At 63.2% G+C, this 56,660-nt stretch carries 53 protein-coding genes, 1 tRNA gene and 1 pseudogene (1 of these 55 running past the window's edge); 23 read left to right on the forward strand and 32 right to left on the reverse strand.

From position 1 onward, the window contains the following. Positions 1-69: 69 nt before the first annotated feature. Positions 70-144: transfer RNA gene (locus E8A46_RS17105), tRNA-Thr, on the forward strand. A 205-nt stretch (positions 145-349) separates the two neighbouring features. Here the strand turns inward: E8A46_RS17105 and E8A46_RS17110 are convergent. Further along, positions 350-715: a hypothetical protein gene (locus E8A46_RS17110; protein WP_291563119.1), complete on the reverse strand. Its 366-nt coding sequence runs from the start codon at positions 713-715 to the stop codon at positions 350-352. Positions 716-911: 196 nt separating this feature from the next. Next, positions 912-2,651 (reverse strand): carbamoyltransferase C-terminal domain-containing protein, encoded by a 1,740-nt coding sequence (locus tag E8A46_RS17115; protein WP_291563121.1) that lies wholly within the window; start codon positions 2,649-2,651, stop codon positions 912-914. A gap of 356 nt (positions 2,652-3,007) precedes the next feature. On the opposite strand from E8A46_RS17115, the gene E8A46_RS17120 reads away from it, so the two are divergent. Both E8A46_RS17120 and E8A46_RS17125 read left to right on the forward strand, forming a co-directional pair. Further along, positions 3,008-3,220: a hypothetical protein gene (locus E8A46_RS17120; RefSeq protein WP_291563124.1), complete on the forward strand. Its 213-nt coding sequence runs from the start codon at positions 3,008-3,010 to the stop codon at positions 3,218-3,220. Between the two features lie 344 nt (positions 3,221-3,564). Next, positions 3,565-3,849 carry a hypothetical protein gene (locus E8A46_RS17125; protein ID WP_291563127.1) on the forward strand — a complete coding sequence of 95 codons (285 nt, stop codon included), beginning with the start codon at positions 3,565-3,567 and terminating at the stop codon, positions 3,847-3,849. A 438-nt stretch (positions 3,850-4,287) separates the two neighbouring features. Here E8A46_RS17125 and E8A46_RS17130 read toward each other — a convergent pair whose 3' ends face one another. From E8A46_RS17130 to E8A46_RS17145, 4 genes are all read right to left on the reverse strand, one after another. Continuing rightward, complete coding sequence (locus E8A46_RS17130; RefSeq protein WP_291563130.1) at positions 4,288-4,545, reverse strand: hypothetical protein; 258 nt, start codon at positions 4,543-4,545, stop codon at positions 4,288-4,290. A gap of 182 nt (positions 4,546-4,727) precedes the next feature. Next, on the reverse strand, positions 4,728-5,195 hold the full coding sequence (locus E8A46_RS17135; protein WP_291563132.1) for a cytochrome c: 468 nt from the start codon (positions 5,193-5,195) through the stop codon (positions 4,728-4,730). Positions 5,196-5,218: 23 nt separating this feature from the next. Then, positions 5,219-6,901, reverse strand: coding sequence for a PQQ-dependent dehydrogenase, methanol/ethanol family (locus tag E8A46_RS17140; protein WP_291563301.1), 1,683 nt, complete (start codon positions 6,899-6,901; stop codon positions 5,219-5,221). Positions 6,902-7,010: 109 nt separating this feature from the next. Further along, positions 7,011-7,919, reverse strand: a complete 909-nt coding sequence (locus tag E8A46_RS17145) for a LysR family transcriptional regulator (RefSeq protein ID WP_291563135.1) — start codon at positions 7,917-7,919, stop codon at positions 7,011-7,013. 171 nt (positions 7,920-8,090) lie between these two features. Between E8A46_RS17145 and E8A46_RS17150 the strand changes: the two genes are divergently transcribed. From E8A46_RS17150 to E8A46_RS17175, 6 genes are all read left to right on the forward strand, one after another. Beyond that, positions 8,091-9,137, forward strand: coding sequence for an ABC transporter substrate-binding protein (locus E8A46_RS17150; RefSeq protein ID WP_291563138.1), 1,047 nt, complete (start codon positions 8,091-8,093; stop codon positions 9,135-9,137). Positions 9,138-9,183: 46 nt separating this feature from the next. Beyond that, positions 9,184-9,978: an SDR family NAD(P)-dependent oxidoreductase gene (locus tag E8A46_RS17155; protein WP_291563141.1), complete on the forward strand. Its 795-nt coding sequence runs from the start codon at positions 9,184-9,186 to the stop codon at positions 9,976-9,978. A 14-nt stretch (positions 9,979-9,992) separates the two neighbouring features. After that, positions 9,993-11,429: an allantoinase AllB gene (allB, locus tag E8A46_RS17160; RefSeq protein ID WP_291563143.1), complete on the forward strand. Its 1,437-nt coding sequence runs from the start codon at positions 9,993-9,995 to the stop codon at positions 11,427-11,429. Further along, positions 11,426-12,262: an ABC transporter ATP-binding protein gene (locus tag E8A46_RS17165; protein WP_291563146.1), complete on the forward strand. Its 837-nt coding sequence runs from the start codon at positions 11,426-11,428 to the stop codon at positions 12,260-12,262. The genes allB and E8A46_RS17165 overlap by 4 nt, the downstream gene beginning before the upstream one ends. Next, positions 12,259-13,035, forward strand: a complete 777-nt coding sequence (locus E8A46_RS17170) for an ABC transporter permease (protein WP_291563149.1) — start codon at positions 12,259-12,261, stop codon at positions 13,033-13,035. Before E8A46_RS17165 ends, E8A46_RS17170 begins: the two co-directional genes overlap by 4 nt. 156 nt (positions 13,036-13,191) lie before the next feature. Next, on the forward strand, positions 13,192-15,135 hold the full coding sequence (locus E8A46_RS17175; RefSeq protein ID WP_291563152.1) for a tetratricopeptide repeat protein: 1,944 nt from the start codon (positions 13,192-13,194) through the stop codon (positions 15,133-15,135). A gap of 24 nt (positions 15,136-15,159) precedes the next feature. Here E8A46_RS17175 and E8A46_RS17180 read toward each other — a convergent pair whose 3' ends face one another. The 3 genes from E8A46_RS17180 to E8A46_RS17190 all read right to left on the reverse strand — a co-directional run bounded on the left by E8A46_RS17180 (position 15,160) and on the right by E8A46_RS17190 (position 16,651). Then, entirely contained in the window at positions 15,160-16,008 is an 849-nt protein-coding gene (locus E8A46_RS17180; protein ID WP_291563155.1) for an alpha/beta hydrolase, read from the reverse strand. Next, the gene (locus tag E8A46_RS17185) at positions 16,005-16,373 is read right to left on the reverse strand and encodes a hypothetical protein (protein ID WP_291563158.1); all 369 of its coding nucleotides are present in this window, start codon (positions 16,371-16,373) and stop codon (positions 16,005-16,007) included. Before E8A46_RS17185 ends, E8A46_RS17180 begins: the two co-directional genes overlap by 4 nt. 155 nt (positions 16,374-16,528) lie before the next feature. Continuing rightward, complete coding sequence (locus E8A46_RS17190; protein ID WP_291563161.1) at positions 16,529-16,651, reverse strand: hypothetical protein; 123 nt, start codon at positions 16,649-16,651, stop codon at positions 16,529-16,531. 176 nt (positions 16,652-16,827) lie between these two features. On the opposite strand from E8A46_RS17190, the gene E8A46_RS17195 reads away from it, so the two are divergent. After that, complete coding sequence (locus E8A46_RS17195) at positions 16,828-17,121, forward strand: hypothetical protein (RefSeq protein WP_291563164.1); 294 nt, start codon at positions 16,828-16,830, stop codon at positions 17,119-17,121. Between the two features lie 46 nt (positions 17,122-17,167). On the opposite strand, the gene E8A46_RS17200 is transcribed toward E8A46_RS17195, so the two are convergent. The 5 genes from E8A46_RS17200 to E8A46_RS17220 form a co-directional block, all read right to left on the reverse strand. Further along, entirely contained in the window at positions 17,168-17,407 is a 240-nt protein-coding gene (locus E8A46_RS17200; protein WP_291563167.1) for a hypothetical protein, read from the reverse strand. A 200-nt stretch (positions 17,408-17,607) separates the two neighbouring features. Next, on the reverse strand, positions 17,608-19,482 hold the full coding sequence (locus tag E8A46_RS17205) for an acyltransferase family protein (RefSeq protein WP_291563170.1): 1,875 nt from the start codon (positions 19,480-19,482) through the stop codon (positions 17,608-17,610). Positions 19,483-19,694: 212 nt separating this feature from the next. Further along, entirely contained in the window at positions 19,695-20,408 is a 714-nt protein-coding gene (locus E8A46_RS17210; protein WP_291563173.1) for an outer membrane protein, read from the reverse strand. 320 nt (positions 20,409-20,728) lie between these two features. After that, positions 20,729-21,151, reverse strand: a complete 423-nt coding sequence (locus E8A46_RS17215) for a hypothetical protein (protein ID WP_291563177.1) — start codon at positions 21,149-21,151, stop codon at positions 20,729-20,731. A 213-nt stretch (positions 21,152-21,364) separates the two neighbouring features. Then, positions 21,365-21,634: a hypothetical protein gene (locus E8A46_RS17220; protein WP_291563180.1), complete on the reverse strand. Its 270-nt coding sequence runs from the start codon at positions 21,632-21,634 to the stop codon at positions 21,365-21,367. Positions 21,635-21,920: 286 nt separating this feature from the next. Here E8A46_RS17220 and E8A46_RS17225 point away from each other — a divergent pair, with 286 nt between their 5' ends. Beyond that, positions 21,921-22,463, forward strand: a complete 543-nt coding sequence (locus E8A46_RS17225; protein WP_291563183.1) for a tetratricopeptide repeat protein — start codon at positions 21,921-21,923, stop codon at positions 22,461-22,463. A gap of 100 nt (positions 22,464-22,563) precedes the next feature. On the opposite strand, the gene E8A46_RS17230 is transcribed toward E8A46_RS17225, so the two are convergent. After that, positions 22,564-24,135: a peptidase S10 gene (locus E8A46_RS17230; RefSeq protein ID WP_291563186.1), complete on the reverse strand. Its 1,572-nt coding sequence runs from the start codon at positions 24,133-24,135 to the stop codon at positions 22,564-22,566. A 203-nt stretch (positions 24,136-24,338) separates the two neighbouring features. Between E8A46_RS17230 and E8A46_RS17235 the strand changes: the two genes are divergently transcribed. The 3 genes from E8A46_RS17235 to E8A46_RS17245 all read left to right on the forward strand — a co-directional run bounded on the left by E8A46_RS17235 (position 24,339) and on the right by E8A46_RS17245 (position 26,440). Further along, entirely contained in the window at positions 24,339-25,118 is a 780-nt protein-coding gene (locus tag E8A46_RS17235; RefSeq protein ID WP_291563188.1) for an NAD kinase, read from the forward strand. A 174-nt stretch (positions 25,119-25,292) separates the two neighbouring features. After that, entirely contained in the window at positions 25,293-25,838 is a 546-nt protein-coding gene (locus E8A46_RS17240; RefSeq protein WP_291563191.1) for a response regulator, read from the forward strand. A gap of 23 nt (positions 25,839-25,861) precedes the next feature. Beyond that, on the forward strand, positions 25,862-26,440 hold the full coding sequence (locus tag E8A46_RS17245) for an Hpt domain-containing protein (RefSeq protein ID WP_291563194.1): 579 nt from the start codon (positions 25,862-25,864) through the stop codon (positions 26,438-26,440). 180 nt (positions 26,441-26,620) lie between these two features. Here E8A46_RS17245 and E8A46_RS17250 read toward each other — a convergent pair whose 3' ends face one another. The 5 genes and pseudogenes from E8A46_RS17250 to folE all read right to left on the reverse strand — a co-directional run bounded on the left by E8A46_RS17250 (position 26,621) and on the right by folE (position 32,742). Then, a complete protein-coding gene (locus E8A46_RS17250; protein WP_291563197.1) occupies positions 26,621-27,796 on the reverse strand; it encodes a DUF2336 domain-containing protein in 1,176 nt (391 codons plus the stop codon). A gap of 231 nt (positions 27,797-28,027) precedes the next feature. Next, positions 28,028-30,025, reverse strand: a complete 1,998-nt coding sequence (locus tag E8A46_RS17255) for a phospholipase D-like domain-containing protein (RefSeq protein WP_291563200.1) — start codon at positions 30,023-30,025, stop codon at positions 28,028-28,030. A gap of 354 nt (positions 30,026-30,379) precedes the next feature. Continuing rightward, a pseudogene (locus E8A46_RS17260) lies at positions 30,380-31,342 on the reverse strand (transglycosylase SLT domain-containing protein); the annotation flags it as partial. Between the two features lie 231 nt (positions 31,343-31,573). Beyond that, positions 31,574-32,002 carry a phosphoribosyl-AMP cyclohydrolase gene (gene hisI, locus E8A46_RS17265; RefSeq protein ID WP_291563202.1) on the reverse strand — a complete coding sequence of 143 codons (429 nt, stop codon included), beginning with the start codon at positions 32,000-32,002 and terminating at the stop codon, positions 31,574-31,576. 29 nt (positions 32,003-32,031) lie between these two features. Beyond that, positions 32,032-32,742: a GTP cyclohydrolase I FolE gene (gene folE / locus E8A46_RS17270; RefSeq protein ID WP_291563205.1), complete on the reverse strand. Its 711-nt coding sequence runs from the start codon at positions 32,740-32,742 to the stop codon at positions 32,032-32,034. Positions 32,743-32,984: 242 nt separating this feature from the next. On the opposite strand from folE, the gene E8A46_RS17275 reads away from it, so the two are divergent. Continuing rightward, the gene (locus E8A46_RS17275) at positions 32,985-33,434 is read left to right on the forward strand and encodes an iron-sulfur cluster assembly scaffold protein (protein ID WP_291563207.1); all 450 of its coding nucleotides are present in this window, start codon (positions 32,985-32,987) and stop codon (positions 33,432-33,434) included. A gap of 75 nt (positions 33,435-33,509) precedes the next feature. On the opposite strand, the gene E8A46_RS17280 is transcribed toward E8A46_RS17275, so the two are convergent. After that, on the reverse strand, positions 33,510-34,421 hold the full coding sequence (locus tag E8A46_RS17280) for a hypothetical protein (protein WP_291563211.1): 912 nt from the start codon (positions 34,419-34,421) through the stop codon (positions 33,510-33,512). Positions 34,422-34,679: 258 nt separating this feature from the next. Here E8A46_RS17280 and yidD point away from each other — a divergent pair, with 258 nt between their 5' ends. Both yidD and E8A46_RS17290 read left to right on the forward strand, forming a co-directional pair. Next, positions 34,680-35,018, forward strand: a complete 339-nt coding sequence (gene yidD / locus E8A46_RS17285) for a membrane protein insertion efficiency factor YidD (protein WP_291563214.1) — start codon at positions 34,680-34,682, stop codon at positions 35,016-35,018. A 105-nt stretch (positions 35,019-35,123) separates the two neighbouring features. Continuing rightward, the gene (locus E8A46_RS17290; RefSeq protein ID WP_291563215.1) at positions 35,124-35,291 is read left to right on the forward strand and encodes a hypothetical protein; all 168 of its coding nucleotides are present in this window, start codon (positions 35,124-35,126) and stop codon (positions 35,289-35,291) included. Positions 35,292-35,316: 25 nt separating this feature from the next. Here E8A46_RS17290 and E8A46_RS17295 read toward each other — a convergent pair whose 3' ends face one another. Together E8A46_RS17295 and E8A46_RS17300 are read right to left on the reverse strand one after the other, a co-directional pair. Continuing rightward, positions 35,317-36,528, reverse strand: a complete 1,212-nt coding sequence (locus E8A46_RS17295; protein ID WP_291563216.1) for a hypothetical protein — start codon at positions 36,526-36,528, stop codon at positions 35,317-35,319. Between the two features lie 14 nt (positions 36,529-36,542). Beyond that, positions 36,543-37,937 carry an amino acid permease gene (locus E8A46_RS17300; RefSeq protein ID WP_291563304.1) on the reverse strand — a complete coding sequence of 465 codons (1,395 nt, stop codon included), beginning with the start codon at positions 37,935-37,937 and terminating at the stop codon, positions 36,543-36,545. 353 nt (positions 37,938-38,290) lie between these two features. On the opposite strand from E8A46_RS17300, the gene E8A46_RS17305 reads away from it, so the two are divergent. Continuing rightward, a complete protein-coding gene (locus E8A46_RS17305; protein ID WP_291563220.1) occupies positions 38,291-39,571 on the forward strand; it encodes an alpha/beta hydrolase in 1,281 nt (426 codons plus the stop codon). Positions 39,572-39,611: 40 nt separating this feature from the next. Here E8A46_RS17305 and E8A46_RS17310 read toward each other — a convergent pair whose 3' ends face one another. Continuing rightward, positions 39,612-40,793 (reverse strand): MFS transporter, encoded by a 1,182-nt coding sequence (locus E8A46_RS17310; protein WP_291563224.1) that lies wholly within the window; start codon positions 40,791-40,793, stop codon positions 39,612-39,614. A 189-nt stretch (positions 40,794-40,982) separates the two neighbouring features. On the opposite strand from E8A46_RS17310, the gene thrS reads away from it, so the two are divergent. The 3 genes from thrS (at position 40,983) to E8A46_RS17325 (ending at position 43,946) form a co-directional block, all read left to right on the forward strand. Continuing rightward, complete coding sequence (gene thrS / locus E8A46_RS17315; protein WP_291563227.1) at positions 40,983-43,031, forward strand: threonine--tRNA ligase; 2,049 nt, start codon at positions 40,983-40,985, stop codon at positions 43,029-43,031. After that, entirely contained in the window at positions 43,031-43,237 is a 207-nt protein-coding gene (locus E8A46_RS17320) for a hypothetical protein (RefSeq protein ID WP_291563229.1), read from the forward strand. Before thrS ends, E8A46_RS17320 begins: the two co-directional genes overlap by 1 nt. 145 nt (positions 43,238-43,382) lie before the next feature. Further along, positions 43,383-43,946: a nitroreductase gene (locus E8A46_RS17325; RefSeq protein WP_291563305.1), complete on the forward strand. Its 564-nt coding sequence runs from the start codon at positions 43,383-43,385 to the stop codon at positions 43,944-43,946. A gap of 137 nt (positions 43,947-44,083) precedes the next feature. Here the strand turns inward: E8A46_RS17325 and E8A46_RS17330 are convergent, their stop codons facing one another. After that, complete coding sequence (locus E8A46_RS17330) at positions 44,084-46,555, reverse strand: EAL domain-containing protein (RefSeq protein WP_291563232.1); 2,472 nt, start codon at positions 46,553-46,555, stop codon at positions 44,084-44,086. A 193-nt stretch (positions 46,556-46,748) separates the two neighbouring features. Continuing rightward, complete coding sequence (locus tag E8A46_RS17335) at positions 46,749-47,813, reverse strand: hypothetical protein (RefSeq protein ID WP_291563234.1); 1,065 nt, start codon at positions 47,811-47,813, stop codon at positions 46,749-46,751. A gap of 211 nt (positions 47,814-48,024) precedes the next feature. Here E8A46_RS17335 and E8A46_RS17340 point away from each other — a divergent pair, with 211 nt between their 5' ends. Beyond that, complete coding sequence (locus E8A46_RS17340; RefSeq protein WP_291563237.1) at positions 48,025-49,026, forward strand: patatin-like phospholipase family protein; 1,002 nt, start codon at positions 48,025-48,027, stop codon at positions 49,024-49,026. A 187-nt stretch (positions 49,027-49,213) separates the two neighbouring features. On the opposite strand, the gene E8A46_RS17345 is transcribed toward E8A46_RS17340, so the two are convergent. Together E8A46_RS17345 and E8A46_RS17350 are read right to left on the reverse strand one after the other, a co-directional pair. Next, complete coding sequence (locus E8A46_RS17345) at positions 49,214-49,642, reverse strand: CBS domain-containing protein (protein ID WP_291563240.1); 429 nt, start codon at positions 49,640-49,642, stop codon at positions 49,214-49,216. 201 nt (positions 49,643-49,843) lie between these two features. Further along, on the reverse strand, positions 49,844-50,641 hold the full coding sequence (locus E8A46_RS17350) for a rhomboid family intramembrane serine protease (protein WP_291563243.1): 798 nt from the start codon (positions 50,639-50,641) through the stop codon (positions 49,844-49,846). A 501-nt stretch (positions 50,642-51,142) separates the two neighbouring features. Here E8A46_RS17350 and E8A46_RS17355 point away from each other — a divergent pair. Continuing rightward, positions 51,143-51,700, forward strand: a complete 558-nt coding sequence (locus tag E8A46_RS17355) for a PAS domain-containing protein (protein WP_291563246.1) — start codon at positions 51,143-51,145, stop codon at positions 51,698-51,700. A 96-nt stretch (positions 51,701-51,796) separates the two neighbouring features. Here the strand turns inward: E8A46_RS17355 and E8A46_RS17360 are convergent, their stop codons facing one another. From E8A46_RS17360 to E8A46_RS17375, 4 genes are all read right to left on the reverse strand, one after another. Next, a complete protein-coding gene (locus E8A46_RS17360; protein ID WP_291563307.1) occupies positions 51,797-52,984 on the reverse strand; it encodes an OpgC domain-containing protein in 1,188 nt (395 codons plus the stop codon). Between the two features lie 305 nt (positions 52,985-53,289). Beyond that, on the reverse strand, positions 53,290-55,296 hold the full coding sequence (locus E8A46_RS17365; RefSeq protein ID WP_291563249.1) for an NAD(P)-binding protein: 2,007 nt from the start codon (positions 55,294-55,296) through the stop codon (positions 53,290-53,292). 63 nt (positions 55,297-55,359) lie between these two features. After that, positions 55,360-56,301 (reverse strand): acetoacetate decarboxylase family protein, encoded by a 942-nt coding sequence (locus E8A46_RS17370; protein ID WP_291563252.1) that lies wholly within the window; start codon positions 56,299-56,301, stop codon positions 55,360-55,362. Then, positions 56,298-56,660: the 3' end of an FAD-dependent oxidoreductase gene (locus E8A46_RS17375; RefSeq protein WP_291563254.1), read on the reverse strand. 1,776 nt of this gene lie beyond the right edge of the window; 363 of the gene's 2,139 nt are visible here — the last part of the coding sequence; its start codon lies off the right edge, out of view; it ends in the stop codon at positions 56,298-56,300. Before E8A46_RS17375 ends, E8A46_RS17370 begins: the two co-directional genes overlap by 4 nt.

Here is a 56,660-nt window from a genome sequence, read left to right on the forward strand (position 1 = left end):
GGCGCCCTGCCCCGTCGGCTCCCGGCGGCAGCCAAATGCGATAATATCAATTCCGGGCGTCGATCAATTGCCGGTTTAGCTCAGCGGTAGAGCAGCGGTTTTGTAAACCGAAGGTCGGGAGTTCAATCCTCTCAACCGGCACCACAAAAACATTTAAGCCGGTATCATCGCAGGATTAAACCGAGCGAGTGAGCGTTGGGACGCCGATTGCTCCCTCGCAAGGCCCCGCCCCCGTTTGACCTGTCGGCCAACGAGGGCGGGCTTTTGCCGGATTGATTCACCGATCGGAGAATGACCGTGACATGCGGAACATGTCTTTGGACATGTCCAACTGTCTCGGTGGCTTGAATTAGGTTCCGGCCGGGTTGAGGTTCGGGGCTTCGCCGCCGACTCGCGAGGGGTCCCTGCCGCTGAATCCGAAATTATCCCGGTTTCTCATCTCTTCCGGCGTCTGCGGGGCGGCATCGAAGGGCGCGCCGTTAAGCTGATTATACGCCCCGCGGTAATTCGACTGATCATAGGCTTGGCCATGATTGCTTCCCCGCCCGAGCTTGCCCGCGTCTTGCGCGAACACCGGCGCGGCAACGGCGGCGGTAAGAATGATCACAGCACCTAGTGTTTTCATTTTGGTCATTGGCTTCGTCCGTTTTGTCGTGTCAGCGCTGATGCGCACGAAGCCGTTTAGGATTCCCGATCCGCCGAAACCATTAAACAAAATGTCATTCGGTTAAATTAAGCGTCAGTCGTTGCAGCGTTTCCATCACGCAATGGTGTGATGTCATCGATACCGATGACGACATTCACGTTTGATTGAAATGGCCGGGACAATTCCTGTTCAGGCCAACAACAACTGCACCTCGAACCAGACCGATGAAAAGCGGGGCCGGGCCTATTGCCGCCAGGGGCGCAAACTAGCGGCAGCAGACCCGGCTCGATGTCCGCCATGACTCCGATAGCGAAAGGATCAGGTCTCTGCTCTCCGCGGTCAGAACGACATCGTCCATAAACAACGCGTCAATGCCGGACTTGCGGAATGTGACGATCGCGTCGGTGGGCGTGCAGACGATTGGCTCGCTGTCATTGAAGGACGTATTGACGACAAGCGGCACGCCGGTTAGCGCAAAGAAACAGGATATCAGCTCGTGAAAGCGCGGATTTGATTCGCGTCGCACGAGCTGCACCCGGGCGCTGCCGTCCTGGTGCAGCACGGCAGGGATGCGATCGCGCCGCTCGGGCTTGACCCCACATGCAAACAGCATGAATTCGTGACTCCTCGTGTGGGCGCCAACCTCGAACCATTCGTCGGCGTGTTCGGCCAGGACGCTCGGTGCAAACGGCCGGAAATCCTCGCGGTGCTTGACCATTTGATTGAGGATGTTGCGCATGTCCGGTCGGCGCGGGTCGGCGAGGAGCGATCGGTTGCCGAGGGCGCGCGGCCCGAACTCCATGCGACCCTGAAACCAGGCGACGATCTTGCCATCAGCCACCATCTCCGCAGCGTCGCGCGCCGGGGATTTACTGCGCCGGGGCGCAAGACCGGCCGACTTCACCGCCGCCAGAATTTCGCGCCGGTTGAACGCGGGACCGAGATACGGCGTGGAGTTGCCGCGCTCGGGAGGAGTTTTCTGCTTGGCGCAGTGCACGACAAAGGCGGCGCCGACCGCGGTGCCGGCATCGTGCGGCGCGGTGGGTATGAACACATCGGAAAATTCGCCCGATTGCCGGACCAGCTCATTGGTCACGCAATTGAGCGCGACGCCGCCGGCAAAGCACAGCTTGTCGAACGGCACTTCGCGTTTGAGGCGCCGGACGAGCGCCATCACTGCCGCATTCGTGGCCTCCTGTAGCGCCGCCGCGATATCGACATGTCGCCGCAGAATCTCCATACCCGGATCGCGCGGCGGACCCAGCAAGCTCTCCAATTGACTCGACTTGGCCGATTGAAAGCCGATCGCCTCCGGGTCTATTGCATAATCCTCCTTGCCGACCTGCATGATCGCCTGGAATTCGCGGCGGAAAACCTCGGGATTGCCGTAGGCGGCCAAGCCCATGAGCTTGGAGGCGTCGTAGGTCGAGAAGCCAAGATGACCGCAGATGATCTCCCATACGAAGCCAAGCGAGTGCGGATAGTCGAATGTTTCGACCGGCTTTATTTTTGTCCCGACGGCCTTCCACAGGGTCGAGCCGGCCGCCTCGCCGATGCCGTCGATGACGAGGATGGCCGCGCGATCGAAGCCTGACGGGAAATAGGCCGAGGCGGCATGCGCCAGATGGTGGGGCACGAAATGAAATCTTTGCCGCAGCGGACGTCCAAGAAGCTCGTCGGCGACACCGCGCACCTGACCGAGCCGCAGCAGGAAGACTTCCTCAAACCGCGGATCCACCCACCACTCGGGGCGAAATCGCGTTCGGCGCAGTTGGGGGTCGAACGAGTATGCCACGTGATCGATATCGCCGGCGGTGAGACCGGCATAATGCAGGCAGAAACGGATCGCACGCTCGGGGAATTGATGCGGGTTGTCGACGTCCGGTAACTTGCCGTATTTGATGCGATTGAACCGCTCCTCCTCGACGGCGACAACGAGCTTGCCGTCGACGAGCAGCGCGGCGGCTGAATCGTGATACACTGAATTGATGCCAAGAATGTTCACTGGCCCCCCTTTGCCCGCATGATTTCTGTCGCGCCGCGATCGTCGCCAGGGCTGGCTCGATTGTGGCTGGCTCGATTGTGGCTGGCTCGATTGGCCATGTCCTGGCTGTTCACCACGACGATAACTCCTGCCGCTGCATGCCCGCCGTCCAACAATCGTAATGTCGCAGTTTAGCTGTCTAAACTCGACATCTGGAAGACGTCGGGAGCCCGCTCGACCGATATAATTTTGGGGGTCGGCGACGTCCGAAATGGGTCAATCGCGACCGGGTCGAGACGACAGGAATTCGAATGGCCCGAAGCCGGAACCCATAGCCTCGCACGACATTGGTGTCTCGTCCTCCAGGGAGACACACCATGACGCAGAAGAATCCCGCTACCGATGGCGCCAAACAGGTGCCGCCACGACCGCACGATTCGGGCAGTCAGGCCAACGAGACCCTTGACGGGCTGGACGCCGCCACAGACGCGCTGCGCCACGCCGCAGAAGACACGCCGATTGCTGCCAGACCCGACGATATCGAGGAGACACTGGTGTTCGATCGCGCTGGCGCAGCGCCGAAAATCTGACGAACCGCCGTTGCGATTTGGCTATGCAGCCCGCAACGACTCCCCACCGGGCAAGCAATCATTCGCATTTTTTGTCACCGATGTGGCGGGCGGTGATGGAACCAGCATGCCGCAATGCAAAGCTTGCTTGCCGCTCAACATGGCTCAATCACGGAAACATCACAACACCGCCGAATTCAATGCAGACACTGACGGTCGAAACGGGCCAGCGCCGCATGCCTTTAAACGGCAGGGAACCTCGACGGAAGCTGCGAAAGATCCTGGTCCAAGTTGCAACGGCGGGTCGGAAGCTCTGAACAAGCAATCGTGCCGGGTTGTTGTCCACCAACAGAAGAGGAGTGATCATGAAACTTAATACAATCGCGTTAGCGGCAGCGTTCGCGCTCACAAGTTCGTTCGCCCTAGCCCAGACTGGTGGCGCTGACTCGGGAACTCAGGTTCCTGAAAAGGGTGCCGGCACGATGGGAACCACTAACAACGGCGCACACAAGAATGGCACAATGACGAAGGGAACCACCGGCATGAGCCGAAGCGGTGCCGGGACGGCCTCCGAAGGAATGACTCCCGGCAGCACGGACGATTCGAAGCCGGGCGGCCGTTCAACCGCACGGAAACCCGCAGGAAACTAGAGCGTTTTCGAGCGGAGGAGTGGATACCGGTTCGCGTGAAGAAAACGCGTCAAAACAAAAGATTGGAGCGTCGGTTCTGATTCAATCGGAACCGGCCTTGCTCGAGTGTCCCATTTCCGACGTCGCGCTGCCCACTGACAAGAACAAGCGCGGCTCACGTTCCAATAGCTTGCGGCCTCAGCCCTTTCCCCTTGGGCTGGGGCCGTTTTTTTGCGCCGACAAATCCGCCAGCGCGGCCGGAATAAAACCTTTTCTGTTTTGGCCTCTGCGATCGCGCCCGCGGTGTCTCGAATACGCAAGCGTTCTGGATTCCGTGCGGACCGAGTTGGTTGCGATGATTTTCGCTGGGAAGACTTCTTGATCCGGCCGAAGGCCGCTTCTCGTGCGGATGCGGCAATGGTGAAGGCGCGGGCTCGCTGATATCAGCGGGCAATCTGTTCAGGCTTGGCCATCCTCGAGGCCGTATTCGAGATAGATCGCCGCTCGATCCATCTCGGGAAACAACCGACACTTGGCCTGGGCCATGTGCAGGTTGACGGTTCCGGACTGGCAGGCGGCCGTCAAAAGCTTTCTGATTTCATCCATGTGGGTGGACGGTTGGTGTTTCGATGGAAGCTGCTCCAGCGCGATCAGCGCCGTTGCCAAGGCTTCCGTGATGACCCATTCGTCGTGGCCCGTGATTCCCTTTCTTGGCATTCAGACCGTCCTCCCACCTGCGATGCGAAGCCTTCCCAATCCTGACCAATCATCCCCGGGATGCAGACATTTGTAAGGTGCGATCGCACCAGACGAAGATATCGAGGGCAATAAGACAGCGTTCAAGGCCCGGGGCGTCCCGAGGCGCGTTGCAGACATGGGCGTTTTCGGGCCGCCTCCAGCTATTTTTGATACGCGTTGGCGCGAATATAATGCCAGACCTGATCGATCTCTTCGTCGGTCAGCTTGCCCTTCCACGGCGGCATCTGGTTCTTGCCATTGCGCACCGAGTTGTCGAAGCGCGCCCGATCGCCGTCCTTCAGCCGGCGCAGGTCGAAGGTCTGGCCCGTGCTGACGAGCTGATCGCCGTGGCAGACCGCGCAATTGGTGTTGAAGACATTCTCCCCTGCCTCGATCTTGGCGCTGTCCTGTGCCGACGCCGTCGTGACCGGCGACAGGGCGGCAGCGAGCGCCACCATGGCGCCGGCATAGGCGCGCACCCGCCAGCTTACATCTTTTGTTTGGCTTGCATTTTTTGCCGGGATTGGCATGTCGATATTGCCCACGCGTTGTCGCCGGTCCGCCTCCCGAGATGCGGCAGGTGGACCGAACAGGCCGATTGAAGAAGATTGGCAAGAAATGGAGGCCACCGCAGGTGACCTCCATCTTCAGATCACTTGTCGAACAGTGCGAAGGTCCACAGCGACACGCCGGTGGGCAGGTTGGCGAGGTTCGGGTCGCCGCCGCGCTGCGCATAGACACCGCCGATGCCGCTCATCACGGTGACGTATTGCTTGCCGTTTCTTTCCCACGTCACCGGCTGGCCGATAATGCCCGACGGCGTCTGGAAGCTCCACAGCAGCTTGCCGGTATCGGCATCGAGCGCCTGGAATTCCCCGGTCATGACGCCGGTGAACACGAGATTGCTCGCCGTCACCATGGTCGACGAATAGTTCGGGCTCTTGTACGGCACCTCCCACTTCGACTTGCCGGTCATGGGATCGACGGCCTTGAGATAGCCGCGAATGTTGGGGTCGTCGGTGACGACCGTCCGCTTGACGGTCGGGGCGCCGGCCGGACGTCCGGGTGCCAGTTTCGGCGGATCGCCCGCCTGATAGGTCATGCCGACATGCAAGGTGTTGATGTAGAGCATGCCGGTGCTCGGACTAAACGACATGTGTTGCCAGTTGGTCACCCCGGAGACCGACGGCCAGACCGTGACGCTCTTGCCCGCGAGGGCGTCGGTAAAGACATCCGTCACCATCGGACGCCCGGTCTTCATGTCGATGCCGCTCGCCCAGTTCACCTTGCCGTAGGGGTTGGCGGCGATCAGCTTGCCGTCCTTGGCATCGAGCACATAAAGGAAGCCGCCGCGGTTGGCCTGAATAACGACCTTGCGCGGCGTGCCGCCGACATTGATGGTGGCAATGACCGGCGTCTGCACGGCGTCATAATCGAACGGATCCTGCGGCGATGTCTGGAAGTACCAGACGCGTTCGCCGGTCTTCGGCCTGACGGCGAACACCGAATTGGTGAAGAGGTTGTCGCCCTTGCGGGCGCGCGGATTCCACGGCGCCGGGTTGCCGGCGCCCCAATAGACCAGGTCGAGCTCGGAATCGTAGGTGCCGGTGAGCCAGGTGCTGCCGCCGCCGGTGAGCTGGGAATCGCCTTCCCAGGTCTCGGACCCCGGTTCACCCTTGGCCGGAACGGTGTAGAGCCGCCACAGGTGCTTGCCGGTCTTGGCATCGTATCCCTCGAGAAAACCACGATGGCTGAACTCGGCCCCGGCCACGCCGGTGATGACGACGCCGTTGACGATCAGCGGCGCGCCCGTCATCGCATAGCCGTTTTCGGCGGTCGCGGGCTCGGGTGAACTCACCGTCCAGATCTCCTTGCCGGTCGCGGCGTCCAGCGCGACCAGCCGGTCGTCCATCAGCGCGCGGATCACCATGCCCTCGTAGATGGCGGCGCCGCGATTGACGATGCCGCAGCAGACGACGCGCAAGGTCTCCGGCGGATAGTCGTGAATGACCCGCCAGATCTGCTTTCCCGTCAGGGCGTCGACGGCCACCGTCGCATTGTGGGTCGTCGCGTAGACGACGCCGTCCTTGATGAGGGGAAAAGCCTCGCCGCCCTGCAGGTCGGCGAGCGAATAGGCCCATATCGGGACCAGCTTGCTCACGTTTTCCTTGTTGATCTGGATGAGCGGGCTGAACCGGTTTGCCGAATACCCCATGCCGTAAACCAGCACGTCCCCGGGTGTTTTCTCGTCGTTCTTCAACTCATCGGCCGTCTGGGCAACCGCCGCAAACGGCACGGCCGCACTTAGCAACAAAGCAAAAAGCATCGATCGCATCACGAAACGTCCTCCCCTGGTTTTATTGCTTGATTGACCATTATTCGATTTTTGCCGCCGGCACCATTGCCGCCTTGGCGTAGCCGCCTGCGCGCAAGGCCGGAGCCTGTTAAACCCCGGGCGTCACGCTCTGCATGTTCTTGAGCAGCAGTTCGGCAAAGGTCGCCGCCGCCACCGGAAGACTGCGGCCGCGCAACTGGCACAGCACGAGGTCGGCCGTGGGCAGATCGCGCACGTCGACCGGACGGCCGGTCAGGCCCATTCCCAGATCGGACGACGGCGCGCCGATCTCGATCTGGAACGAGATCATGTTGCAGCGATAGACCAACCCCCTCAGCATTTCGAACGAGTTCGACTCCGCCAGCATGTTGAAGCGCAGGTCGCGCCGCGTGGTGACCTCGTCGAGCACCTGCCGGCCGCTCAGCGTTCGGTCCGGCAATGCCGCGGGGTAGCCGACGCATTCCGAGAGCCGAACCGTTTTCTTGGCGGCGAGCGGGTGATCGGAGCGAACGATGACGACCAGCCGCTGCGGAATGCTGGCGATGACCCGGAGCGACGGCCACATCGCCGGGCGGTACACCAGCGCCAGATCGACTTCGTAGGCCGCCAGCGACGCCAGCGCCCGCTCATGGTCCATCACCTTCAGATCGAACAGGACCTTGGGATGCCGTGTCTGGAAGTCCGCGATGCGCGAGGGCAGGAAATCGAGCGCCAAAGCCTGGCTGCAGGCGATCTGGATCGGGCCCCGCCGCAAGCCTCGGAGGTCCTCGACCTGCGACAGCATCCGCTCGGCTTCGGCGATCTGGCTGCGCGCATAGCGCACGAACATCTCGCCCGCGGTGGTCAGCCGCACGCCGCGCGGACGGCGCTCGAACAGCGGCGTTCCGACCTCGGCTTCGAGATCCTGAATGCGGCGGTTCATCGCCGACGGCGTCAAATTGAGACGCTCGGCCGCCTTTCGGATCGAGCCCGAGCGCGCCACCTCGACCACATTGGCCAGCAGCTTCAAATGTCGCATGAGGTCTCCAGTGTTGCTTTTTATGCACCGCTCATGACGAAAGTTAGCAGCAGATTAGGTCACTGAAAAGCGCTACGCTGCAAGCAACAACCCGGCGAGCCTGGCCCGAGCCCAACTTAACGGCCAGCGGCGATCCGGAAGACAGATCCCAGACCTGACAGGAAAACCGACATGATCGGACACCACGCATTTCGTGGAATGAAGGCGCTTGCGTTCGCGCTGGTCTTCACCACCGGCATCACGGCCGCGCAGGCCGACACCAAAATCAAGCTGGTCCTGAACTGGAAATACGAGGGGCCGCAGGGCATGTTCTTCCTCGCCCAGGATCGCGGCTACTTCAAGCAGGCCGGCCTCGACGTCACCTTCGACCAGGGCAACGGATCCGGCGCCGCGGTGCCGCAGGTCGCCAATGGCGCCTATGACATGGGCTTCGGCGACATCAATGCGCTGATCGAGCTGGCTGCGAAGAAGCCGGACGAGGCGCCGATCGGCGTGTTCATGCTCTATAACCGCCCGCCCTTCACGGTGGCGGTCAAGGCCGACAGCCCGATCAAGACGCCGGCTGATTTCGTCGGCCGCAAACTTGGAGGCGCGGCCAATGACGGCGCGCTGAAGCTGTTTCCGGCGCTGTGCGCAACGGCCAAGATCGATTGCGCCAAGGTCGAGATCGTCAACATGCAGCCCAGCCTGCGCGAGCAGATGCTGATGCAGGGTCAGGTCGATGGCGTGTTCGGCTACGTCACCACCATCCGCTTCAGCGCACGGCTGATCGGCGTCGACCCCGACAAGGACCTGCGCTTCATCAAATTCGGCGACTACGGCATGGACCTTTACTCCAACGCCATCATCGTCTCGCGCAAGTTCGCCAAGGAACATCCCGAGGCCGTCAAGGGCTTCCTGGCCGCGCTCAACCACGGCATCAAGGACGCGATGGCCGATCGCCAGGCCGCGATCGATGCGGTTTCCGCGCGCGAGCCGCTGATCAAGCCCGCGATCGAACGGGCGCGGCTGGATGCCACGCTGGCCGACGAGATGACCCATCCCGAAATTGCAAGGATCGGCATCGGCGACATCAGCGACGACCGGATGGCGAAGGCGATCGATATCCTGGTCCAGGCCAAGGAACTGCCGCGCACTCCGACCGTCGCCGAAATCTTCGACCGCAGTTTCCTGCCTCCGGCCAGCGAGCGCCCGACGGCGATCCAGCCGGCGATGTGACGCGGGATCTGCGTTTCCAGTTCTTCAAACCAGCACGGACGAATCCATGAATCTTTCGCTTGAAAATCGCGTCGCGCTCATCACCGGCCCGGCCAAGGGCATGGGCGCTTCCATCACGCATGCGTTCGCCGCCGAAGGCTGCAAGCTGGCGCTGGTGGGAAGGGATACCGCGGCCATCGAGCCGGTCGCCGCGGAAGTCAAAGCCGGCGGCGGCATGGCGATCGTCATCCCCTGCGATCTCACCGATGCAAAACAGTGCGAAGAGGCCGTCGAAGAGAGCAGGGCCCAATTCGGCGGCCGCCTCGACATCCTCGTCAATGTCGCCGGCGGCTCGGGCCCGATCGGCAAGACCGGTGTGCAAACCACCCCGGAGGAATTCGACGAGATCGTCACCCTCAACATGAACGGATGCTTCCACACCATGCGCGCGGCGCTGCCGACCATGATCGAGCAGCGCTACGGCAAGGTCGTCAATGTCGGCGGCACCTTCGGCATGCGCGGGCGTGCCGGGCGCGTGGCCTATTCGGCCTCGAAATGGGGCCTGCGCGGCATCACCAAGAGCTTTGCGCTTGAGGTCGGGCAATACAACATCAACGTCAACTGCGTGGCGCCCGGCATGGTCGACGGCCCGCGCTTCCGCGACAAGGTCTGCCGCGACATGGCGCAGAAGCTCGGCATCTCCGAAGCGGAGGCCGCCGAACGCCACGCCGCCGACTACGCGCTCAAGCGCGTCACCGTCGATGCCGACGTCGCCAATGCCTGCCTGTTCCTCGCCAGCGACGTCTCGCGCCAGATCACCGGTGTCGACCTGCCGGTCGATGGCGGCTGGGCGATGTTGTGACGGAGGCAGGCGCCATGTCGGAGACGGTGGATCTTGTGATCAGCGGCGGCACGGTCGTATCGCCGGACGCGAGCTACCCCGCCAGCGTCGCCATCAAGAACGGTCTGATCCATGCCGTCGGCGCACCGGAGGCGATGCCGCCGAGCCGCGAGATACTGGACGCGACCGGGCTCCATATCCTGCCCGGGGCGATCGACGTTCACGTGCATTTTCGTGATCCCGGCTATCCCCAGAAGGAAGATTTTGCCAGCGGCACGGCGGCCGCGGCGTTCGGCGGCGTCACCACGGTGTTCGACATGCCGAACACGTTGCCGACCGTGGGCACACCGGAAGCCCTTGCCGACAAGCACCGGATCGCGGCCGGGAAGGCCTATGTCGATTACGGCCTCTACGCCGTGCTGGGCGAGGACAGCATCCAGCATGTCGGCGCCCTGATCGACGGTGGCATCATCGGCTTTAAGCTGTACATGGGCAACACGTTCGGCCGCATCCCCTCACCCTCGACCGGCGCGATGCTGGAGGCTTTCGAAGTGGTGGCGCCGACCGGCAAGCGGATCTCGCTGCATGCCGAGACCAATTCGATCATGGAGCGGCGGGAGCAGCGGCTGCGCGCCGCCGGCCGCACCGAGGCGATCGCGCATCTGGACGCGCGGCCGGCGGTGGTTGCCATCGAGGCAGTGGCGCGCGCGGCGATACTTTCCGAATGGACCGGCGCCCGCATCCACGTGCTGCATATCTCCTCGGCCGCCGAACTGCGGCCACTGGCCGAGGCCAAGGCACGCGGCGTCGACATCACCGGAGAGACCTGCCCGCATTATCTGCTGCTGTCCGAGAAGGACTACCAGAAATTCGGCGGCGTCATCCGCGTCAACCCGCCGGTGCGCGAGACTGCCAACCAGCTGCCGCTGTGGACGGCACTGCTGGATGGAACGATCGACATCATCGCCACCGACCATGCGCCGCATGCGCCGGACGAAAAGACCCGCGCCGACATCTGGACGGTCGATTGCGGATTTTCGGGGGTCGAGACGCAGATGCCCTTGATGCTGACCGAGGTCGACCGAGGCCGCGCCACCATTCAGGACTATGTGCGATGGAGCGCGGAGAAGCCTGCGAAAATCTGGGGTCTCTACCCCCGCAAGGGCACGCTGACGGTGGGCTCGGACGCCGACATCGCCATTGTCGATCTTAATCGCGAATGGACCATCGACGACGCCCAGATCCAGTCGCGATCGAAGATTTCGCCGTGGCACGGCCGCCAGGCGACCGCGCTGCCGATCCACACCATCGTGCGCGGACGCTTCGTGATGAAGCACCGCACCTTGCAGGAGAACGCGCGCGGCAGCGGCCGCTCGGTTCATGCGATCCAGACCATGCCTCCGGCCGCGCCGCGCAATACCGCGACCACGATGGCCGCCATTACCGCTCCGAGAGCAGGTGCGGTCCGATGAACGCTTCGCCAGCAAAGCCTGCACCATCGGGCAATGTGATCGACCTGGAAAAGGTCAGGGTCACGTTCGGCGGCGACAAGAATCAGGTCACGGCGCTGGCGGAGACATCGTTGCGCATTGCGCATGGCGAGTTCGTGGCCTTGGTCGGCCCTTCCGGTTGCGGCAAGTCGACCATCCTCAAGCTTGTCGCGGGAACGCTGACGGCCTCGCAAGGCTATGTGTTCGTCGCCGGCCGCGAGATCGGCGCCGACCATGTGCGGATCGGCATGGCGTTCCAAAACCCGACCCTGCTGCCGTGGCTGAACATCCGCGACAACGTCATGCTGCCGCTCAAGATCGTGCCGCCGTTCAAGCAGGCCTTCGCGGAAAAGCGCAAATCCGAATATCGCGACCGCGTCGAGGCCTCGCTGGCGCGCGTCGGGCTGGCCGGTTTTGGCGAGAAATTTCCCTGGCAATTGTCCGGCGGCATGCAGCAGCGGGCGTCATTATGCCGGGCGCTGATTCATGACCCCACCCTGCTCTTGCTCGACGAGCCGTTCGGCGCCCTCGACCAGTTCACGCGCGAGGAATTGTGGGAGATCATGCAGAACCTCTGGATCGAAAAGCAGCCCACCGTGCTGCTGGTGACCCACGACCTCAAGGAGGCGGCCTATCTCGCGTCGCGGATCTGCGTCATGCAGGCGCGTCCGGGCCGGATCGTCGACGACAGCGTGGTTCCGTTCGACCGGCCTCGCACCATTGACGTGTCTTTCGCGCCTGAGTTTGTCTCGCTGACGCAGCGGCTGCGTGAACGCATCGTTGCCGCCCGCGCCGTTCAGGAGGCCGCGTCATGAGCGAAACCCTGCGGCGCCGCATCCTGTCGACGACCTGCATCATCGGTTTTTTCGTGGCCTGGGAGCTGTTATGTCTCCTGTTCCATGTCTCGGAGATCGTATTGCCGCGGCCGAGCCAGATTCTCGCGACACTCTGGACCCGCTTTCCCGCGATCTGGCCGCACGCTTTGCAGACGCTTTATACGACGCTGGTCGGATTTGGCCTCGGCATCGTGATCGGCATTCTGCTCGGCATGCTGATCGGCTCCTCGCGGCTGGCCTACGATGTCGCCTATCCGATGCTGGTCGGGTTCTCATCGATTCCGAAAGTGGCCGTGGTGCCGATCTTCGTGCTGTGGTTCGGCGCCGGCACGGTGCCGGCCGTGCTGACCGCCATGATCATGTGCATCTTCCCGATCGTGGTGAATGTCGCGACCGGGTTGGCTGCGACCGAGCCGGAATTGCAGGACGTGATGAAGACGCTGCGGGCCACGAAAATGGAAATCCTCTGGAATGTCGGCCTGCCGCGGACCATGCCGTATTTCTTCGCCTCGCTGAAGGTCGCAGCGACGCTGGCCTTTGTCGGCACGGTGATCTCCGAGACCGTTGCCTCCAACCGCGGCATCGGCAATCTGATGATGATCGCCAGCTCGAGTTTCGACGTGCCGCTGGTGTTCGCCGGCCTGTTCATCCTGGCCGCGCTTGGCGTTGCGCTCTATGTCATCTTCTCGCTGATCGAGAGCCGCGTCACCGGCTGGGCGGTGCGCAGCAACAATTTTGCAGCCGGCGGCTAGCAGCAGCGTCGCGCGGCCGCCCATCGTGCCGGTCAGTCGCGGCAACACATCCCTCCAAGTCCCTGCTACTCAAGCCTTTTCTGCTCATATAGAATCACCTACAGATTGCTGAATCGAGACAATTTGCTGGATATTGAGACCATTGGAATCTCACCGATGAGCCGTCGTGAGCGCCGGGCCGCCGCCAAGAAGGCCGGAGTCGGCCTGACTGCGCCCGGGGCAGGTACCGTCGGCAGGCTCTATGATGTCGGCCTTGGCCACATGCAGGCGGGACGGCATCTCGACGCTCAGCTTTGCTGCCAGCAAGCCCTTGCATCGGATCCCAATCACGCGGACACCCTGCACCTTATGGGTCTTCTGTCGCTCCACGCCCGACAATACGACCATGCGCTGGAGTGGATATCTCGTGCGATCAGGCAGGAACCGAAAGCGGTTTATCTGACCAGTCTCGGCTCCACGCTCGTGAACCAGGGGCGGAGTGACGAGGCGCTCAACGCGTTCGATAAGGCGGTGCAACTCAAACCGCTTGACGCGGATTTATGGAGAAATCTCGGTGCCGTCCTCATCGAGGTGAAGCGCCCGGCGGACGCGATCCTGAGCTTTCAGCACGCGCTCAAACTCAATCCTCGCCATTGGGACGCGGCAAACATGGTCGCGCTTCTCCTCTATCAATCGGAGAGATTCGAACACGCCCTCCCCTACTACAATCTGTGCGACGAGCTTGAGCCCAACCACTTCCAGACGCTGTATATGCGTGCGCTCACTCTGCAAAAACTGGGAAGGCTCGACGAAGCTCTCGCCGACAACAAGCGGGCGTTGGCGCTCGATCCGACCAACGCAGACACCTACGGCAATATCGGCCACGTCCTGATGTCGTCCGATCGGAACGAAGAGGCATTATCGTGGTTCGACCGGAGCCTCGAACTCCAGCCGAACTCCGCCGCAACCCTCATGAACAAGGCGATCGCGCTCGCAGCAATGCGCCGTTTCGCTGAAGCTGTGTCATGGTACGATCGGAGCCTCGCACTTCAGCCGAACTCCGCCTTAACCCTCACCAACAAGGCGATCGCACTCGCTGAACTTCGCCACTTTGATGAAGCTTTCGCGGTTTATCATCAAGCAAGGGCAATCGATCCCTGCAATGCCGTGGCCGATTGGAATTTGGCCCTGCTTCAACTGCTCACCGGGAATTTCGAGGCTGGTTGGGCCGGGCGCGAGGCGCGCTGGAAGATTCCGGCCCTTTCGGCCTACTACCCAAAGCTTGCGCAGCCGATGTGGCTTGGGAAAGAGCCCATCGAAGGCAAGACAATCCTTATCAATGTTGACGAAGGACTGGGCGATACGATTCAGTTTGCGCGCTACGTCCCCATGGTCGCCGAGCTGGGCGCGCGCGTCATTCTGGCCGTGCAAGAACCTTTACGCCCGCTGTTATCGGAACTCCCCGGTGTCTCTCAATGCCTCGCCTTTACGGCCAGTGAGCTGCCGGCGTTCGACACCTATTGCTCGATCTCTAGTCTGCCGCTCGCCTTTGGGACGAGACTTGAGACGATCCCCTCCGCGATCCCCTATTTGCCCGCACCTGCGGAGTGCCGCTTGCAAGCCTGGGAGGACCGGCTCGGTCCTCACGAAAAGTTACGGATTGGCCTCGTCTGGTCCGGCAACCCGCGACATGACAACGACCACAACCGCTCGATTCCGCTTCGCCTGCTGACCGATATCCTGGATGTGGATGCGACTTTTGTCAGTCTGCAGAAGGACCCGAGACCTGACGACAAGGCGATCCTCCTGGAACGGACTGAAATCATAGATCTCACCGCTCACCTCACCGATTTCGCAGAAACCGCGGCCCTTGTTTCGTGCCTCGATCTGGTGATCTCGGTGGATACCAGCGTCGTCCACCTCGCCGGTGCGCTGGGGCGTCCGACCTGGATCTTTTTGCCTTACAGGCCCGATTGGCGTTGGCTGCTCGGTCGCGACGACAGCCCCTGGTATCCGACGGTGCGGCTGTTCAGGCAGAGCGAAACCCGTGAATATGGGAGCGTTCTCGATCGGGTGCGGACGGCGCTGCATGCGACGATTTCCGCAAGGAAGGCTCGTTGATCACCTTGCTGGCCTCCCCGACTGTCAGCGGGCCGAAATCTTCTCCAGCACCGGCAACAGGTGTTTCATGAACTCCGGCGGGTTCTCGCTCATCGGGAAATGGCCGAGGCCCTTCATGATGGTCACCTCGCTGCCCTTGATGCTCTTCGCCACCGCGAGCGTTTCCTCCGGCGTGCAGGAATAGTCGTATTCGCCGGAGAGAAGAAACAATGGACAGCGCCGCGTATCGATCTGCCCGACGCGCCCCCTGATATCGCCGTCGAGCTTGTAGAAGTGGAGATCGCCCTTGAACACGCCGGGGCCGCCTTGCATGTAATGCCAGAGCGTTTCCCAGCGTCCCTCCTCCGGCGCGTCGGGCCCGACCAGTCCGGAGACGATCGCCGCGCAGACCTCGCCGCCATGAACGTCGGGCCGGTGCAGGAAGTTCAGATCGTAATAGGGATCGACATGCGCGCCGGCCTGCAATCCGATGATGGCGCGGAAGCGTTCGGGATGTTCGAGCGCCAGATGCAGCGCGATGCGTCCGCCGATCGAGCACCCGATCAGGATCGGCCGGTCCAGTTCGAGCGCGGCCATGACCTCGAGGACCATGGTGGTGTATTGCGCCGAGGTGAGCTGATATTCCTCGTTGTGCCAGCCCGGCGGCGGCGACGACTTGCCATGCCAGGGCATGTCGAAGGCGATGACGCGGTGGCGGCGCGTGATCCGTTCATCGTTCATCAGCGCGCGATATTGCCGGCCATCGGAGCCGGCGGTGTGCAGGCACAGCAGCGGCGCGCCCTGACCGGCTTCCTCGACATAGATGCGATGTTTCCGCCCGAACAGATCGATCTGCATATAGCGGCCGGTGATCGGCTCGAATCGCGCCGTCATGCCTCGGCCCCGGCTTGCCGCAACTTGGCGAGCGCCTCCTTGAAATAACGAAGGTTGGCCATGAAGATCTGAAGGTTGCCTTCCGCTTTCAGGACGCGCCGCTTGATCAGCGCCATCAGGTCGTTGGAGCCGGGCGGCGGCCGCTGGCTCCAGAATTTTTTCCACTCCGCTTCGCTCGCGCGCAGCGCAAAGGATGACGAGGGCATGACAAACGGCCCCGAGGTCACCGATACGATCCTGCCCTCGAAGATCGAAATCAGCCAGGCGGACTGGCCGGATTCCAGAAGGAAGCTGGTGGTGAGAAACCGTCCGCGCCGGACCAGCGCCGCATCGCCATTGACCCGCGCCATCAGCGCCTCGATCATGTTCGCCTCCCCGTGCAGATTCGGCACACTTGCCGTTCGCCGCGGTCTTTGCCGCCTGCCCGCATGATGGAGGGAATGGCCGCGGCGTCAATCGCCCCTGTCGTGGAAGCCTGCCTTCGCTGTCGCCGCGCTGGCTTTGGCGAATCATCCGCTCGCTAGAGCCAGGCACACACCAGTGCCAAATTGGCCACGCAGGCCGCCAATAACGCGACGGACAGCGTGATATGCACGCGCTCGCAGGAGGTTTGCAGGATCGTTGTCATGGCGGGCGAAAACATCGGGCGATTCTGGCCGGGGAGTCTCGCACGATATTTTTGGCCTGATTCAGGACTCGTTTACGACTCAGGGACTCCCGCCAGGGACGCCCCCAGCCCCCCGATTGCCGCCAAACGCCCGGCCCGGGTTGCAACCCGGAACGGCCTGGTGCGTTAGGGTTTTCTAGCGGAGCCAAACCATGCCCTACGCGCTATTCAGCCAGGACACCAAGCTGAGCAAAGCCTACCCGACCGAGTCGGACGTCTGGAAACTTGCCCAGCAAAGCGGACTCGTCGTCGACGTCGCCTCGAAGGACGGCAAGCCAGCACCGCAGCCGGTATTGGACAATGATTATGAGATCAGGCCTTGCCGGCCCGACCCGCAGGAAGATCCGGCCAAGAATCGGGCCGACGCCGAGCACGAAGCCGAGCGCGAGTTGCAATTGAGTTCTTCAGAATTGGGCTCGCCGCCGCGGCCCGGTTTGGTCGGGTAAAGCCGCGGCCTGAGAGGAGGGTCCGCCGGTCCACGGCGTGACCGGCCTAGGGCGTCGCCACCGCCAACGACGCCTGCTCGGCGGCCAGCGCCACGCAGACTTTCCTGCGGTGCAGCCCTCTGATCGCCCCGGTAACCTTGAGCACCTTCCCGATCGGACACGAGAAGTCCTGCACAAAGGCAATTTCATAGGGCGAAAGCAGCAGGGGTTCGGATTTCAGCACGGTCTGGGCCAGACACGGCATTGTCACCGCAGAAAAAACCAACGCTAACGTCACCACACGCATGTTTGTTGTCCACTGGCCGACGAAACTATAATAGCCGATCGTCGGTGAAAGTTTCGCGACCCTCGAAAATTATTTTTTCGGTCCGCCGGCGGGGCCCCCGCCCGGCCGAAGCGCGGTCGGCGCCCGCCAAGAAAGGTGTCAGCCGGCCGCCTGGAAACCGGCGCCGCCCGGCCAGCCACTGCTGTTGCCCGCGAAAATGCTCACGGTGGCAGGAAGAGGCTCGCCTCGATGGTTTCGACCAGGAATTTCGAGCCGGCGTCCGACAAATGCACGATATCGGTGGTGACCACGTCATCCGCCGTCGGCCCGACCCGCGTCAGGCACCCTTCGCTGTCGCAGAGCGCGCGCCACGCCGAGATGTATTCGACCCCGGCCGCCCGGCTGAAAGCCTGCATTTGTTGGTCGCTTCCCGCCCCCGTCACCCCCGATGCTATCCGGTCGGCGATCACATGCCGAAGCCGGTAGGTATTCACCAGCGCAAGCGGAAGCGTGCGCTTCCAAAGCGGCACCGGGCCCAGGATGACGATGCGTGGGATATTGAGGGCCTTCAATTGCCTGACGGTTTCACCGAGCTTGTCGAGATCATGGGTCCGGTCCCACATCGCGTGCAGCAGAACGATCTGGGGATGCGATGACTTGACGAACCCAAACACCAGATCGTTGACCGCGTCGCAATTGACGTTGGTGGCCAACATCGGCGCGCACCCCGGGGCTGCAAAACGGGCCAGCCGAAACGGGATCGTCTCCTGGGCCTTCTTCAATCCGGGAAAAAGGGCGGCCGCCGTGGAATCGCCCCACAGGAACAAAAGCGGCTTATCGCCCTGCTCGATGCAACTTGCATCAAGCCGGGCGCCCTTCGCCTCCAGGAAGCACGTGTCGCGGAATCCGGCGTTGCCCTGCGGCGAGAGCAGCGCGATATCGCGAATTTCCGCGGGAAAACGAAAGCCGAAGCCGGCGCCGACGGCGGTTGCGATCCCCACGACCCCGACCGTCAGCAATGCGAAAGACAGTCTCGGCACGGCAGTCGGGTTTCGGCGAAGCGGGATTTCGACGAAGCGGAACGTCAGCCAGGACAGCACCACCGCGACAATGACGGCCGCCCAGATCTCGACGACATTCGGCACGCCGTTTCGCATGATCGCGAGATACGACAGCAGCGGCCAGTGCCAGAGATAAAGCGGATAGCTGATCAACCCGATCCAGACCATCGGCCGGCTCGACAGCAAAATCCTGTTCACGGCCGAATTCGGCGCGATGATGATCAGCACCGCGCCGAGCACCGGCAGCAATGCGTAGGCGCCGGGAAACAGGCTGTCCTTGCCAAGCGCGACCGCGGCACCGACGATCGCGGCAACGCCGATCGCGCCCAGGAGGTTGTCGGCTTGCGGAAAACGCCGCGGCTGGCCTTCCGGACCGTCGACAAGGCGGTTGGCAACCATGCCGCCGGCCAACAACTCCCACGCCCGCGATATCGGCGAATAGAACGACCACTCCTTGTAGCCGAGGAAGATCATCAGGCTGACGCCAAACGAGGCAACCGCGATGGCCGCCATCCAGAAGCGCCGGTGTTTCGATCCGAACATCAGCAGCAGCAGCGGCGGCCAGAAGATGTAGAATTGCTCCTCGATCCCCAGCGACCAAAGGTGCAGCAGCGGATTTTCGGCGGCATCCGGCGCGAAATAGCCGGTCTGCCCGAGCTGAAACAGATTGGATACAAACGCCACGCCGGCCGCGGTAGCGCGGCCGAGCAGCGCAAAACCATCCGGCAACAGCACAAACCAGCCGATCAGGTAGGTGACGGCCAGCACGACAATGAGCGCCGGAAATATTCGCCTGACCCGGCGGGCGTAGAATTCCAGCGATGAGAAAGTCCCGGCCTTGGCCTGGGTGAGAATGATCCGGGTGATCAGGAAGCCGGAAATGACGAAGAAGATATCAACCCCGATAAAGCCGCCGGGAACCAGCCAGGGTTGCGCGTGATATCCCACCACCAGCAGGATCGAGACCGCGCGCAGGCCATCGATGTCCGCGCGATAGGGCGTCTGGTTTTCGTGGCTGGGCCGAGCGATCGGCAATAGCGGGCTCCCCTCCCCGTGGCGTCATTCCGGCGCCGATCGCGGCACGCGCGCGGCCGGTGCGCGGCCGCTGGGGTGCTCTTTGCACCAGATTTCGCGATTGCAGAAGCCCTCCGGATCGGGCGCCGACCCGCGCAAGGCCAACCGGCCCGGCGGCACAACAAAAAAGGCCGGCACAGGGCCGGCCTTTTTCCGTGTCAGTGCAATTCCGGTCAGTAGCGCGCGGCGACGGGACCACCCCAGCCGAAGCGATAGTTGATGCCGAGCTTGACGGTGTGCTCGTCATCCCGGAACCGGGCGCCGATGATCGGGGGGGGCCCACCGGTAAAGGTGGTGCTGCCGAAATTGTAGTACTGATATTCGCCTTTGACCGACCAGTTCGGCGTGAACATGTATTCGAGGCCGGCGCCGACGGTGTAACCGTCCTTGTGATCGCCGGTGGTCGAAAACGCGACCGGCACGCCGCCCAAGCTCACGCCGATATTGTCGTTGCCGCGCCAGGCGTAACCGCCCTTGGCGTAGAGCAGCGTCGGACCCCAGGTGTAGCCGAGCCGGCCGGTGACCGAACCGATCTGGTCGGTATTCCCGGTGACGAGCGTACCCCCCGGGAACGCCACGCCATTCCCGCTATTGCCGGTCAGCCAGCTGTACTGGGCCTCGGCACCGACCACCCAGTTGGTCGCGAACTGGTAGTCGAAGCCGCCCTGCACGCCGCCCATGAATCGGCCGTTGCTGCTCTCCAGGCTGTTGTCGCCCGGGAACGCACCGCCGATATGGCCGCCGATGTAGAAGCCGGTCCAGTTGTAGACCACTTCGGGCGCCGTATAGGCCGGAGCCTTGGTGTAGGTGCGCGCCGGAAGATCGGCAGCGAATGCGGGAGCCGCGAAAGCGATACAGGCGGCTGCACCGAGCAGAAGTTTTTTCATGAGAAATTCCCCGTTACTGTCGTGATCGACATCAACCAAACAACGTGGCCTCAATTTGGTTGCTTCGTGGCAATGCCCGTGCGCGTTTGTTTCATCATGTGACCGCGCGGCAACAACGCCGATTGGTTCCAACACGATTGCAATTAATTGCCGGCGAATGGCCACTTTCCAGCTCATGGCTGTGTCTTCCGGGGCCCGGTTCAGGTTCCAGCCTCGCCGAAATGTGATTGAAGTTCCCGCCCCTCAGCGCCCAGCCCAAAATTCGTGGATCAGGCAGCGATGCTGACGCGGCTTCAAATTGGCCCCGGCGCGATCCCGCGCTACCGCGTCAGCTTTTCCAGTTCCGGAAACGGCGCATAGACGGCGCCGGCGCAGGTCTCGGCCGGTTTCTCGATCATTCGGTCCAGCCGGCCATTGACGTAGAGAATCGCGCGTTCCTGAGTCTCGCGATAACTGCCGTCCGATTCGCGCGCGGCGAAGCGCAGGCAGCTGACAAAACGCATCTTGCCGTTGACGTCGCGTTGTACCGGCTCGGCCATGACAGCGTCATGCACGCCAACCGGGTTGTTAAGATAGGTTCGCATGAACGCGAGCAATTCGGCGCGGTAATTATTCGGGAATGGCTGATTGGCGGAACTGCCGCTGCCCATGAAGCTGATGGGCCTGCTGTCCTCGCCGCCCGCGCAAGCCGCGAGCGCGATCGGCAGCGCCAGGATCGCCGCACGCTTTGTCGATATCCCCAATTGCAACCCGTCTTTTTTCGAAAATCCAACGCCTGGAGGGGTTCTAGACCTTCCGCGGATGAAAGGGAATTCTGCATTTCGCGGTCGGCGCAGATGCCTGTCATGAAACGGCGCCGGCCCATCGCCACGGGGGAGACCATGGCGTGGGCCGGACTGATATCCGCCGGGAGCGGCGGGGCAATGTGGGGCAAGCCGCGCCCCGGCGGATCGGTATCAGCCGCGCTTGGCGGGGTGGCTGACGTGCTTGACGGCGATCTTCGAGGAATGATGCGCCTTGCGCTCGACCGTCCGCTTGTGGAGGCGATGATGGCTGGCATGCCTGACATGATGGCGGCCCATCTTGGCATTGGCATTCAGCGCGCTCGACTTCACCTGCGCGGACTTGCTAACGGGCGCCTGCGTCGTCTTGCCGGCGCTGGCCGCAAGCGCGGGAGCGGCGAGAACGGAAACTGCAAGCAACGCTGCGGAAATTGTCTTCAACATGGTCTTCTCCTTCAAAAGAGATCACGGGGTGGCCGGTCGAATGGCCGGGCTCGTCGATCGTGCAGCGACATTAGGTGCCGCGCGCTGAACCTGCCGTGAAGTGCGGGAGCAGATTTCGTTCATCTGCATGACATCTTGGTCATGTTCGATCGTCCGGCCGCGGATGCCTTCCGCAAAAAATTCCCAAAAACTGCAAAAAAATGCCTCGGGAATGATTGGTTGCTGCGGGTGTTCAAACCAGCGGGCGTCAGTATAGGATTGCCCTAACGGACATCAGGAGAGACGCATGACCAAACTTGCGATCCGGCTTTTGACACTGGCGATCTATGTGATGGCGCTGATGGCAGTGCCTGTGGTCAACTCGGCCAAGGCCGCGGGCGGCGACAGCCCCTCACCGCCGGCCGATTCCACCAAGGACAAGAAAAAGAAGGACAAGAGCTCCAGCATCGACGACCCCAGGTTCATCGAGGGTTATCGCGCGGCCTACGCCACGATTTACGATCGCAACGATTACACGTCCGCCATCGCGCAATTGAAGGCGCTCGGCCAGGACGACCGCGCCGATGTCGCCAATCTGATCGGCTATTCCTATCGCAAGCTCGGCGACTACAAGGTCTCGCAGCTCTGGTATGAGCGCGCGCTGCAGGCCGACCCCAACCATGTCCGGACCTGGCAGTATTACGGATTGTGGCAGCTCGAACAGGGCAACCGTGACCAGGCGCAATATCACCTGAACCGCATCGGCCAGATTTGCGGCACTGAATGCGCCGAATACCGCTCGCTTGCATCGGCGCTGGAAAAGCCGACCGGCAGCGGCCTCGTCTACTGATCGAGGCGGAATAAGGATCAAAGCCGGACAAACCGGCACGGCCCGTCGAGGGCTGTGCCGGTTTTGTTTTGTCGAATAGCCGATCGCCGACGAGCTCGCGCTACTTCATCAGCGTCTCGGCCTCGGCCCGGAAAGCCTGCCGCGCAGCATCGCGCGAATAGAACATGTGCCCGCCGGGATAGACCACAAGCTTTACCCGCTCTGGCGACGCATAGGCCGGAAGTTGATCGAGCAGAATCTTCGAACCGAAATAGGGCGTGGCGAGATCGAACAGACCGTGCCCTACGAGCAGTTTCAGCTTCGGATCGAGCGCAAGAATTTGCCGCAGCTGGGAGATCGACTGGGCGGGATTGAGGCCGCGGCCGAAATCCCAGGCTCGCTCGACTGAGCTGTTAAGCAATCGATAGGACCCGTCGGGCCGCCAGTTGAGCGTGCGCGTGGTCAGATCGACCACCGCGCTGGTCAGCGGCGCGATCAACGGGTCACCGGACGGGTCGTCGAAATGTGAGGAGCTCGAATCCGGATCGGGATCGAAGCCCGAGACCGATGCATCGTAGCGTCCGGTCACCCTGCCATTGCGCCGGTCAAATTCGCGGCGGAACTCGGAGACATCGAAGCGCCCGGCCAGCCTGCGGCTCACGGCCCGATCGATCCCCGTCAAGGCGGAGACCCGGTCGGCGAGGCGCGTCGTCGCCTCGGCGTCGGCTTCGCCCTTGACGAGATCGCTCAGGAAATCGCCCCGCGCATAGGCTTCGACATCGGCGATATCGGCGCGGGTCACCGGGCCCTTGGCCTCGCGCGCCACCGCCGCCATGGTCGGCAGGCTCGCGACATATTGCAGGAGACTGGAGCCGGCATATTCGCGGAAATCGAGCACCGGAGAAATCAGGATCAATCCCCTGACACCGGCGCCCTGCTGGGTCTGCAACTCGCGCACGATCCTGGGCCCGCGGATGCCGCCATAGCTTTCGCCGACGATGAATTTGGGCGAGAGCAAGCGATCGGACTTCTCCAGCCAGCGGCGGATCGTGACCGCAAGCGCGTTGACGTCGCCTTCGATGGAGAAGAACCGCTTGCGCACATCCTCGTCCGTCGCAACGAAGCGGCTATAGCCGGTGCCGACCGGATCGATGAAGACGAGATCGGTAAAGTCGAGCCAGGTCTCTCCATTGGGCTTGAGATCGGGCGACGCCGAGGACGTCGCCGCATCGCCATTGATCGAAAGCCGCCACGGCCCGGCAGCGCCGAGCTGCAAATAGGCCGAGGCCGCGCCCGGCCCGCCATTGAAGAAGAAGGTCACAGGCCGGCTACGCCTGTCGCCGCCATCCAGCTGATAGGAGGTGTAGGCAATGTCGGCTTGCGGATCGCCCTTGTCGTTGAACAGGCGGATCGAGCCTGCGGTGGCTGTGAAAGCGAGCGTGCGGCCGGGGAGCACAACCGTCTGTTTGGTGGTCGAATCCGGCGGCAGCCGGTGTTGTTCGGCGGCCGCCGGTGAACTTGCCGTGTTAGCGTGCCCGCCCGGCGCTCCTGATTTTTGCCCCGAAGGCGCGGCTGCGGGTTGGGACGCGGGCGGCTGCGACGCATCCTCGGCGCGAACTCCGGTCGCCACCAGGAGCGTCGCAAGCGCGAGGACCAGGCGCGCGAGCCGCAGCCTGACGAAATTAACGGCCATATCTGTTTCCTTCCTGCCCCGCGATCGATTGAGCCTGCCAAAGCCGGCTTTTTTGCCGCGAGCGGCGGGATTCCAGCCCAAAACTGCGACAGATCGGCATGCCCCGCAAGCACCGGACGATCATCTCGACAAGCACCGGCAAGGTCGTATAGACGACCTCGGCGCACCCGCTTTCATCGGCGCCCATATGAGCCCGCGATCCCATGACCGTCCCACAGCGATATGACCGCATCGCCTTCGTCGCGAGCGCGGGCGCGGAGGCCCAGCTGGCGCTCGCGCAGCTGGTTAAGCTCTATGGCAATCTCGATCCCGCCGATGCCGACGTCGTGGTGGCGCTCGGCGGCGACGGATTGATGCTGCAGACGCTGCATCAGCAGATGCATTCAGGCAAGCCGATCTACGGCATGCATCGCGGCACCGTCGGCTTTCTGATGAATGAATTCTCGACGCACGACCTGCACGCCCGTCTGGCGGCCGCGCGTGAATCGGTGATCCATCCCCTGCTGATGCGCGCCACCGACGTGCATGGCAAGATTCACCTGCACCACGCCATCAACGAAGTCGCGCTGTTCCGCCAGACCCATCAGGCCGCGCGGCTGCGGATCCTGATCGACGAGCGCGAACGCATGCCGGAGCTGGTCGCCGACGGCATCCTGGTGGCGACGCCCGCGGGGTCGACCGCCTACAATCTTTCGGCGCAGGGCCCGATCCTGCCGATCAACGCCGCGTTGCTGGCGCTGACGCCGATCAGCGCGTTCCGGCCGCGGCGATGGCGCGGCGCCCTGCTCCCCAATACCGCCTTTGTCGTCCTCGAAGTGCTCGAGGGCGACAAGCGCCCGGTCGCGGCGGTGGCCGACCACGACGAGGTGCGCGACGTCCGCCGCGTCGAGGTGCTTGCCGACAAGACCATTTCGATGCGGATGCTGTTCGACCCCGGCCACAGCCTGGAAGAGCGCATCCTGAGCGAGCAATTCGGCTATTGATGCTCCGTTTCGGCCCCACCCGGGCAGCCTCGCGGGGATTGCCCGATATTTTGGTGGTTGCAGAAGGCTTGTCGCCCCACACGGCCCCTGCCTTCGCAACCTTTCATTAAGGCGGGCGGGATATGGTTAACGCCGGGTATACCCTCTTTGCCGGTATGCCCTTAGGGCCAGGCCATGTTTCGCATCGATTTCAACAAGTTGCGATTTCTTGTCTGCGATGACAATCCGCATATGCGCCGCATTTTGCGGACGCTGCTGCATTCGTTCGGCGCGCGCGAGGTCTATGAGTCCGAGGACGGCGCCACCGCGCTGGAGATGTACACCCACTACGTTCCCGACATCGTCATCACCGACTGGTCGATGCCGATCTTCGACGGGCTCGAACTCGCGCAGATGATCCGGCAGCCGGAATCGAAGGGCAATCCCTTTGCGCCCATCATCATGCTGACCGGCCATTCCGAGAAGCGGCGCGTGACGGTCGCGCGCGATGCCGGCGTGACCGAATTTCTCGCCAAGCCGATCTCGGCCAAGGGGCTTTATCAGCGCATCCTGAACGTCGTCGCCAATCCGCGTCCGTTCATCAAGACCAAGACCTATTTCGGCCCAGACCGCCGGCGCAATACCAGCAATGCCTATATCGGTCCGGAGCGCCGCGTCGGCGGCGAGATGGAAGTCCTTCAGCAACCCTCGCTGCTCGACAAGGCCCGTTCCACCATTTAGCGCCGGAGACCGAAGGAAACACCATGGCGAAAGACAAGTCGGGCGACATCGAGATCCAGAAATTCGCCGATCATCACGTCATCATGCAGCCAAATCCATTCCGCAAGGTGCTGCGGCGTGTCGCTGACGAGGATCTCGACGATCCCGTCGCGCGCGCCGAAAAGGCGCTTGCCGACCTGTCAGGCGAATTCAAGAACTGGATGGTCATCGAAACCGAGCGGCTCGCGGCCTCTCACGCCGCGATCCTCAAGGACGGCTTTACCAGCGCCACGCGCGCAGAGCTTTTCCGCGCCGCCCATGACATCAAGGGCGATGCCGCCACCTTCGGTTTCCCCGCCGCGGCCGCCGCTGCCGAAAGCCTTTGCCGGGTCATCGAACACGCCCCGGATCTTGCCAAAGTGCCGTCCGAGCTGATCGCGCATCACATCAACGCCATTCAGGCCATCGTGCGCGAGCGCATCAGTCCCGACACCATCAGCGTGGCAGGCGAACTCAGCCGGCGATTGCGCGGCGTCGCCGACGAATATCTCGCCCGCGTCAATCGCGACCGGCCCGAGCACCTCGAAGCCATCCTGGCCCCCAGCATCGCGCCGGCCGACTGATCGCACTGCAGCTGTCGTCCCTGCGAACAGCGTGCGGGCCCCATCACGACTGACTCTTTTTGCTGAAGACGTAGCGTGGGCAAAGGCGCTCTTTGCGCCGTGCCCACCGTCCGCAAACCCCAATGTGGCACTGAAAAAATGGTGAGCGCTTTCGCCTTGCCCACCCTACGATCGTATCGCTTACGCCGCGATCAGACCTTGCTGGATCGGTGCGATGACCTGCTCGGCCATCAGCTCGTCGCAGAACATGCGGGCTTCCTCCCGCGCCGACTCCGTCGCAAAGCGCCGCAGCAGGATCAGAAGCGGTTCGGCGGCCTGCTGGCCGGTTTCGCAATGCGTCAATACGCGTTCGACCATCCGGCGGCGCAATCTTGCCACACCGCCGAGCGTGTCGGTAAATCCGGTTTCATGACTGACGTCGAGCGCGATCCGGAACGCCGCGAATGTCGATTCCGGCAATCCCGCACGCCGCAGCAAGGCGTGCAAGCTCGCTCCGCCGCGGTCATGGAGCAGCGCGGAGACGCGGACCTGCGGCAGACCGGACAATTCCGCCAACGCGGCGTCGAACAGTTCGAGATTGCCCGACAACAGCGTCCGCAGGATCAATCCGGCGGTGAGCTGGCCGGTGGCGCGCAGATGCCGCACCAGGCCGCGCATGTCTTCGCCGCGCGAGACTGCCGCGATGTTCACCGTCGAGCGATCGCGCGCCTCGGTTGCGACCCGCACCGCGCGGTCGGCGCTCAGCCAATTCCGGGCGACAACAAACTGCGCCAGCGTGTCCGACAATTTGGCGACCAGCGCGGCCCGCGTCGCGGCGGGCAGGTCTTGCAGCACCAGCATCGATTCCCGGATCGCGGCGAGATGGCCATGGCGCTCGACGATGCGGTCCCATGAAAACGGCGCCAGTTCGGCGTAAGCATTTTCGATCAGCTCCAGCGCCGCCGCAGGCGTACCAACCTCGGCGATCGCGGCACAGACGGAAGCCGGAAGATTGACGCGGCGGGCGACGGCGCATTGCGTCTCGCAATTGCCGGTCGCGACGATGTCGACGAGATCGGCATCGATCAATAGCGGTGAATGTTCCAGGACCGGGAGCGCGACCGACGGCTGGTCGACCGACAGCGCCTGTACGATGGCCGCGGGGGCCTCCGTACTGCGCGAAAACACTTCGGCCATGGCCTGGCGCACCAGCGGCGAGGCGTCGTCGAGCAGCATCAGCAGTGCGCCCTCGGCGGCGGCGCGGTCGTCTTCGCTGAGATCGGAAATCAGCCAGGCCCGCGCCAAAGATCGCGTCGCTTCGGCCCGCTCGCCTGCCGGAGCGGTCTTGATCCAACTGATGAACTGCCGAACGATCATTGCCCTGCCGGCTTACGCAACCCGAGACGACACCGTGACGCGGTGCCACTACAAGACAAAATAAACCACGACGCTTAACAAAGCGTTCACCATAAGGGACTGGTTTTATTGACGTTTTGTTAAGAGCTGCGGGGCGTCCCCCGCCCGCCGCCCGCAACCCCGGGGCAGCCTTGCGGAGGACGCGCGGGCCCTTAAGGCCGGAGCAGGCGGGACGAGGTCAGCAAGACTGCGTCACTTACCTTTCCTGGCTTTGTTCGACTTCTTGGCTTTGGCCGGCCGCTTCTTTGCAGCCTTCTTCTTGGCTGCCGATGTCTTCGCTGCCCTCTTTTTTTTCGCCGCCGCCATCTTCGCGGGAGGCTTCTTCGCTCCGGATTTGGTGCGTTTCGGCTGGACATTGGTAGCGGGCGGCACGTGAGCAGGCGGCGCGGCCGCGGCGGTCGCGGCGGCCGGCTGATACGAACCCATCCAGAAGGTGAGTTCGGCCAGTTCGTCTCCGGCGAGATAGTCGTTCTGCCAGCCGTCGGTGTCGATCAGGCCGTGCCAGACCTTGGGGTCCTGCCGATGGGCCTCGACATAGGTGTTCCAGCGATAGGCCTGATAGATCGCGATGATATTGATCGCATAGGCCGCCGCCAGCGGCCGGTTGCCCTCGATGATCATCAGGTTGTCGTCGTTCTTGCTCGACGCCTTGAACCCGAGATTGTGCGACCCGGTCATGACCACGGGATTGTCGCCGAAAGGATCGAGCACGATGACCTTGCTGTGAATATGAACGCCCTGCCCGAGGATTTCGGTCGCCCAGTCGTGAAAGGTATCCTTGATGTTCTTGGGCACCATCGACTCGTAACCGAGGTGCTGCGGCGGCTGCTTGCCGCCGTTGAACAGCGTGACGGGAGTGCCGGCCGACGGATCGAGGGCGGCGTGGGGGGAAGGCTTGGCCGGCTGATCCCCGGTCGACGCCGTGGTGAGATCGGCGATCTCCTGATTCACCACGCCACGGATATAGAGTTGGCCATCGAAGTTGGGCGTGCCGGCGTGGTGCCGGAACAGGATATTTTGCAGGAGCGTCCATTTATTGGCCGGCTGATCGCCGGCGACGAACACCCCCGGATTGAAGAACAGGAACAGGATGCCCTGCTTGGCGGCGTTGATGAGTTTGCGCGCGTAGTCGAGGTCCTGCGCCTTGTCGGTCGGCGCGAACCATTGCGTGATGGTGCCGCCATCGACGCTGAAGACATTGGCGGTGGTCTCTCCGTTGGCTTTGGCCAGGCCGGGCGGATAGGCATTCTTGGCGTTCTTCAGGAGATTCCATTCGTCGAGGAAATATTGCGCAAGCTTCGGGTCGCTGACGATGATGCCGTTATTGGCCTGCGTGCACAGCCCTGTCATCGTCCAGTTCGTGCTGCCGGAGAGGACGCGCTGAGGCTTGCCCGCGGAATCGCAACACACCAGGAATTTGTTGTGCGCGAAGTGGCCCTGGGGAACGAGGCGGTTGTACAGATCCACGACGGTGCGCATTTCGGCGCGCACCGCCTTGTTCTCGTCGTTGTCGTTCTTCTTGCTGAAGGCGCCGTTAGCCAGGATCAGGTGGCATTTCTTGCCTAACGCCTTGAGCGCCGCCTTGAGTTCCGGATCGTTGAGCTCGTACAGCGCCGCATAGACCTGGCCGTTGTTCTTCTTCACGTCGGCGAGCATGTCCAGGATCTGCGGCCGCAACAGACCGCTCAACTCGTTCCGTAACGCGTTCTTGGGCGGCTGGGTCGCGGCGATCAAATCGGCGATCTTGGGCGGCGGGTTACCAAGGCTGGAAAGCACCCGCGTTACCCACTGCGCGGCCACGATACCCTTGTTGAAATTTGCCGAGATATTCGGCGTCAGCTGACCGGTGATCGTCATCGGCGACGTCAGCTCGCTGGCCTGGTCGGTCGCCAGCTGAAGGTTGCCCTGGTCGCCGATCACCGGCACCACGGAATATTGCACGACCTGACCCGGCTTCACGCCATAGTCCCACCACATGAAGCGCTGAACGGGATGCTTCCAGGGCGCGGTGGGATCGAGCTTGTCGTCGTCGGAGAATCCGACGAAGCCGTGCAGATAGACGTCGGGGCTGCCTTGCACCACGCGGCGGATCGTGAAGCCGCGACATCCCTTGATCGGATTGAGATTGGCCGGCAGCCAGACCAGGGCCGTATGATCGCCGTTGTCATAAACTTTTACATCAATGGACATAGAGTATCCTCCACGGCAGTGAACCACCCGCCGTCGAGGCTATAACTCTACCTGAAATCGTACAAGACCGAAGACACACCTATCGCTGCGGCAACGCCGCATGCTGGCGCGGCACGGCGCAGCGCGCGCCGGACAAACCCCGCCAGCTCCGCGGGTGGTTCGCTAGCCGCTGAAGGTGCCGCTGCGGTCGCTGAAGAGATCAAGCGCGCCGACACCGGGGTTCCTGGCCTGAAACAACGGCGCCGAAGCCGCTGACGCCACCGGCGCCGCCGATGCGACCGAAATGGCTGGCGCAACCGGGGTTGCTGGCGCAACCGAGGTTGCTGGCGCAACCGAGGTCGCTGGCGCAACCGAGGTCGCTGGCGCAACCGAGGTCGCTGGCGCAACCGAGATCAGCGACGCGGAGTTGCCCCACAATTCCCGCACCGCCGGCGAAACCGGCTCGGCCCGGTCGCCGACCTGAAACAGCGAACGGAAGCTTGAATCGGCCGGCGCGGAGCTTGCCGTCGTCGATGCGGAGGCCATCGTGACCGGTGTGACGGTTCGGACGTCCGGAAATGTTGACAGGTAGGCCGCGTTGTCGATCGCAGGCGCGGCTGGAGCCACGCTCGCGACCGCGGTGGTCGCCGGTGAAATCCCGTACATCGCCAGTGCGCTCTGCGTCGCCGGCGAGGCTGCGGCGCTGGCGTAGCGTTGCGTCAATACCGAATAGACTTCGGAGACGCTGCGCGCGCGCCCGGTGCGGTCATAGAAGATCGAGCGGTTCGCCGCCGCGGCGTTGGGAAACAGCCGCGGGCCCGACGCCTGCGGATTATCCTCCGCGTTCGAGATCAGCTTGGCCGCGCCGCCGACGCCCATGAAGTGCGCCATGTACAATTCGCTGTCGGTCGGGCGGCGGCCGATCATGCCGGTGAGCTTGAAACTGTTGGATTGGGTCAGAACGGCCGCCATTGACGAGGCGGCGACAGGATCGTCGCGCAGCTTCATGATCGCGCGGCGCATGGTGGGATCGCCGACCGAATAGCTGCCGTCGGATGATTTGGTGATGGCGTCGGCGTAGTTGCCGTAGCCGAGCTGGGCGCCGGCTTCCTTCACGGTACCGAGCCAGGTCTGGTCGATGAACTGAAACAGTCCGTGCGCCGACGAGGTCGGGGCGCCCGCCGTCGGATTGAAATCCGATTCCATCTTCGCGGTCGTGAGCAGATACTGGAAGCTGGCGCCGCTGGTGTTCGCGGCCTGCTTGATCGCGCCGGCAACCCGGGCGCGCGAGGTATCGACACCTGCCGTTGCCGTGGCGTTCGATGTGTCGACCGACATGCTTTGGTCTCCGCTCCCCGCGAAACGACCCCCACTTGGCCTGTTCGAGAGCTCCCACTAACGCTCAAGCCACGGTCACACTGGGGTGATTATGGTTAAGGGAGGGTTAAATTTCATCAGCCGTCATCCCGGGATGGTCCGAAGGACCGGACCTCAGATGCGCAATTGCGCATCGGGGAATCTCGAGATTCCGGGTTCGCCTGCGGCGTCCCGGAATGACGATTGATAAAATCACTTGCGATAAACGCTGTTCGGATCGAACAGCCGCTCCGCATCCACGAACGCCAACCGCGCCCCGCCCTCGCCCGCCGTCACCTTGCGGTAGAAACAGGAGCGCCGGCCGGTGTGGCAGGCGGCGCCGACCTGTTCGACCCGGATCCAGACCGCGTCCTGATCGCAATCCATCCGCATCTCGACGACGCGCTGGGTATGACCTGAAGTCTCACCTTTTCGCCACAACGCATTGCGGGAGCGGCTGAAATACCAGGCCTCCCCGCTCGCGATGGTCTTGCGCAGCGCCTCGTCGTTCATGTGCGCGACCATCAGCACCTCGCCTGTATTGGCGTCGGTGGCCACGCAGGTCACAAGGCCTGCGGCGTCGAATTTGGGCTGTAAGCCAAGCCCTTCCTCGGTGTCGCTGCTATCGGATGGTATGGACACGGGCAGTCCTCGAAAAATTCCGGCGAGGACTAGCGCTGCAGCCCTCGCACCATGGACAGGAAACGCGCCTGCTCCGCCGGATTGTCGCGGAACATGCCGGTGAAACGACTGGTGAACGTCGTCGCGCCGTGCTTGGCGACGCCGCGCACCGACATGCAGGTATGCTCCGCCTCGATCACGACAGCAACGCCGCGGGGTTTGAGAACTTCGTCGATCGCGGCCGCGATCTGTGCGGTCAGATGCTCCTGGGTCTGCAGGCGGCGGGCGAAGATATCGGTGAGCCGCGCCAGCTTCGACAGTCCCACCACCCGCTCCACCGGCGTATAGGCGATATGCGCCCTGCCGTAGAACGGCATCATGTGATGTTCGCATTGCGAGGTGAATTCGATGTCGCGGACCAGCACGAAATCGTCATAGCCGGCGGTTTCGCCAAAGGTGCGGTTGAGCACCTCCGCCGGACATTGATGATAGCCCTGGTAAAGTTCGTCGTAGGCCTCGACCACGCGGCGCGGCGTATCCAGCAGGCCCTCGCGGTCTGGGTTCTCGCCGATATAGCCGAGCAAGGTCTGCACCGCCTGCTCGGCTTCGGCCCGCGACGGACGGGGCTGATCCGGGCGTACCGCGGCGGCCAGGAATTCGGAAGGGTCGAGTTCGGCGGGCCGTATTTCCGCAAGCTTCGCATCGGAAGGCTTGATCTCGGAAGGCTTGCCTGGGCGGAGGGATTTGATCAATGCGTCCATGTCAACTCCGTTCGACCGGTCATGAATGAGACCGGAGTGTCACCGGGCAGACGGGGGCGGCGCACCGCCGGACGCCTGAGTCCCACAATCCTAGCACATGGCGGCCGGATCGGTTCCGATTTCACCCGCCAAAATGGCCGGGCTGTATTTCCGCCATTGCTGGCCATATATAGGGCTCTGGACCGCAGCCGCCAAGGGCGATCGCGAGGCCGATCAAGCCTTTGGGCGTGAGATTTCGACCTATGCTGAATGACATTTACAACAAGCGGATCATCGAACTGGCCGGCAACATCCCCCGGCTTGGCCGCCTGGCCAGCCCGGACGCCAGCGCCACCGCGCATTCCAAATTGTGCGGCTCGACGGTGAAGGTCGATCTCAAGATGGACGGCCCCGTCGTCACCGACTTTGCCCATGACGTGAAGGCCTGCGCGCTCGGCCAGGCCTCCTCCTCGATCATGGCCAGCCATGTCGTCGGCTCCACGGCGGGCGAACTGCGCGAACTGCGCGAGACCGTCCGCAAGATGCTGAAGGAAAACGGCGGCCCGCCGCAAGGCAAGTGGGCGGATATCGCGCTGCTCGAGCCGGTGCGCGATTACAAGGCGCGGCACGCCTCGACGATGCTGACCTTCGATGCCGTGGTCGATGCGATCGGCCAGATCGAGGCAAAGGCCACGCAGCCGGCATCGGCTTAATGGCTAAAATTTCTCCGTCGTTCCGGGGGCGCGCGAAGCGCGAGCCCGGAATGACAACCGTGGCGGAATTTTCTGTTACTGCGCAGGCGCGGCCGCAGCGCCGCCGGTCGGAACGACCGCCTCGGCCGTCTTGGTGGATTTCGCCGACGGCCGGTTTTCCTCGGCGTCGACCGTGCTGCTCACAAAGCGATCCTTCGTCGGCTTGGCGGTCAGCGCAACCGTCGGCAGCACCGAGCCACCCGTTGGCGGCAGTACTTCGGCGACCATGTCGGTGGTCACGAGATTGGTCAGCCGCAATTCCTCCCGCGACAGCTCATGCAGTTCTTCCCAGGGCGGCACGTTCAGCGACAGCGACAACAAATCGCCGGCGCCTCCCATGTCGAACGTGTATTTGGCCAGACGCCCGATATCGCGTTCTACAATCATCAGATCCTGCGCGCTGTAGCTTGCGGCCTTGGCATCGTCGGCGCGGTCGCCCATCCAGATCTGATGCACCCTGACATGCGCGGCCTCCGGCACGTAACGGGTCTTGCCCGACAGCAGCAGGAACACGCACATCGACTCGCAATAGGCTTCGGACGCAACGCTGGCACGATCGCCCTGCGCGGTGTGGGTTTGGATGCTGGTGCCGACCGTGGTCATCAGACCGAGCTTGCGAAAGTGCCGGCCGAGCGTAATGGAGTCGTTGACCGAACCGCCGCTGGAATCCAGCACGATGGTGGCGCCGCCGAGCTCACGGCCGCGAATGAAGTTGTCGAAATCAGTGGGACTATCAGCGGTCACAATGCCGATCGCGCTGATCCAGCCCCGGCAATCGGGCTGGCACGCTACCCAGGTAAACCGCATCGGCAATTTGCGTTCTTCGAGACTGCCGCCGGCCTGCGCCGAGCCGCCGGGCGTGGCGACGATACCGGACAATGCGATACAGAGGGCGGTGGCGCCCAACAGCGCCAAACCGCGTAACCCAAGCGATCTCACGAGCCTCAATTTGGTTCCTTCCCCGCAAGCCCCAAGACGAGAAGTCAAGACGCGCAGTGGCAACGGCCCCGGTCCAACGCCACATGATCCTGTCATCATAGCGTTACGAAAAGGGTAAACGTGGCGACCCTAATCGTCCATAGAACCTTTGCTGCACCGCCGTGCAAATCATTGATATTTCCCAAAGTGTGGCACAATTATCGGTGAGGGCCGGTTCCGTGCCCGGGAACTCCGCAGATCCACGCACAGGATTGCAGCACACCGCCCATGAAGCATTCATCGTCCCAGCATTGCGCGGATTGCGCCAACGCGGCGGCGCGGCTGCCGCGCAATGCGGGGCGCGCGATGATCTGGATTTACCGGCACACTCTTTCGCCGCTGGTCGGTTTCAATTGCCGCCATCTGCCGACCTGCTCGGTCTATGGCGACGAGGCGATCGAACGCTTCGGGCTGTGGGGCGGAGGATGGATGACGCTGGCGCGGCTGCTGCGCTGTCAGCCCTGGGGTACCTCGGGAATCGATAATGTTCCGCTGACCAGGCCTGCGGGCGCGCGATGGTATTTGCCGTGGCGGTTTGGTCGCTGGCGCGGCGTCAACGGCCCCTGAAACCCGGCTCCGTTGCAGCGCATGCAAGCAGACGCAGTGCGGCATGCCGGGAACCACGGCTTTGCCGCCGGATTGATCCGATGTCTTCCAGGGAGGACGTCAACGATGCGCTGGAGAATCCGTCAAGGGAACCACGACCCCCGGCAAATCGACCTATTGGCGGCGCTGGTCCTCGTCATCGCCATCATCGCGGTGGACCACTATTTCGGCCACCGTCAGCAGCCGCCGGCCACCGGCGCCTTCATCGAGCCAAGCCAGTCCGTCCGCTGGTGAAGCGCCTTGGTCGGGGCTTTTTCCCTTAGCGCGAAAACCACTGGAAACTCCGCGGCTGCGGCTCGACCGGCGCCGGCGGACGAGGCGTTCTCCGACGCGGTGGTCTGGGCGGCGGCGGTGGCGCGTCGGTCGATGACGTCGCCTCCGGGCTGACCGAACCGTCGTCGGGCAGTTTGACCGAGAGCAGCAGATTGGATTCATGCGAGCGCCAGCGATAGCCGATGCCGAAATCCATCGGCTGCGCCCGCCGGAACAACTCGGCATAGGAGTCTTGGTATCTTCCCGGGAATTCGGCGATCGGGCCGGCATAGCGGCCGAACGGGAAGAAGCGCCACTTCTTCGGGCTGTAATAGCCGAGCGGAATCCCGGAATCGTCCTGAATGATCGTTGAGCTGTTGGCGAGAATGAAGTCGCGCACCGTGCTGAAATTGCCGGAATGCAAAAGGTACGACGCGCTCTTGATCAGGCTGTTGCCAGGCGCGAGCGTTGCGCAGAATTTCAGGAAGCCTGAAGCCTTGACGCCGGGATTGGAAAGATCGGTCGAGAAGTAATACAGCGTCTTTTCCACGCCGTCGCTGCCGGCGAACACGATGCGTACCCCGCGCACGGCGTTCGCGCCGGGATTCTCGTTGGCAAAATACGCCGTCCCCTTGTCGTCGACCGCGACCGGGCTGACGTTGCGAATGCTCTTTCCCGAACGCGCCAGGAATACGTAGAGGATGGGCAACGTGCCGTTGAGCTCCCCGGCCCGCAGGTCGACCTTCATCTGCTTGGTGATGAAAAAGGAAAAGCTCAGGATCGAGCCAAGCGAACGCTCGACATTGTAAAGTGCGGCGCCGACGCCGCCGCGCGGCAATTTCGTCAGATCGGGCACCGAACCGGGCGGTTCGAGGGCGCTCAACACATAAGTCGTCGCCTTGGAATAGAAGGCGTCGGCGTAGAGGAAGTCCGGACCCGAGAACATGTAGAACATGGTCGGCCGCGGTGCCGCCAGATTGGTATCCGACCAGGCGCGGATTTTCGACAACTGGCGCTGCTCGAGCTGCGCGAACGCGGTATCGAAAAATCTGGCGTGGCGCTGCCAGGCCGGATCCCTGGTCAGGGGCGTCAGCGGTGAATCTGCTGACGGCGGCATTCCGGCCAGGAAGCGCGCGGTGTCATCGGCGGTCACCTCGGCGGCGCGCCCGGGCAGCAAGGCGGCGAGGAGCATGGCAGCAGCGACTGCCGCGATTTTCATTGTCTGAAACATCTCTATTCGCGACCCGGTGAATTGCCTGGTGATTTGGAATGGCCTGATGATGGGGTCGCGGCGCCGTCCCGCTTGCGGAACACGGCGTAGATCAAAAGGCCTGAAACCATAATCAAAACACCGAGGAACGACTGCAGCGGCCGGTCAACCACAAGATAGTACATCATGAAGAGGGTCACGAGCAGGAAAACCACCGGGGTTACCGGGTATCCCCAGGCGCGATAGGGCCGTGGCAGGTCGGGCCGGGTGATGCGCAGCTTGATGACGCCGAGCACGGTGAAGAACGAACAGAACAACAGCGCGAACTGAATGAAATCCAGCACCGCCTCGAAACTGCGGGTGAACAACATCAGGCTGGCGACCGCGAGCTGAAACACGATGGCGTAAACCGGCGCCCCCTGGGACGATTTGCGGGCGAATAGCCGCAACGCCGGGATGTCCTCGCCCATGGTCATCATCACGCGCGGTCCGATCCACATCATCGCGCTGATGGAAGACACGAGCCCGATGCAGATCATCGCACCGACGATGCGGCCCCCGATCTCGCCGAAGATGGCGCTGCCGGCGATCCGGGCGACATCGAGTTGGCCCGCAAGTTTGTCGATCGGCGTGGTGTGGAGGAACACCGCGTTCAGCGCCACGTACAGCACTAGCACGATCAGCGTCCCGGCGAGCAGCGCCCGCGGCAGGTTCTGCTGCGGCGTGTGCATCTCGCCGATGATGTAGGTCGCGGCATTCCATCCGGAGAACGAATACATCACGAACACCAGGCCGATCGCGAACGGCGCGCCGCTGACATAGCCGATGTCGGAAATATGGGGCGCAAAGGATACCGGTTGCGGCGTGCCGACGACAAATCCCGCAATCAGGAACGCAACGATCAGCACGACCTTCAGGATGGTGGAGACCAGTTGAAAGGTAGAGGAGTGCCTGACGCCGCTCAGCTGCACGATCGACACCAGCCAGACCGCGCCGACCGCCAGCGCCAGCGGCGGAGCGCCCGGAATGACCGATTTGCCATATTCGCCGAACGCCATCGCGGCCAGGGCCACCGGTGCGGCGAAGCCGACGGTCGCCGATACCCAGCCCGCCAGAAATCCGAACGCCGGATGAAAGGCACGGCTGAGGAAGTTGTACTCGCCGCTCGAGCGCGGAAACATCGCGCCGAGCTCGCTGTAGGAAAAGACGCCGCACAACGCCACGATGCCGCCGACGGTCCACAGCAACAGGATCGCAAAACCGGAGGGAATGTCCTTGACCTGAAAACCGAGGCTGGTGAAGACGCCAACGCCGACCATGTCGGCGACGACGATGGCGGTAGCCACGACTACCGAAACCGTGGACCCGCGAGGAAGCCGGCCAGGCCATGCCGCGCTTCCCGTTTCCATTGCCGCCATGTCCGTCCGCGCTTCGGGCGTCATGCCCGGATTTTTTATGGTGCAGGTTGACCCCTGCCAATTCAAGCAGTGTTAACAATGATTTAAATCCACGCCTGAATTTGGTGTTCTGATACCGTTTTGACAACCGGAAGCCCGACACGGTCTGTGTCGCCGCGAAAAGAAGGCTGGAGTCCCACAATCAGGACACGATTTCGTGTTTTCTGGACCATTCCGGGAATGGGGAGAAATTCCCGGAAGGTTAACGTTACCGCAACTCAAGCGCGCTGACATGCGCCGAGGAGGGCGGTATTGGGGCGATGGGGTGGATGGTCGGGGCCAATCCGAAAAATAGCAGGTGCGATCGCGCAGCCTTGGTGAGGACACCGGGCGCGGCGCGGCACGACCGCGCGCGCGCTCCTCACGCTGCTTCGCCGCGATTGCGCTGGATCGGCATCCTGTCGGTGTTGGTCCCGCTGTCATTCATTCTCGTCCAGTGCGGCCAGGCGCCGAGCGCCGGTTCGCTTGCCGCCAACGTGCAGGGCACCAAGGGCGACTCGTTCGACGACCGCTTCCCGACACCCCAGTTCAAGGATCGCTTTCCGACGCCAGGCGAGAGCCTGTTGCAACGGCAAGCCTCCACCTCCGACGCCTCTAACCGGCGTACCGCGCAGGCGCAACCGCAGCCCGCCCCTTACCGGGTCGCGTCGCTGGCGCCGACCGTGCCGTACCAGCGTCCGGCCCGCGAGGATCAGACCACGCTGGTGAGCCTGAAATCCTCGGCGTTCCCCTATTTCGGCAACAATCCTCACACCGAACAGCCATTCCTGAACGTTTCAAATGGCGAGCGGCGCGGCCACCGCAGCTACAGCGGTCGGGTCCTCTGGCAGGACGAGACCTTCAACGACAACCGCGTCCTGATGCATGTCCCGGAGACTTTCGACATCCGCAAACCCGGCGTGATCGTCGTGTTCTTCCATGGCAATGGCGCGACGCTCGAGCGCGACGTGCGCGACCGGCAGCTGGTGCCGCAACAGATCTCCGATTCCGGCGTCAATGCGGTGCTGCTGGCGCCCCAGCTTGCGGTCAATGCCGCCGATTCCAGCGCCGGCAAGTTCTGGCAGCCCGGCGGCCTCAAGCGCTTCGTGACGGAATCGGCCGATCATCTCGCCAAGCTCTACGGCGATCCGGCCGCGGCCAAGGCGTTCGCCAACATGCCGGTCATCATCGTTGGCTATAGCGGCGGCTTCGTCCCGACGGCCTGGAGCCTGGAAGTGGGCGGCCTCGGCAACCGCGTGCGCGGCGTGTTCCTGCTCGATGCGGTGTACGGCGAGCTGGACAAGTTTGCTTCCTGGGTCGTCAACAACCGGTCCGGTTTCTTCGTCAGCGCCTATACGCGTTACACCCAGCGGCACGACCAGGAATTGATGCAGATGCTGCGGGACAAGGGCGTCGCCGTATCGGATGACATGGACGGTCCGCTGCACCCCGGCAGCGTCGTCTTCGTGAAGACTCCCGATGGAGTGACGCATCGCGATTACGTCACCCACGCCTGGACCGCAAACCCCGTCAGGGAAGTTCTGGTCAAGATGGCGTCAACGCCGGCGCTGACGCGGGTCGCGGCAAGCAGCGGCGACGCCTATCCCAACCGATAGACCGACGCGCGGGCCGCGTCTCAATCCCGGGTCTTGCGCCTCAGTTTTTCGCCCTGGTGAAACCGCGCGTTGAGATCGCCGTCATCAACGCCAGGGCGACAAAGGCCATGCCCGCATAGCCGATGCCGTACAGGAGTTCGCGCGCATACAACAAGCCGCCGATCGCCGAACCGATCGCCTGGCCGACGTAAAGCACCGACGTGTTGAGCGATACGGAGGCCGAGGCCAGCGCCGGCGCGGCGCTGACCAGCCGAACCTGCTGCATCGAGTTGCTCGACGCAAACCCCAATCCCCAGATCGCGACCGAGCCAGCCATCAGCGGATAGTTGCCCGCGCTCAGGCCCCAGCCCGTGATCCCCGCCAGCACCAGCGAGATGCACAGGACCGACGTCTTGTAAGCGCCCCAGGAATCGACGATGCGGCTGACAATCGCGATCCCGGTGAAACCGCACAGGCCGTAGATCGCAAATACCAGCCCGACCGCGTCGGAACCGACCCGGGTCAGCTTGGCCAGCAGCGGCCCCATAAAGGTGAACACGGCGAACTGGCCCGACATCAGCAGCGTCGTGATCAACAACAGCACCATGATCGCCCGGTTGCCCGCGAGGTCGATCCAGGTCTTGAGGTCCACCCGCGCGCCGACCAGGCCGGCCGGCAACCGCCAGGCCAGCAGAATAAAGCCGAGCGCGCCTGCCGCACCGATGCCGCCATAGGCCACGCGCCAGCCGTAACGGCTCGCCATGAACGTGATCAGCGGCAGCCCGATGGCGGCGGCGAGCGACCACCCCAGAAATACATAGGCGATGGTGCCGCCGCGCTTCTCCGGCGAAACGATCAGCGCTGCGGTGCCCGCCGCCTGCGGGGTATAGAGCGCGCCGATCCCGAGCATGATCAGGCGAATGATCAAGAGGGACGCGTAGTCCGGCGCAAACGCCGACGCGATGTTACCAAGCGCGAGCACCGCGAGGGTTGACGTGAGCAAGGTGCGGCGCTCGATCCGGCTTGTCAGCCACGCCGTCAGCGGCGAGCCGATGCACAGCACCACCGCGCCGAAGGTGATCAGCAATCCCGCCGCATGGACCGTGACGCCGAGATCCGACGACAGTTCGATCAACATACCCGCCGGCGCCAGCACCGAGCAGCCGGTGACGAGATTTCCGAACATCAGCGCGGTGCGCGCGAAGCGGCGATGCAGCGGGCTGTCGGAATCCGGATTTTTCATGCAAGTGCATGTAGAGCACGCCGGCGTGGAATAAAAGGGTGGCAGGCATAATTTAGCGACGCCGGTAGGCGGCCCGGTCACTCCACCGATTTTCCGTTTGATCCCAATTGCGCCACGCGAATCGCCTGCTATACCGCTCGTTCCCGCTTACCTGCGCTCGTTCGCAGGAGTGAGCCACAGGAGACTGCCATGCCCGACAAGAATACGCCCGCGTCAGGATTCCAGTACAGCCTCTCGAATCTGAAACCGGTCGAGCCCGTGCACAAGATCACCCTCACCTTTCCCGACGGCGCCAGGCGCGAATTTCCCAAAGGCATCACCGGCCTCGATATCGCCAAGGGCATTTCGCCCTCGCTGGCCAAGCGCACGGTGGCGATGGCGCTCGACGGCGGTTTGGTCGATCTCGCCGATGCCATCGAGCATGACGCGAAAATCGAGTTCATCGCCCGCGACGATCCGCGCGCGCTGGAACTGATCCGGCACGACGCCGCCCATGTGCTCGCCGAAGCGGTGCAGTCGCTGTGGCCGGGCACCCAGGTCACGATCGGTCCGGTGATCGAGAACGGCTTCTACTACGACTTCTTCCGCAACGAGCCGTTCACGCCGGAAGATTTTGCCGCCATCGAAAAGAAGATGCGCGAGATCATCGCCCGCGATAAGCCGTTCACGAAAGAAATTTGGGATCGCGAACAGACCAAGCAGGTGTTCCGCGACAACGGCGAGATGTTCAAGGTCGAACTGGTCGATGCGATTCCAGCCGACCAGACCATCAAGATCTACAAGCAGGGCGACTGGTTCGATCTGTGCCGCGGCCCGCACATGACCTCGACCGGCAAGATCGGAGGCGCCTTCAAATTGATGAAGGTGGCCGGCGCCTATTGGCGCGGCGATTCCAACAATCCGATGCTGACGCGGATCTACGGCACGGCGTTCGCCAAACAGGAAGACCTCGACGCCTATCTGAGGCAGATCGAGGAAGCCGAAAAGCGCGACCATCGCAAGTTGGGACGCGAACTCGACCTGTTCCACTTCCAGGAGGAAGGCCCCGGCGTGGTATTCTGGCACGCCAAGGGCTGGACCATCTTCCAGGCGCTGATCGCCTATATGCGTCGCCGCCTCACCGGCGACTACAGCGAGGTCAACGCACCGCAGATTCTCGACAAGGTGCTGTGGGAGACCTCCGGCCACTGGGATTGGTACCGCGAGAACATGTTCGCGGCCCAGTCCGCCGGCGACGAGGCCGAGGACAAGCGCTGGTTCGCCTTGAAGCCGATGAACTGCCCCGGCCATGTGCAGATTTTCAAGCATGGCTTGAAGAGCTATCGCGATCTGCCTCTACGCTTGGCGGAATTCGGCGTGGTGCATCGTTACGAGCCCTCCGGCGCGATGCACGGCCTGATGCGGGTGCGCGGATTTACCCAGGACGACGCGCATGTGTTCTACACCGAGGCGCAGCTCGCCGACGAGTGCCTCAAGATCAACGACCTGATCCTGTCGACCTACGCCGATTTCGGCTTCGAGGGCGAACTGACGGTAAAACTCTCGACCCGGCCGGACAAGCGCGTCGGCACCGACGAAATGTGGGATCATGCCGAGCGCGTGATGGCGACGGTGCTTAGCGAGATCGAGGCAAAGAGCCACAATCAACGCATCAAGACCGCGATCAATCCCGGCGAAGGCGCCTTCTACGGGCCGAAATTCGAATACGTGCTGCGCGATGCCATCGGCCGCGACTGGCAGTGCGGCACCACGCAGGTCGACTTCAATCTGCCGGAGCGGTTCGGCGCCTTCTACATCGATGCCGACGGCTCGAAGAAGACGCCGGTCATGGTGCATCGGGCGATCTGCGGCTCGATGGAACGCTTCATCGGTATCCTGATCGAACACTACGCCGGCAATTTTCCGCTCTGGCTGGCGCCGGTCCAGGCCGTCGTCACCACCATCACCTCGGAAGGCGACGACTACGCCAAGGTGGTCGCGGCCGCGGCGCGGCGCGCCGGACTGCGCGTCGACCTCGACCTGCGCAACGAGAAGATCAACTACAAGGTCCGCGAGCATTCGCTGGCGAAAATCCCGGCGCTGCTGGTGGTCGGCAAGAAGGAAGCCGAGAGCCATTCGGTCTCGATCCGGCGTCTCGGCAGCGAAGGGCAGACGGTGATGCCGACCGATGAAGCGATCGCCGCGCTGGTCGATGAGGCCACACCGCCGGATGTGAAGCGGGCGCGGCTGGAAACCTGATGGCCGAAGAACAGGAACTGCCAGCCTACCCCATCAGGGCTTACCAGTTGATCCCTGATCCCAACCAGCCGACCGTGGTGGCGCTGGCCATCGAGACCGATCAGGGCCACAGCCTGTTTCTGGCGACGCGGGAGATTTTGGAGGATCTCGGGAAGGATCTCCTGGAGCGAGCAGCGAAGATGCCGGTTAAAGCCCGACCAAAATAGACTTGGGCCGGCATGCCCGCCGTGACGAAACCGAGAAAGCAATAGATCTCCGATCACAATCGGTCCAAACGCGGACTTGCGGCCTCGTGGCCGGCGGTCTCGCGTGCTATGCGATTCCGAATCATTTCCGATGAAAGAGACTGTCGTGCCCGACGCCATCGACCTCCTGAAAACCCGCCGCTCCGTCAAACCGCGCGAGATGAGCGGGCCCGGCCCCTCACCCGCCGAGCTTGAAACCATCCTGACCATCGGCGCGCGGGTGCCCGATCACGGCAAGCTGGCGCCGTGGCGTTTTATCGTGTTCGAAGGCGACGCGCGGGTTCGTGCCGGCGAGATCATCGCAAAAGTGTTCGCGCGAAAGAACCCGAATGCCTCGCCCGCCGAGATCGAGGTCGAGAAGCGGCGATTAACCGACGCGCCATTGGTGATCGGTGTCGTCAGTTTCACCAGACCGCATCCCAAGGTGCCGCCGTGGGAACAGGAACTGTCCGCCGGCGCGAGCTCGATGAACATCGTCACCGCGGCGACCGCGCTCGGCTATGGCGCGTGCTGGCTGACCGGCTGGTTCGCGTTCGATCGCGACGTGCTCGAGGGTCTCGGATTGAAGGCGGACGAAAAGCTCGCTGGCCTGATCCATATCGGCACGGCGCCGAAAACAAGCGAAGACCGCCCCCGACCGGCACTCTCGGACATCGTGACGCGATTTTAGAGAGAATCCCTCATCCTGAGGAGCGCGCCTCTCGCGCGCGTCTCGAAGGATGAGGCCCCACCGCGGCCTCGTGGTTCGAGACGGGGCTCGCGCGCCTCCTCACCATGAGGAGTCGCGCCGCCGCACTGGCTTCACTATCACGCCGCTTGCGACGCAAGCGCACCGAACTTGGACAGCAGCGCTTCGACATCGGCCGCGGGGCGCGCCGCACTGAACAGGAAGCCCTGCACCTCATTGCAGCCTTCGGCGCGCAGCCAGTCGAGCTGGTCGATGGTCTCGACGCCTTCCGCCGTGGTGGTGATGTTCAGGCTGCGGCCAAGGCCGGAGATCGCTCTCACGATCGCGACACAGTCGGGGCGCTCGGCGATATCCTTTACAAACGACCGGTCGATCTTGATCTTGTCGAAGGGAAAGCTTCGGAGGTAGCTGAGGCTGGAATAGCCGGTGCCGAAATCGTCCATCGAGATGCTGATGCCAAGGCCACGCAACTGATGCAGGATCGCAAGATTGGCCTCGGTCTCCGCCAGGAACAGCGATTCGGTGATTTCAAGCTCGAGCCGCAACGGCGACAATCCGGAATGCGCCAAGGCCGAGATCACCGCCTGGACCAGATTGCGGCTACGAAACTGCACCGGCGACAGATTGACCGCGACCTTGATGGCATCGGGCCATTTGGCCGCCTCGGTGCAGGCCTCCCGCAACACCCATTCGCCGAGCGAGACGATCAGTCCGATGTCCTCGGCGACCGGAATGAAATCCGCCGGCGAGATCATGCCTTTTTCGGGGTGCCGCCAGCGCAGCAGAGATTCAAAGCCGCTGATCCGGTCAGCGGCGATGTCCACCAGCGGCTGATAATGAAGCTCGAACTCGCCATTGGCGAAGGCGCGGCGCAGGTCCAGCTCCATGTCGCGGCGCTTTTGCGCCAGCCGATCCATCTCCCGTTCGAAGAAGCGGTGAACACCGCCGCCGTCGGACTTCGCCCGGTACAGCGCCATGTCGGCGTTGCGCATCAGCTCCTCGGTGGTGCTGCCGTCGCCGGGCGACAGCGCAACGCCGATGCTGGCGCCGATGACGACCTCAATGCCGTCGATGTCATAGCTTGCGCTCAATATCTTGATCAATCGGGCGGAAAAATCGCTGACCTCGTTCGGCGAGACCTCGGAGGCAAGGATCACCGCAAACTCGTCGCCGCCGAGCCGGGCCGCCAGATTGTTGCCCCGAACCTGCGACCGCAGCCGGTCGGCGACCAGCCTCAAGAGGCGGTCGCCCATCGGGTGACCGAACGAATCGTTGACGTTCTTGAACAGGTCGAGATCGACGCACAGCACCGCCACTCTGTTGCTTCCGCTCTGGCCATGCTCCAGCGCCTGGCGAAGACGATCCTGATAAGATTCCCGGTTCGGCAGATTGGTCAGGCCATCGTGGTGAGCCATGTAGGCGATCCGCGCCTCGGCCTTGCGCCGTTCGGTGATGTCGACAACGGCGACGAGGTAGCCGTCGCGTCCCTCGAACACCACGCGCCGTCCGAACGTCAGCACGTGAATCTCGCTACCGTCGGCCTTGAGATGCCGCCAGTTGCCGCTGGAATGATAGGCCTCGCCGATCTGCTGCAGCGCCTCCGAATGACTTACCCACTCATCCCTTGGCCAGATCTCCTGGAGCTTCATGCGCAGGAACGTCGCACGGCTATATCCGTAATGCTGCACAGCCGCGTCATTGACGCTCAGAAACCCGGTCGTTTCGGCATCGAACACCCACATCGGCATCGGGTTGTTGTCGAACAGCAGTCGAAACGAGGCCTCACGCCGCTTCAGCGCCGTGACATCGGAAACCGTCAGCGAGAGAATGTCGCCGAATGCGGTTGCGCCCAGTTTCAGGTTGCGATCGTCGCTGTCGATTTCGAACTGGTCGCGGTTGCCGCTGCTGACGACCGCCAGCAACCGCTCGACGACCTCGGGCGAACACAGGAGATTCCCCCCGGCGCTGAGCCGGCGCCACAGCAATCCGGTCGAAGGCACCTTCAGCAGCCGTGAGGCGCCCTGATTGTGGTGAACGATCTGGAAGTCGAACGGCCGCGCCTCGGAATCGCGAATCGCCGCGAGCGACAGCACGCCCTCGTCGGTCGCGGAGAAAATCGCATCGAGCAGATTGTAGGAAGGAGCCCGCTCGTTGACATAGGCGCCGATCAGGGTGCTGCCCCAGCGCGACGATGTCGGCATCGCCAGCACATCATAGGTCTGAACCACCCCATCGCGTACGCAATGCGCAGCGGAAAGGTAGGGACGGCCGTTGGCGACCGCGCAGGCGGCGGCTTCGCCGAGCGCGGTGGCGCAATCGGGTGACAGCGCGGTGACGGGGATGTCCCAGCGGTCGTCGCCCAGCCATTTCTGGACGTAGCGGCCGGCGCGCGACACTTCGAGCACGTTGTTGTTGTCCTTGAGCAGGACGATGTGATCCGCCAGCCGGCCGAGGCTTCCCAGCATCACATCTTCATATCGCGGCAGCCTTTCGCCCGGCCGCAGTGCCGCCTGCCACTTGCGCTGCAGGACCGGGACATCATCGAACATTTCCGTATTGAGTTTCCCCGATGGCTTCCTGGCAGCAAGCATGACATTCCCCACAACGCGCAACAATTTCGCGGGTCATCCAATGCAGCCGCGCTTAATGCGCTGTAAAAATTGCGGGCGTGAGGCGGCGAACCGGCGATTATGACGGTTTTAAGTCGCGCGATGGTTAGTGGGCATTAGAGACTATGACAGTCGTCGCAGTGAGCGTGACATCCCGATCCGGCGGCGAAAAAGACTAGCGCGCGACGACCTCGACCTCGCCGTCGACGCCGTTGACGACATTGAAGGGGCGGTCGTACACCTTGCCCTCGTTCTTGGCGATGGCGCGATATTCGCCTTCGGACAACACGACGCGGGGGAATGCGCCGATCGATTCCTTGATGATGTCGCCGCCCGGCGTGATCACGGACCACGCGGTGTTCGCCAGCGCCTCGCCGCCGCGGTCGCTGACCAGCTTCAGGGTGATGACCGCGGCGCGATGGGTGATGATCACGTCGGTCAGCTTGCCGGCCTGGACGCGAATGTCCGAGCGCACCACGGAATTGGCGTCGCCGTAGTTGGAGATGATGTAGTAGGTGCCCTCCGGCAGCAGCGCGACATCGCCGGCGGCAACGTTGGGTACCAGCGAGGCGCGCTCGCCGACTTCAAACTGGCTGCCCTTGTAGATCGCGAACGAAATCTGGTTCTGCGGAATCTTCGAAGTGCCGACGCGGCCTTCGATGCGCAGGCCGCCCGCCGGAAGCACGAAGGATTCGCGGTCGGTCTCGGCCTTCAGGGTCACCGGCCGCACCGCGCTGACCAGTCCAAGCGCGACATGGACCACATAGCTGCCCGGCGGCAGCACGATATTCGGCGTCGCGCCGCGTTCCTCGCGAATCAGTTTGAACGCGCCGGTCTCGTCCGGCCGGTCTGAAAATACCCGCCACACCAGCCCGTTGTTGATGACCGGCAGATCCTTGCCGTAACGGGCCGTGAGCGCCAGCACGGCCTGGTTGGGCGGCGATGCGCTGGAGGGCGCGACCACCGGCGGTGCCACGTTGGCGATCGGGGGCGGGGGCTGCGTCAACGGCGCGGGCAGATTCGGCATCGATGCCGGGCCGGAGGAAGGCGCCAGATTCATGGCCGGCCCTGCCGGGGCTTCCGGAACCGAGGCCGGGGGTACCGGTGGCGGCCGATCGGTAAACATCTGAGCCGAAACGGAGACTGGGACCGCGGCGACCAGAATTGCGGCAAGCAAGAGCATCGCAAGCCCGCTTGCGCCCCGCCTGGATCCGTTGATGCCTTGACTTCCCATCGTCATAACCGATGCTTTTCACTGAAAACGCGGCAAATTCAAGCCTCTGGTATACAGATGGGCGCCGTGGAACCGGCAAGGCCGCCAGATATTACCTTCCGGGGACCGCGGACGCGTCACATTCCGTCCCCCACCGCGGCATAAACCATGCTTGTGGTCGATTCTGGCAGGATCGGGCCGCAGCTTGTAGCCTTGCGTTCCTCAGGAGATTGCCTCGGTGCTGGATAATTTGATCGGGCGCGGCCAAAATGGATCCGATGGCCGCGACAAGGTGGGGCTCGGCACCATCCGGCGGCCGGTGATCGGGCTGGCGCTCGGCGGCGGCGCCGCGCGCGGATTTGCCCATATCGGAATCGTCAGGACATTGATCGCCCACGGCATCATCCCCAATGTCGTGGTCGGCACCTCGATCGGCGCGGTGGTCGGCGGGGCCTACGCCGCCGGGCATCTCGATACGCTTGAAGAATGGGCGCGCAGCCTGCGGCCGCGGAATATCCTGGGCTATCTGGATATCCGTCTCAACGGTTCAGGCCTGATCGGCGGCGACAAGCTTGCTGCCCAGCTCGAACTCGCCATGGGCCAGACCCTGATCGAGGACCTGCCGCTGAAATTTGCCACCGTAGCGACCGAGGTCCGCACCGGCCACGAAATCTGGCTGACCCATGGCCGCGTGGTCGATGCGATGCGCGCCTCCTATGCGCTGCCCGGGATATTCGCGCCGGTACTGGTGGGCGACCGGTGGCTGGTCGACGGCGCGCTGGTCAATCCGGTACCGGTGTCGGCGGCGCGGGCGATGGGCGCGGAAATCGTGATCGCCGCCAACCTCTCGAGCGACGTCTTCACGCACGCAACGACGGTCTATTCGCACGGCGCATCGGCCGCAGCGCCGGAGATCACGGTCGAGATCCCCGCGCCGAAGCGCGGTCTCGGCAGGTTGTTTTCCGCGGAACGCACCGTGAAGCGCGAATTTTTCGGCAGCGGCGGACGGCCGGGCATCTCTTCGGTGATGGTGGACGCCTTCAACATCATGCAGGACCGCATCACCCGCGCCCGCCTCGCCGGCGATCCACCCGATATGTTGATCTCGCCGCGGGTCGGTCAAATCGGCTGGTTTGATTTCCACCGCGCCGACGATCTGATCGCGCATGGCGCGCGCGCCGCCGAACGCGCCATCATCTCGATCCAGGAAGCGATCCACATTCTGGCGCCCGGCGCATGATCCACCAAAGCATGCCCTCGGGGCTTGACCCGAGGTGTGAGGATTTGGCGATAACATCATCCGCAGCTTAACGACTTTGCCGCGCGATCTGACGCCAAACAGGACACCATTTTTGCTGATCGCGTTGTTATCCGCCAATGTGGATGCGGCGGCCGACAAGCTGCGCTGAGCGCCTTCTCGCCCGGGATCAGGCGGTCTTGATGTAATCGCGCAGCGCTTCTTGCTCCATCTCGTATTCGCGCACGCGCCATTTGACGATGTCGCCGATGGAAATCAAACCGACAACCCGCTCGCCGTCGAGCACCGGCAGATGCCGGAATTTTCCGAGCGTCATCATCTCCATGATCGCGGCAACGGTGTCGGACTGCTTGCAGCTGATGACCTTGCGCGTCATCACCGCGCTGACGGGTTCCTCGAGCACCGCAGCACCGCGTTCGCCGAGCACGCGCACGATGTCGCGCTCCGACAGGATGCCCTCGATGCGGCCCGTGCTCATCACCAGGACGGCGCCGATCTTCCGCTCCCCCAGGATCTTGATGGCGGCGGAGAGTTTCGCCTCCGGCTCGACGCTCTGGATATTGTGGCCTTTGGTATCGAGAATTGCACGTACCGTCATTGTCGTCTCCTTGAATCCGATCGCGCCCCTTAAGCGAGCGCGGCCTTTATTCACCCGAGTTTTCAATCAACAGTTCAGCGCCGGTTTCGTTGCGGGCGCATTGGGAACGCACGGCTTCCCGGAGCACATTCCGCGGGGCCAAGGCCGTGCCGCATCAAGCCGTGATGATGGATGAAATCGCCTTGCGCCGCAAGCAAAGGATCAGCTGCGGTTGGGTCCGTCGTCGGAGGACGCATCTGCAGCATGGGGCGCCGCGCGCGGAACCGGATCGAACAGGGAAAACAGCAACAGACCAGCGAGAAAGCCGCCGATATGCGCTTGCCAAGCGACGCTGGCGCCGTCCGCGCCGATGGCGATCGATCCGACGCCGAAGATGATGTTGACGCCGAACCAGACGCCGAGAAAGCCGAGCACGCGCGTATCGCGCAGCGCGCGCATCAGCGACAGCGCCGGCACCTGTGCGGCGGCATCGCCATCGCCGCGGCTGAACGACAGGAAGCTGCCGCGCACGAAGGCAAAGCGAATCGCCGCCGCCATGGTGCCCGAGACCGACGCCGACGCGCCGATCATCGGCGCCACCGCATGCTCATGGGTGACAAGATGCGCCAGCGCGCCGGCGGCGGCGGTCACCGCCATGAAAACGAAAAACCGGACCGCGCCAAAGCGGCGCGCCAGCGCGCTGCCGAACGGCAGCAGCCACAGCACGTTGAAACCGATATGGCTGAGATTGGCGTGCAGCAGCGAATAGGTCACGAAGGTCCAGACCTTGGCGCCCTCGCCGCCGGGAAACTCGATCGCCAGCAGCGTCGAATCGTAGCGCTTCGGAATGAAGCCGAAGACGTCGATGGTCCAGTTTTCCAGATCCGGTGGCAGCAGCACGCGCAGGTGAATGACCCCCAGCAGCAGCACATAGGCAGTCAGCGCGCCCGGCAGCGTCAGGATCGGCTCGCGCGGGGGCGCCGGCGGCCACTCCGGCGGGGATTCGGATGGAGATTCCAAGGGGGCGCAGACCTCAAGAAGGCGGCTCTTGCGAGCGATTGGGCCCCATTAGAGCGTTTTGGCGCGAAGTGGAAGCCGATTGACGCGAGGAACAGCCGTCAAACCCATGGCGTTGCCGCAAGATGCCGCACGGCCAAACAAAAAGGGAGGGCTCTGAGAAAGCCCTCCCTCTGCTTGCCGCTGATCTTCCTGCGCGAAGGCCCCGGGACGACATCCCCACCCCTCCCCGCGCAAGCGACCAATCTGTTCGACGCCGCCTGTGTCACAACCCGCCGGAACCTGGAGAAAACCGGCGGGGGATCGAGTGCGCGGACACTAGCAGGCTGCCGTCGACCGCCAAGGCGATAGTTAACTTAACGTTAACGGCGCAAAGCCGGCGCCTACAGCCGCTGCGGCATGGACGCTGCAAAGCCGGTCCTGCACAACAAACCGAGGCAGGCGTGTGCGTGATTGCGGGACAGATATGTCCCGCCGCGCCGGGTCCAGGGGCAAGGGCAAGACATGAAACATCCGTCCAGCCGCGAGTTTTTCGCCTATTGGGATGAGAAGCGCGCCGGCGCGCGCGCACCGGACCGCAGCGAGATCGAACCCGGCGCGGTGCGCGAACTGCTCGGCGATATCTTCGTGCTGTCCTACGACAGCGCCGCCGGCTACCCGTTCCGCGTCGCCGGCACCAGGCTCTGCGCGCTGCTCGGTCAGGATCTCAGGGATCGAAGCTTTTCGTCGCTGTTTGTCCAGGACGTCCGCCGCGAGATCGAAGACATCATCACGGTGGTGACCGAGGAAATGCTGGCCGCGGTCGCCGGCATCACCGCGACGGCGGAAGATGGCACGACATCGCATCTGGAATTGCTGCTGCTGCCATTCAACAGCCGCCCCCACATGCCGCTCAGCCTGACCGGATTGCTCGCCCCATTTGAAGGCGGACACCGCGTGCTGCGGGATTTCAAGCTGACCTCGTGGCGCTATCTCGGCCACCAACCGCAGCGTCTGGTTCCCCGCGCATTGCGGAAGCTCAGGGTCGCGCGCGGACTGATAGTCTATGAGGGCCTGCGCTAGACGCCCGCTGATCGATCGATCCCGGCAACGATGCTTGCCTGCGCTTGACGAAGCGCGGCGCCGGAAAGCACGCAAGCTGCAGCGGTGCGCCGGGGGTTACGCCTTCCCGGGTTCCAGCGCCGGCTTGCCTTCGTCGAACTCGGCCGCATCGACGAACAGATCGGGGACCTTCTGGGCCCGACCCAGAAGCCATGCCAACCCAACCATGATCAGGATGCCGCCAACGCTGACGAAAAGTTGCGCCGAGAGGCCGTGGGAGTACTGCACCAAAAACCAGTGCGCGCCAAAGGACAGGAATACGCCGAAGCAAAACAGCGGCAGCGAATGCTGGCCGCACATGATCATCGGGCGCAGCCATTTGGAAGCTAGGATCTCCGATTTGCGCGGGAAATATCGCGAGACGATCAGCGCCAAAGCGAGGAAGTGCGTGAAGCGCAGCATATCGAGGTCGGTCTTGTCGATCGGATAGATCAGTTTGATCATCCATTTCGGCACCATGGCATCCAGCATCGGAACGTGCCAGGTCATCACGATCAGGAATGAGAACGCTATCCACGCGCAAGCCAGTATCAGCGCCGCGCGAGACTGGATGATGCTTTGAATCTGGGCGACGGCGCCAACGCCACACCATGCAGCGAACACGAACAGCAATTGCCAGGCGAACGGATTGAAGTACCAGTGTGTCCCCGGCGGATACGAGGCCAAATTCCAGTCGAACAGGCGCGCCCCAATGTACAGCAGGATCGAGGCCAGCAAGGTCCAGTTCGGACGGCGCAACAGGCACCACAGGATCAGCGGAGAAGCGGCCACCAGCGATATGTAGAGCGGCAGCACGTCGAGGTCGACCGGCTTGTAGCGCAGCGTGAGCGCCTGCCCGATCAGAACGTCCGGATGCTGGAGGAAATTGTGAACGTTGAACTCATCCTCATACATGGGGTTGTCGAATTTCCTGACCGTGCGCGCGATCTGCGCCGTGAACAGCAGGAACAGCATGATGTGGGCAACGTACATCTGCCACACGCGCGTCCACAGCCGCTTGAGGGCAGCGAGAAAATGCCCGGCGCGTATGATCGGACCGTAGATGTAGCCGGCCAGATAACCGGAAATGAACACGAAGCACTCGGCGGCGTCGCTGAAGCCGTAATTGCGCAGGGTCAGCCAGGCGACGAAGTCGTCCGGAATGTGGTCGAGGAAGATCATCCACAGCCCGACGCCGCGGAACAGATCAAGCCGGAGATCGCGCTCGACGGCGTGCGATAGAGATACCTTATCCTGACTGGCCATCATGCCTGATCCATTTTGTCTTGTTGCGCATCGCGACAAGGGTCAAAGAGGCGCTTCGGAGGACCTGCGAAAAGCTGGCGCGCCGCGAAAAATTCACTGCGCGCACCGCTCGCAGTCGATCGTCTGAAATAAACCGCCAGCCAAAAACACGTCCCCCCGCGCATTGATACCTGCCGGAATACTGGCGTCAATGTCCCAGTCGGGACCATTGACAGCAAAAGGCGACCTCGCGGTTAGCGGCGGCTCTCGGCGCAAATCGGCTTAGGGAAAGCCAATGATCTCAAATGCCCCGCCGGTAACGCCGCCTATGTCGTCTTTATCTTTGCGGGAATACCGCTGATCGCCTGCGAGGCGAGCATCGCGGATTCGATCGCCGACTCGAAGCACCCGCCGCTGAAGCGCGTCCCCGTCCAGTCACCGACGACATGGAGGTTGGAGAAGCCGGCTGTCGCCGCGGGCAACAGGCGGCTTGCGACGTTGGTCCCGCCCGGCGTCTGCACATAGAGCTCCCAGCCATCGAAATTCGCCACCCCGTAGCGACTGACGACCTGGCTCGGCGCATAGGCCGGCCACAGCGTCGACAGGCTTTGCGTCATCCACTGCTCCGCGAGCTGGGTCGCTTGCTGCTGCATCGAACCCGGCAAGGGCGGGGGCTGCTTGGGAACGGGCATGCAGCCGACGAAATAGCCGATGGCTTGCGGCGCGTTCGGACCGCTCCACGTTTCCATCGGCAGCAGGTGACTCATGTCTCCCCAGGAATCGTAGTCCTCGGCGAAAGCGGTGAGCACGGTTGGGCCGAGCGTCCAGCCGAGGTTCTCGACCGTCGCGCTCATCCAGAGCTGCAGCGATTGGGTCGCGACCGAACTGCTGCCCTGAAGCGCCGTCTGCCAGGCCGCGCTTCCCTGTGCGAAGGATGCGGGGGTCTGGAGGATCGCTGCGGGCGGGATCGCGAGGATGACGAGATCGAAATCCTGATCGACCCTCAGCGTCTGGGGGGGGCCGACCGACACCGTGCAGAAGCTCGATTCGAAATCGACTTTGTCGTGCTGCAGGACCGAACCGTTCTGGAGCTGGCTCCAGTCCGGCTGGTTCGGCCAGCACGGGAGGTTTTCGACCAGCACCAGCGGATCGTAGGGCGCGCCGTTTGTCGTCACCGCCTGAATCGAGACGTCGATCGACTGGATGCGCCCGTCCGTCCCGGCGTGCATGTCGGCGAGGCGGCTGAAGAATTTGACGCATCCCGGCTGCCGCGCCTCGAGGACCTGGTAGAAAGGCGTAAAGACGGTGTCGCCCATCCCCGCGGCCATCTTCCAAAGCGGTGCGTTGCGGTAGCCGAACGCCAGCTCCATGACGAAGCGGAAGGTAACCCCGGCCGCGAGCGAGCCGGTGTCGCTACCGCCCGCCACTCCTCCCGGAAAGGCGAAGGTCAAATCGTAAATCGCACGGATCGGAGCCGCGGCGAGCGCCTCGGGAGATGCTCCGCACGTTTTCAGCCAGGCGCAAAAGTCCAGCGCGTTGAGCTTGTCGTAGGCGCCCTCGCCCCGCAGCGCGATGTCGCGGAGGTAGCCGATGCCCATCGCGAAACCGAGATTGGCGAGAATGAGAAGCCGGCTCACGGTGCTGTCGGGAAACGCGAGCGGAACGGCTTCCCGCTCGATGGTCTGGCCTGCGATGGCCACCGCCAGCTGCATGTTGGCGATCTCCAGCGCCGCGAGTTTTTCGTTCGTCAGGCTGTCGAACGGGCCCACCAGAGGCCCACGCAAGGCCTCGATCGCCTCCGCACCGCCGTTGATCAGGTTCTGGGCGCCGACCGATTGCTCCAGCCAATCGGCCAACGTCGAGACCAGCGCCTGAATCGAGGCAGCCGGTGCAGCCGCGGCGACCAGGCCCGTTCCGTATCCGTCGCCAGGCTCGCCCGGAGTCTGCGGCAGGTTGGCGAAATTCCACGGCGCCCAGCTTCCTCCCGGACCGTCCTGCTCCATCAGCGTGACCTGCCGCTGCGGGATGAAGGCCTCGGTCCACGTCGAAATCGGGCTGCCCGGCGGAGGTTTCCAGGCTTCATAGCAGGCGCGTAGTGTCGCAAAGGCGTTCTGATAGCAGCCCATCAGCATGTGAAGGCCGTGCTCTTCGATCCGGTCGCCCTCATCGTGGTTGCGGCCGCTCGCGCATTTTCCCCCGAGCCGCCAGCCCTGGGTGTAGAGCGTGACCTGATAGCGATTGTTCTGCTCCGGCGCCGTCAGCCAGAAGGCTGCGGCGACCCCGGCCGGGCCTCCTCCGAGAATGACGACCCTGAGCGGTGATCCATTCGGCATGGTTTGCCCCTCATGTTGCGCGGCGGCGAACCAGGGCGCCGCCGATGAATTGATTCACGCGCCTCATGTCGCGACGACCACGGCCGTGCCGGGGAGCGCCGCATAGTCGACCTTCGCCCAGGCGGCGAATATGACCGGCAGACTCGTGGAGCCTGGCTGCGGCGCCGTTCCGAGCAAATCGGATACGATCGCGTGGCTTTGGCAGGTCGTAATTTCCAGCGTGAAGCGGTCGAACAGGGGTCCGCCGCCGGCAAAGCCGGTCAACGCAATTGGCGAGTTCACGATCGCCTGATAGCAGCAGGTGTTCTGGTCGTCCGACGTGCGGAACTGCTTTAAGACGACACACTCGATCTTGGGCTGGAAGGCGAGCGCTCGCAGCACGTCCTCCGCAAGACCGCCAAGCAGTCCCTCGATCATCCCCAGCGCGGCTTCCGCGGCGCTCGTCCAGGGCGGGGCCGCGGCGCCCGGCTGCGTCTGGACGATGCGATAGAGCACGGCGTCTTCGGCGCGCGTGGTCGGCGCGAGGACGGGAAAGATCGTCGTCTGGCACGAGAAGTCCGCGCCGGGCGCGTCGGTCGCGACGCCGATGCGGGCAAGGACTTTCGGCCAGCCCCAGACCTCGCGTCCGGTGACGAGGCCGATCGTGTAGTCGATGAAGACATAAGGCGCCCAGAATACCAACCGGTTCGGAAGCAGATGTCCGGCGATATATTCCCACAGCGGCACGAGGATCATGGTCTCGCGGCCGGGAATCCAGCCGATCGCGTCGACCTGCGACGTGCATTTCGGCGAGTCGCTAAAGCTGATGATCGCAGCCGGCAGCGCGGGGACATAGCGCACGCTTCCGCCCGCCGCGGGATTGAGAAGCGTGTCGACGAGATTCTGGACGGCGGCCGTGCTGGTCTCGATGCCAAAAAGGGTCATCGTCGCGCCGGTAAAGGTGGCGGGCGCCGCCATGTTCGCCGCGCCATGCCCGATCCACGAAATGTAGGGCGCTGCGGTCATGTTCCCGGTCCTTGCGATGGAAGGCGTTGAAGGAAGTCGTATCCGACGATGTTGACCGGCTGGCCGCAGATCGCGCGCGACGCCGCGGCCCCCGACATGACGGCGCCTTCGATCGCCGTCGTGTTGAAGCCGTGCCGGCTGCCTTCTCCCGCGAGAATGAGGTTGGCGAATCCGGTTTGGTCGGGATGCAGGCGATACTGCGTCGTCCCCGCCGTCGAGAGCGTGCAACATTCCGTCGGGTCGATGTTGGCGCGCCAGAATTGCTGGTCGAACCGCGCCGCGCCGGTCGCCGGCTCCGTAACGTGCAGCACGTCGAAGTTGAAAACGCCATTCACGTCAGCGATCGGCCACAACGGGTA

Origin of the sequence: Bradyrhizobium sp. (genome assembly GCF_004799445.1) — a bacterium.
Taxonomy (GTDB): Bacteria; Pseudomonadota; Alphaproteobacteria; order Rhizobiales; family Xanthobacteraceae; genus Bradyrhizobium.

Excerpts from the sequence above, each read along its gene's own strand:
- E8A46_RS17120 (WP_291563124.1), top strand. The coding sequence starts at position 3,008 with ATGACGCAGAAGAATCCCGCTACCGATGGCGCCAAACAGGTGCCGCCA.
- E8A46_RS17125 (WP_291563127.1), top strand. The coding sequence starts at position 3,565 with ATGAAACTTAATACAATCGCGTTAGCGGCAGCGTTCGCGCTCACAAGT.
- E8A46_RS17130 (WP_291563130.1), bottom strand. The coding sequence starts at position 4,545 with ATGCCAAGAAAGGGAATCACGGGCCACGACGAATGGGTCATCACGGAA.
- E8A46_RS17140 (WP_291563301.1), bottom strand. The coding sequence starts at position 6,901 with ATGCGATCGATGCTTTTTGCTTTGTTGCTAAGTGCGGCCGTGCCGTTT.
- E8A46_RS17145 (WP_291563135.1), bottom strand. The coding sequence starts at position 7,919 with ATGCGACATTTGAAGCTGCTGGCCAATGTGGTCGAGGTGGCGCGCTCG.
- E8A46_RS17150 (WP_291563138.1), top strand. The coding sequence starts at position 8,091 with ATGATCGGACACCACGCATTTCGTGGAATGAAGGCGCTTGCGTTCGCG.
- E8A46_RS17155 (WP_291563141.1), top strand. The coding sequence starts at position 9,184 with ATGAATCTTTCGCTTGAAAATCGCGTCGCGCTCATCACCGGCCCGGCC.
- allB (WP_291563143.1), top strand. The coding sequence starts at position 9,993 with ATGTCGGAGACGGTGGATCTTGTGATCAGCGGCGGCACGGTCGTATCG.
- E8A46_RS17165 (WP_291563146.1), top strand. The coding sequence starts at position 11,426 with ATGAACGCTTCGCCAGCAAAGCCTGCACCATCGGGCAATGTGATCGAC.
- E8A46_RS17170 (WP_291563149.1), top strand. The coding sequence starts at position 12,259 with ATGAGCGAAACCCTGCGGCGCCGCATCCTGTCGACGACCTGCATCATC.
- E8A46_RS17175 (WP_291563152.1), top strand. The coding sequence starts at position 13,192 with ATGAGCCGTCGTGAGCGCCGGGCCGCCGCCAAGAAGGCCGGAGTCGGC.
- E8A46_RS17180 (WP_291563155.1), bottom strand. The coding sequence starts at position 16,008 with ATGACGGCGCGATTCGAGCCGATCACCGGCCGCTATATGCAGATCGAT.
- E8A46_RS17185 (WP_291563158.1), bottom strand. The coding sequence starts at position 16,373 with ATGATCGAGGCGCTGATGGCGCGGGTCAATGGCGATGCGGCGCTGGTC.
- E8A46_RS17190 (WP_291563161.1), bottom strand. The coding sequence starts at position 16,651 with ATGTTTTCGCCCGCCATGACAACGATCCTGCAAACCTCCTGCGAGCGC.
- E8A46_RS17195 (WP_291563164.1), top strand. The coding sequence starts at position 16,828 with ATGCCCTACGCGCTATTCAGCCAGGACACCAAGCTGAGCAAAGCCTAC.
- E8A46_RS17200 (WP_291563167.1), bottom strand. The coding sequence starts at position 17,407 with ATGCGTGTGGTGACGTTAGCGTTGGTTTTTTCTGCGGTGACAATGCCG.
- E8A46_RS17210 (WP_291563173.1), bottom strand. The coding sequence starts at position 20,408 with ATGAAAAAACTTCTGCTCGGTGCAGCCGCCTGTATCGCTTTCGCGGCT.
- E8A46_RS17220 (WP_291563180.1), bottom strand. The coding sequence starts at position 21,634 with ATGTTGAAGACAATTTCCGCAGCGTTGCTTGCAGTTTCCGTTCTCGCC.
- E8A46_RS17225 (WP_291563183.1), top strand. The coding sequence starts at position 21,921 with ATGACCAAACTTGCGATCCGGCTTTTGACACTGGCGATCTATGTGATG.
- E8A46_RS17230 (WP_291563186.1), bottom strand. The coding sequence starts at position 24,135 with ATGGCCGTTAATTTCGTCAGGCTGCGGCTCGCGCGCCTGGTCCTCGCG.
- E8A46_RS17235 (WP_291563188.1), top strand. The coding sequence starts at position 24,339 with ATGACCGTCCCACAGCGATATGACCGCATCGCCTTCGTCGCGAGCGCG.
- E8A46_RS17240 (WP_291563191.1), top strand. The coding sequence starts at position 25,293 with ATGTTTCGCATCGATTTCAACAAGTTGCGATTTCTTGTCTGCGATGAC.
- E8A46_RS17245 (WP_291563194.1), top strand. The coding sequence starts at position 25,862 with ATGGCGAAAGACAAGTCGGGCGACATCGAGATCCAGAAATTCGCCGAT.
- E8A46_RS17250 (WP_291563197.1), bottom strand. The coding sequence starts at position 27,796 with ATGATCGTTCGGCAGTTCATCAGTTGGATCAAGACCGCTCCGGCAGGC.
- E8A46_RS17255 (WP_291563200.1), bottom strand. The coding sequence starts at position 30,025 with ATGTCCATTGATGTAAAAGTTTATGACAACGGCGATCATACGGCCCTG.
- folE (WP_291563205.1), bottom strand. The coding sequence starts at position 32,742 with ATGGACGCATTGATCAAATCCCTCCGCCCAGGCAAGCCTTCCGAGATC.
- E8A46_RS17275 (WP_291563207.1), top strand. The coding sequence starts at position 32,985 with ATGCTGAATGACATTTACAACAAGCGGATCATCGAACTGGCCGGCAAC.
- yidD (WP_291563214.1), top strand. The coding sequence starts at position 34,680 with ATGAAGCATTCATCGTCCCAGCATTGCGCGGATTGCGCCAACGCGGCG.
- E8A46_RS17290 (WP_291563215.1), top strand. The coding sequence starts at position 35,124 with ATGCGCTGGAGAATCCGTCAAGGGAACCACGACCCCCGGCAAATCGAC.
- E8A46_RS17295 (WP_291563216.1), bottom strand. The coding sequence starts at position 36,528 with ATGAAAATCGCGGCAGTCGCTGCTGCCATGCTCCTCGCCGCCTTGCTG.
- E8A46_RS17300 (WP_291563304.1), bottom strand. The coding sequence starts at position 37,937 with ATGGCGGCAATGGAAACGGGAAGCGCGGCATGGCCTGGCCGGCTTCCT.
- E8A46_RS17310 (WP_291563224.1), bottom strand. The coding sequence starts at position 40,793 with ATGAAAAATCCGGATTCCGACAGCCCGCTGCATCGCCGCTTCGCGCGC.
- thrS (WP_291563227.1), top strand. The coding sequence starts at position 40,983 with ATGCCCGACAAGAATACGCCCGCGTCAGGATTCCAGTACAGCCTCTCG.
- E8A46_RS17320 (WP_291563229.1), top strand. The coding sequence starts at position 43,031 with ATGGCCGAAGAACAGGAACTGCCAGCCTACCCCATCAGGGCTTACCAG.
- E8A46_RS17330 (WP_291563232.1), bottom strand. The coding sequence starts at position 46,555 with ATGCTTGCTGCCAGGAAGCCATCGGGGAAACTCAATACGGAAATGTTC.
- E8A46_RS17335 (WP_291563234.1), bottom strand. The coding sequence starts at position 47,813 with ATGACGATGGGAAGTCAAGGCATCAACGGATCCAGGCGGGGCGCAAGC.
- E8A46_RS17345 (WP_291563240.1), bottom strand. The coding sequence starts at position 49,642 with ATGACGGTACGTGCAATTCTCGATACCAAAGGCCACAATATCCAGAGC.
- E8A46_RS17355 (WP_291563246.1), top strand. The coding sequence starts at position 51,143 with ATGAAACATCCGTCCAGCCGCGAGTTTTTCGCCTATTGGGATGAGAAG.
- E8A46_RS17360 (WP_291563307.1), bottom strand. The coding sequence starts at position 52,984 with ATGGCCAGTCAGGATAAGGTATCTCTATCGCACGCCGTCGAGCGCGAT.
- E8A46_RS17365 (WP_291563249.1), bottom strand. The coding sequence starts at position 55,296 with ATGCCGAATGGATCACCGCTCAGGGTCGTCATTCTCGGAGGAGGCCCG.
- E8A46_RS17370 (WP_291563252.1), bottom strand. The coding sequence starts at position 56,301 with ATGACCGCAGCGCCCTACATTTCGTGGATCGGGCATGGCGCGGCGAAC.